A 47,004-nucleotide genomic window follows, 5' to 3' on the forward strand; every position below is an offset into this window, starting at 1 on the left:
GCTTCCCCGACGACACGTCCACTGCCCGGGTTGCCGCGCTGCTGCTTCTGGAGCCACTCTGCGCCGCGCCTGCCGGAATGCTGCCCGAACAGCTCACCGAGGCCGGAGCGGATCTGCTGCGCCGCTTCCCGCGCTGGGCCAAGGCGTATCAGTCCGAGGACGGCGCGGCCCGGCTGTCCGACGACGCCGTACGCGTACTGCGTGATGTCGGCCTCGCCCGCAGGGCCGGGGGTCGTGTCGTCGCCTGCCCGGCTGCGTACCGCTACCGCCTGACGGAGACGACGAGTTCGGATCCGGGAGACAGGCCCGGACCGGAACGGGACGCGAGCCCGCGTGAAACGGCAGGCACCACGGCTTCCGGGGGCGTTGTCGCAGAAGGAGATCAGCAGTGAGCGTGACAGAGCTTCCCCTGCCGCGGAGGCCGGAGCCCACCGAGTCGGCCGGGGCACCGGCAACAGTGGCGGGCGCCGCCCGCAGCCGCTGGCAGCCGCACCGCGCGGGCATCCTCAACGTCTGGCGCTACTACGACGAGACCTTCACCTTCCACCAGGGCCGCCTGCTGCTGCGCGGCCAGAACGGTTCGGGCAAGTCCAAGGCCCTTGAGCTTCTGCTGCCCTTCCTCTTCGACGCGAGCCTCCGCCCCAACCGCCTGTCCACGTTCGGCGGTTCGGAACGCACCATGCACTGGAACCTGCTGGGCGAAGGCGCCTCCGGCAAGACCCGCGTCGGGTACGTGTGGATGGAGTTCCGCCGCGTCGGCGACGACGGCACCGAGCGGTGGTTCGGCTGCGGGGCGCGCCTGCAGGCGAGCGTGCACACCAGCGGGGTGCACGCCGACTACTTCACCACCGGCTCCAGGATCGCCCACCCCGACGGTGTGCTCTTCGTCAACGAGGCGGGACAGCCACTGACCCGAGCCGCCCTTGCGGAAGCCCTCCGCGACCGCGGCGACGTGCACGCCTCGGCCACCGACTACCGCACGGCCGTACGACGTGAACTCTTCGCCGGCATGGCGGAGCAGCGTTACGAGTCGCTGCTGTCCGCCCTGCTTCAGCTGCGCCAGCCCAAACTGTCCGAACGGCTCGACCCGTCCCTGCTCTCCACCCTGCTGTCCCGCGCCCTGCCCCCATTGGGCGAGGGAGAGATCGCCGAACTCGCCGAGGGCTTCGAGCGGCTGGACCGCCAGCGTGAACATCTCAAGAGGCTCGACGACGAGGTGACGGCGGCCGAGACCGTCGCATCCCGGCAGCGCGCCTACGCGCGACGGGTCCTGCGTGCCGGCTCCGCCGCGCTGATCTCGGCGACCACCGAGATGGACAACCTCACCCGCGTCGCCCGCCAGAGCGCCGAGGAGCTTGAACAGGCACTGGCGCAACGCCAGTCCACCCAGGCCCGGCGCGAGGAACAGGAGCTGCGCGCGCACGCCCTGGAGGAGACCGTCGAGGGTCTGCGTGAGAGTGACGCGTACAAGCACGGTGAGGAACTCGACCGGCTCCGCCGCCGCACGGAAGACATGGCGGCCGCCGCCGGGCGGCAGCGCGCCACTGCCCAGGCCACTCAGGCCCGCGCGGAGGGGGACCAGGCACACGCCGAGGAGGTCGCAGGGCGGGCCCGCGCACTCGACGAGCACGCCCGCGAAGCCGCCGAGGAAGCACGCCGGTCGGCACGGGCAGCGGGCATGGAGTCCATCCATCACGAGGTCAGGACAATCCTCGACGCGGATCCTGCAGTGCCCCTCCCTGACGGCATGGGGCGTGAGGTGGGGGGACGTCGGCCCGAGGGCCCCGGCCTCACACGCACGGTGGACGAGAACGGGGCCCGACAAGCCCGTCGGCTGCTGCGCGGCGCGGTCACCGCCCGACGGCAGCAGGTCGCCCTCATCGCCGAGGCGATCGACGAGCACGATCGTGCGGTACGCGATCGGGGCGCCGCCGAGGACCTGCTGGACGAGGCCCGTACCCGACTCGCGGAGGCGATCGCCCGGCGGGACGAGGCGTCCGGAGCCTGGGACGACGCCCTTGCCGCACAGGCGGAACGGCTGCTCGCCTGGGCCGAAGGCTGCACGGAACTACGCATCCCCGATCCCGGGGAACTGGTGGCCAGAGCTGCGACCGCGGCTGAGGTGACGGCCCTGGTCGAAGTCGCCGCGCGCCGGCCGGCACACGAGATCGGCACGGCGGAGGCCACCGCCCGAGCCACACGCCAGGGCCTGCGGGACGAGCGGAGCCGACTAGAGGAGGAGGTACGACGGCTCAGCGGCGAGACCGACCTCCCGCCTCCGCCCCCGCCCACCCGCACCACCGTCCGCACGGCGACGGCGGGAGCACCCCTGTGGCGGCTGGTCGCCTTCCGCGAAGGTGTCCCGCTCCCCGTGCAGGCCGCGGTGGAGGCGGCACTGGAGGCGTCGGGCCTACTGGATGCCTGGGTCAGCCCCTACGACGGGATTACGCTGCCGGGTCACGACACCCGCGCCGAGGCGGCCCTGGCCGTGACATCCCCGGGGCCCAGTCTGCTGGAGGTGCTGAGGCCCGACGAGGACATCCCCGTCCCGGCCGACACCGTGACCCGCATCCTCGCCGGTGTCGCGTACGGCACAACGCTGCCCGGCGGTCACCCCGCCGCCGTCTCCGCCGACGGTGCCTGGCGTCTCGCACTCGCCACCGGGACCTGGAGCAAGCCGGAACCGGCCCACATCGGCGCCCTCGCGCGACAGCGGGCCCGGCAGCGCAGGATCGGTGAACTGACCGAGCTCATCAGCGAGATGAACGCCGGCCTCGCCGCGCTCGACGACCAGCTGCGCGGCCTCGACGCACGCCGCGCCCGGCTGGACGCCGACCGCGCCGCCCGCCCCGACCACCGGGAACTCGACGCCCGTCGGCGTGACTGGGACCGAGCCGAGGAGAAGGTGGCTGCCCGGGACGACGCCGTGCGCGACGCCGCAGGGCATCTGGCGCGGTGCGAGAGCGAGGCGGCGGGCGCTCTGCGCACGCTCAGCCGCCGGGCCGCGGAACACGGACTGCCCACCGACCGCGACCGGTTGCGCGAACTCTCCGCCGACGTCGACAGGTTCCGGGACACCGCCGACAGCTGGGTGGACGCCCGCTTCACCGCGACCGCCGCTGCCGACAGGGCCCAGCAGATGGCAGCGCAGGCAGACCGTTCGCGCCGGGCCGCCGAGGAACAGGCCGAGGACGCGGCAGCCGCCGCAGCGGAGGCGGCGGGTCTGAAGGCGCGCCTGGAGGCGGTGGAGGCCACCGTCGGCGAGGACTACCGACAGATCGTCGCACGCGTCGCCGAGGCGCGCGCCGAACTGCGACGCTGCCGTGAGGAGGCCGGCCGGGCAGCCGATCTCCTGCTGCGCCTGGAAGGGCGTATCGGAGGACTGCGGGCCACCAGTGGTCAGGACGCCGAACGACGGGAGCAGGCCGTCGCGACCCGGGACGGTGCGGCGCACCGGTTCCGGCACCTGTGCTTGATCGGGCTGGCCGAGGACGCCGGCATCACACCGGAACTCGACGCCGGGGACGGCACCAAGGCCACCCTGGAGGCGGCCCGCGCCATCGCGGCGAAGTGGCCCGGTATCCCGCACGCCCCACGCAACCTGGGCGACGCCGCGACCCGCCTCTCCGAAGCGGTCCACGAGGCCCGCCAGCACCTCGGCGCCCGTGCCGACCTGGACCTCGAACCAGATGACGACATCCAACTCTTCATCGCCACCCTGGACGGCGTACGCGTGGGGGCGACGGGCCTGCTCACCGCGCTCACCCAGGAGCGGGACCGCAGCCGTGACGACATCACCACCGCGGAGCGGCGCCTCTTCGACCAGATCCTCACCGGAGACATCCGCCGCCACCTCGCGGCACGCATCCGTCAGGCCGGCGAACTCGTCGACCGCATGAACGGGCACCTGGAGCAGGTCCGTACCGCCTCCAACGTCGCCGTCCAACTCGTCTGGGACGTCCGTCCGGATCTTCCGGACAGCACCCGCACCGCCCGCCAGCTGCTGCTCAAGGACCCCGGCCGGGTCACCGAGACCGACCGGGAGGCCCTGCACGCCTTCTTCCGCGCCCGTATCGAGGAGGCCAAGGGCAGCGACACGGCCGCGAGCTGGGAGGAACAGCTCGGCGAGGTACTCGACTACACCGCCTGGCATCGCTTCACCGTCCGCCTCGACCGGGCGAACGGGACCGGATGGCAGCCGCTGACCAAGAAGCTGCACGGTGCCCTCTCCGGCGGAGAGAAGGCCATCGCACTGCACCTGCCGCTGTTCGCCGCCGTCGCCGCCCACTATGAGGCCGTGCCGTCGGCACCCCGGCCGATCCTGCTGGACGAGGTCTTCGTCGGCGTCGACGCCGTCAACCGCGGACAGGTCTTCGCCCTGCTCACCGCACTCGACCTGGACCTCATGGTCACCTCGGACCACGAGTGGTGCACCTACGGTGAACTGCCCGGCATCGCCGTCCACCAACTCCTCACCGACGGGGACGACGACGCGGTCACCAGCGCCCGCTTCGTCTGGAACGGCACCGACCTGGAGGCGGGATGACACACCTGGAACCAGCCCCGGGCGAACGCACCCTGCGCCGCCCTGAACTCCGCCCGCTCTGGCACACGGTCCACAGCCGCCTGTCCTCCGGCCGCCCCGTCACACGGGTGCGTCTCGGACCGCTCGACGAAGCCCAGCGCGAGGCCCTCGCCGACCTCCTCGGCCTCGACCGTCTGCCGGACGCTCGCCCCTGCGTCCCCCTGGCCCGCCTGGAAGAGGCCGTCACCGAACTGTCCGGCCGTACGGTGCGCGAAACCGTCACCGAACTCGTCGGCCCCCTCGGCGACCGCGCGGGCGAACGGCGCCGCCAAGCAGGCGACCGCGCCGAGCTGTGGACCTGGCTGGACGGCCACGACACCGTGCGAGCGCAGCCGGCGCTCTCCGACTGGGCCGCCTCCTGCCGAGCCGCCGGCCTGATCGGCGCCTCACCGGAACGCACCCGATCCCTGCTCACAGACGCGCTCACGGTGCTCGCGGAGCTGCCCGCCCAAGCCGAGCCACTGCCCGTCTTCGCCGCCCGAGTCCTGAACGGTCACTCGCACGCACTCGACGACGGCACCCCCCTGTCCACCCTCGTCCTGCGTGCCCTGGCGACCCTTTACGACACCGTCCCGCCGCAGTCCGCGGCGGACCGGCGTGCCCTGTGGACTCGCGCGGGTGTCGCCGACGACGACCTGTCCGCCACCGTTCTCGTCGGTGGACTGCGCCCGGCCGGCGACGGCCCGCTCGCCCGTGTGGCCCGCGTCTGTGCCGAGGCCGGTCAGGCCGCCAGCCTGACCCTCGCCCAACTGCGGGCCCCGGGCGAGTTCACCCTCGCCGCCGACCCCGCACCCGTCGTTCACGCCGTGGAGAACCCCAGCATCCTGGCTCTCGCCGTACGCCGCTTCGGCCAGGACTGTCCGCCGCTCGTGTGCCCATCCGGCTGGCCCAACAGCGCGGCCATCCACTTCCTCCGCCTCCTCGCGGACCAGGGCGCCACCCTCCGCTACCACGGCGACTTCGACGGCGAAGGCATCCGCATCGCCGCGTACCTCCTGGACAAGACGCCGGCCCGCCCCTGGCGCATGACGGCGGCGGACTACCGCGCCGCGGTCGCCCGCACCCCGCACGGCCCTCAGCCCGGCCGCCTCACCGAGGCACCCTGGGACCCCGAACTGATCCGCGCCATGACCGAACACGGCACCGCCGTTGTCGAGGAACTGGTGGCCGATGTGCTGTTGGCAGACCTGGCTGAGCAGTGTGAGCGCAGTCCGATGCCGGCGCAGGGGTGTGTTCGGCGTGAGCCGTTGCCAACCATCGCAAAGTGACGAAAGTGCCGCCGGAATGCCATGCGCAGACATATTCTGCCGGAATAACCGCACGCCGGCTGGGCGGCCTGTAGTGCGGCGGAGGTGTCATGGGTGGGGACCCGTATGTATCAGGAGCGGTCGGCGAACGGCCGGAGGCGTCATGGGCGCGTCGCGACGGGACGGAGACGCCTGGCCCGTATGGCGACCGGGCCCTACTGACCTCTGCCATGACACGCGGCTACGACGCCGTACCCGACCGGGAACGGGATCGGCTGCTGCGTTATCTCGAAGCGGTTGTCGCGGCCCGCCCGGCGCCAGTGCACACCACCGTCGCCTTCAACGCGGTGTACTTCGGTTACGACCTCGGCGGCGACGGCTACGGTGGCAGCCCGCTGCGCCTCGACGACTTCCCCGTGATCACCTTCGGCGAGCGCGCTCCCGTGCTCCCGGTCGGCGCCATGGTGTGCGTCGCCACCGGGTCGGACCCGCTCTACGCCGAGATCGTCTACCGGGAGGGCGCCCACCCGGAGGTGGGCGCCCTCGGTGACGTACCGGCCTGGGTGTCGGGAGCGCCCGCCGGCGCCGAGGGGCCGGGCAAGCCGGGGAACGGCGCCGCTCCACGGCGAAGGGAGCTGCTCGTCCCAGACCTCCACGCTTTCGGGCCGGCCCTGAGCCTGTCACCGGCCCAGCTCCACCGCTTACGCACGCGCCGGCGCTGGATCAACGGGGATGGCCATGTCGTGGTCGACGTGTGCTACCCGTCCCCGGAGGCGGCCCGGCGCAACGACCTGACGGCCTATGTGGACCATCTTCTGACGACGGCGCGGGAGCAGCTGCTCAGTCCCTTCGTGCCTGTTTCCCTCGCCGAACTGGTGGGCGGTACGCACGACGACGATCTGCGGGCGGGGCTGCTGGGTCTCCTCGACACGGTGCGGGGGGCCCTCAACTCCAGCGACATGCTGCGCACATGGGGTCACTACGCCGTGACCCGGACCTCCCTCGCGGACGGCTGGGGCGACACCGGACCGCTGGGTGGCGACGACCTCAGGTCCCTCGCGGCAGCGGTGGAACACGCGGCCACCCCGCCGAGGCGGCGCTACGGCCTCACCTCTCCGGTCACCGTGTACACAGCGGTCGGCCCTCGACTCCGCGGGTTCCCCGGGGCAACGGAACTGCTCAGGGGAGTGGGGTACGCCACAGCAGTGTGCCGAGCGAATGTGGCGCTCGCCGATGTCGTCCAACGGGACAGCGACCAGGGCCTGTTCGAGAACGGCTCCCGGATCACGCTTGACGACGCCTTCGAGGGCGGAGGCGTATGGCGGTCCCACCATCCCGGTGACGCGGAAACCCCCGGAGATCCTCTGGCCCCGGTCGGACGCGGCTGGACGTCCACGACATGTGCTCCATCGGAGCCGGAGCCGGAGCCGGTCGACCTGCCCCTTTCCGACGATGCCTCCCTCGGCCCCAGCGAGCTCCTGCGGACCGACGCGAACGAGATCGTCTGGCGGTCGCCCCTGCGGCTGGCCCATCTCATCGACGGCTGGTTCCCCCTGCACCCGGACGTCGCGCGGGAGCTACGCCGGTCTCAGGGCCGACGCGCTGGACCACGCCTGGAACTCGACCACCCCGGCGGGGCGTTGGACGGAATCGAGGCGGTTCAGGTCGTCACCGCCGAACTCGGTGACGACACCGGTCGGCTGACTTCAGTCACCTGGCCCCGCGACTTCTTCCCCGGCCTGATGCTCGAGCTGCGCTGGCCCCGCGGCGGCATGCTGATCCGCGTGGCCACGACACGGCTCGAGGAACCGGTGCAGGTCGGCGACCGTGTGATCGGGCACTGCTTCGACTCCCGCGTTCTCACCAGGGAGGACGCTCCTGGCAGTGACCGCCATGGTGACACGGCAGCCGGGCTCGGCCCCCGGCAGCTGGTGATGCGCACCGTGCGCCGTTGCGGGCTGCTCACCCTGGACGGCCATGCCCTGTTGGACCGTTCCGTCTTGCCGAGCGCGGTCTACGGGCGCCTGCCGGCACGGTCACAGGCCGCCGCTCTCGAATCGGCGGTCGCGGAACTCCTCGCGGAACGGCTCCTGGAGCCGGCCCTCGGCAGTCGCGATGCCTGGGGCCAACCGCACTTCCCGGCATGCGACGGGGAGCCGACCATCCCCCTCATCGGCTACCGTCCCGCTCGACGCCGGGTGATACGCCCATGGGGCGGCGCGGAACCGGGCGGCGGGGGGCTGCTCGGTGTCCAGTTCGTCCCCGGCCATCTGCGCCGTCTGCGGCCGGGTTGCTCGCCCAGCGAAGTCCAGCGAGTGGCCTTTCGTGAGCACTGCCGCAGGCTCGGCAAGGCGGACGGCTGGGAACTGCCCGACGGATACACGTTCGTCACCGAGCACACGCGCGGCCACTGATCCGGTCACGGCTCCCCGACCTCCACTTCTCCCTGTCTCTCCCTTCAGGGCTCCTCGTCGTCGAGTGAGCCGCGCAGTACGAGCCGCAGAACGAGCCGTAGAACGAGCCGCAGAACCACCAACAGAAACGGAGTACGCATACATGCAGGACCGCTACCGCGTTGTGACGGGGCCGCCGCTGTCGCCGTCGCGCGTCTCGGTCGAGGGTCTCGAAGGCCTGGCCGCCGCGCTCAACGCCTTGGAACACCCGGCTGTCACCGCCCTGAACGACCTCACGGTCGGCATGGTGGAACTCGCCTTCAACTCCCTGCCGCCCAGGGACCGGCAGGAGTTGCTCGGCAGCCTGGGAATCCGCATGGCGGCGCCTCGAAGGGCCGGCAGCGCCCTGTGCCGGGACGTACTCGCCAGGCTGCGGCGCGAGTCGCTGCAGCACACGTGCACCTGCAGAGTCCGGGAACTCACGATCACCGTGATGAACCAGGTGGGCAGGTACGTCTTCGCGCAGGACGGTGAGACGGTGTCCGACCCCGTTTCCCGGTGGGGCGCGACACTGGTGCGGACCACGGTGTTCGCGTGGTGCAACGCCTCCGTCGCCGACGCCCGCATCCTTGCCTGGGCGGCGGACCAGGACTGGTTCACGGCGACGGCCGACGAGAAGGAGACGGCACGACTCGCCGCTGTCGGTGACGCGGCGCGGTCCGTCGTGGCGGCGCACGCAGGCTTCGTCCCCGGCGCACCGGAAGACCAGGATCTGTCGCCCGCGGGCGATGGGGAGGGCGAGCGCGCTGCCGTCTCCGACCGGCCGCGCACGGACGCCCCCGCATCGGAGACGGCCGCACCGGACCCTGCCACCTCGAACGACATGCCCGCGACGGTGTCCGAAGACTCCCGGAGTGTGGAGGCGACGGATCCGGAGGCGGTCTGCCGACAGCTGGAGTCGGCCGTCGCGGAGGCCCGTCAAGCCGCGGCGAAGGTGATCGGTGCGGTCGCGGACGGACGCCCTCCGCAGGACGAGGACCTGCTTCCGCTGACCGCACTGGGCGCCGTCTTCGACAGCGCCGACGCGGTGCTCCGGGCGGCGGGGCTTGCGGGTGTGCCTCGCCGCCTCGAGGACATGACCCGTGCCGCACAGGCGCACCGGGCGGCACACGAACACGACCTGCAGGCACGGGAGACGCTGCGGGAACTGCTGGACGTCGCATGCCGCCCGGACAGCCCCGCCGCCTCCGCCGCCGAGGCCGTGCGAGGCGCGGCCCGCCGCCTGCTGGAAACACCGGTGTGGGAGGAAACGCAACGGCAGGAGAACGCTGCGCTCGCCGCCTTGGCGCGGCTCATCCGGCTGGGGCGGCAGGCGGACGCCGCGACGGAGATCCTGGGCCTGCAGGAGCAGGTCGTGCGGGTGCTGCCCGCGTGTGCCATGGCGGCGGTCATGGCCCCCGAACTGACGTTAGCGCGGCCGGAGGACGCCGGCCACGGACCCGTCGGGGCAGAGGCGGACGGCACCGAGCCGACGAGCGGTACGACGACCGTGGAACCCGGGGCCGTACCGCCCGCCGGGCCCACCGCGCCGGTCGAGCAGACAGACGAGAAGACGGGGGAGATTGCCGGCCACCTCATCGAGGGGACCGTCCCTCACCCCGCACCGGAACCGGAAGCCACCGCACCTGCCCGGACGGCCTCCGGTGCGCCCCGCGCCGACGACGCCCCGGCCGTGACACCGGCCGTCGCCGATCCGGCACCCCTCACGGACCCGGACGCCGGCTTGCCGGCGACGTCGGCCCCGGAAGCGGACATAACCCCGGAAACGGCCAAGGCCACGCCCCTGTCCGTGGACGGGGACAGGGACGCGGACAGGGACGCGGACAAGGACGAAGATGCGGACAAGGACTCCGACGAGGCCGCGGCCGAGCGTGCCCTGGCGCAATTGGTCGTGCAACGGCGCTTCGGACTCGCCCACCATGTGGCGAAGACCGTCGGCCACCCCGAACCGCAGGTGGCGGCGCTCCGCCTGGCCGGGGCCGCCGCGCTGCTCACCTCCGGTGACAGCCAGGGTGCCCGGCTGACTGCGGACCTGCTTCAGCAGTACAGCGGACACGCAGGCCGTGACGCCGAGGGCAGCGAACTCCTCCTGCTGCCCGCCCTGCTGCGTACGGCGCTGATCACCGGCGACCATCTGGCGGGCGCCCAGCTCAAGGCGCTGGTGCCCCGGCTGCCGGACCGGCTCGGGGAGGTGGCGACCGCCGTGGCCGACCGTGCCCTCAGCGGTGCCCTGATGATCGCCTCCCCGCTGGTCGTCATCGCCGACACCTTCGGGACGGAGGCCAGGCTGCGGGAGCTGCGCGAGCAGTGCCGTGCCCTGCTGGCGCCGCCGAGGCTGCGGTTCGCGCGGGCGACAGAGATCGCCAAGCGGTGGCTGGCCCCCGAAGACGGGACGCTCGGCACGCTGCTCATGACCGTGGTCCGCGACGAGCGCGACGCGGTACACCGTGCGCGGGAGCAGGCCGAACGCCTGTCGAAGCTCACCGAGATCAACAACGAGATCGACCGCATGGACCGCAAGCACCGGTCGCCCAGCGGTAAACCGCTCCAGGGCTCCGGACGGCAGGACCTGGTGCATCTCGTGGAGCGGGCCGCCGGCCTGGTCAAGGAGTGGTGCCTGGCGGTCGACGGCACCCGCCGCGGCGACCGCTCCGACGGCAACCGGGCGGTCAAGGAGATCTCCTCGCTGCGACAGTCCCTACTGGACGGCAAGGAGGCGGTGTTGGGGGAACTGGAGCAGCTGGCGCGGCGCTCGGGGGCCCTCCCCGCCGCGACGGCGTGGGCGGCCCGCGCCTCGATGGAGGAGCTGTTCGCTCTGCTGGCCGGCGACACCGCGACCACGCGTCCCGCCGGTTCCCTCGCCCCGGAACTCCTGCTGGACGTGGAACTGCTGAAGGTGTGCGACACCCGTGACGAGCGGCCGTCCCTCGACCGGCTCCTCACCGCGGTCGACCGGAGCTGGCAGGACGCCCTCGCCGAGCGGCTCGCCAATGACGCCTTCGCCGCGGCCCGTACCGTGGTTGAGCTGGCCGGTTGCGGGGTGCTGCCCGCCGCGCAGGCCAGGGAGTTCACCCCGCCCGCACTGGCCGAGATCGAGGAGCGGGAGGCCAACCGGCGCACGGAGCTGCGCCAGGAACACGACGAACTCGTCGCCGAGCTGCACCGCGCGCAGGCCGACGGCGCCGTGACCGACGACCAGGACCTGCGCCTGCAGGAGCTGCTGGCCGACGCCCGCGCCCGGCTCGACGGCACCGACACGCACGACCTGATCGCGGTACGGCGGGCGCTCGACACCGTACGGCGCGACCTGCCCGCCTTCCGACAGCAGGCCGCAGACCGGATCCGTGCCCGCCTCGACGCCCTGGACCTCACCACGGAGGAGCGCTCCCAGGTCCTGCGGCACCTGGACACCGGCGGCCTGGCCACCGCCGCCGACCTCGTCTACTTCCTGGAGATCGGCGAACCCGTCCCGGAGATCGAGACCGGCGAGGCCCATCTGACCGAGTTCTTCCCGGCCGTGCCCGACGGCCTGCCGGGGGGTGTCGACCGCGGCCTCGTCGACCTCGTCCGGTCCGGCGGCAAGCACCCGACGGTCCCTGTCCTGGACTACGGCGGCCTCTCCACCGACGAGGCGGCCCTAGCGGCCGATGCCCTCGACGCGTGGCGGGAGCTCGGCGCGACCGAGCCGAAGGACCGGCTCGAAGTGTCCGCGCGACGGCAGCTGCTCCCGGCTCTCAAACTCCTCGGCTACGACGCCAAGAGCGCGAAGCCACTGGACGAGCGGTCTCCGAACCTGCGCCGACGCGAGTACCGCTTCTTCGAGGCGATCGAGGTGGAGATCAATGGCAGGGCGAAGGCGCCCGCGTTCGGCTCGCAGATCAGGGAGCAGGGCGGCAGCCTCCGCGTGCTGATGGTATGGGGCCGCCCGCACGCCAAGGTCGTCATGAGCTGGGCGGAGCGGGACACCAGCGGAGGGAGCCTGCTCGTCGTCTACTTCGGCACGCTGAGCCGCGAGGCTCGCGTCGAGTTCGCCGTCGGCTCAGACCAGTTGCAACCCTTGCTCGTCGTGGACGACGCCGCCCTTGCCTATCTCGCCGCCCGAGGCAACCGCCAGGTCAGCACGGCCACGCAGGCGCTCCTGCCGTTCTCCGGCGTCAACCCGTACATCAGGGAGAAGCGTGGCCGGATCGGAGGCGAGATGTTCTACGGCCGTGACGCCGAACGCAAGAGCATCCTGGACCCGCGCGGCACCCAGGTCATCTTCGGCGGCCGCGGCCTGGGCAAGTCGGCCTTGCTCGCCGACGCCGGGGAACGGTTCACGGAGCAGCGCCCCGGCTACCACCAGGCGGTGTACGTCAACCTCGACCAGGAGAACATCGGCAAGGGCAGCTCCCTGGGACCGGAGGCGCTGTGGAGCGTCCTGGACCGGGAGCTGGCCGCGGCGCAGGTACTGGGCCGGCCGCAGGGCCGCAGGTCGCGGCAGGACATCTCCGAACGGGTGCGCGCCGGCATCCGGGCCTGGCTCGATGGGGACTCACGCCGCCGGCTGCTGATCCTGCTCGACGAGTGCGACCAGTTCTTCGAGGCGGACGCCCCCCGCTTCGACCAGACCAAGAAGCTCAAGGGCCTCGGCTCCGACACCAAGGACCACGCCAAGGTGGTCTTCGCCGGACTGCACTCCGTGCAGCGGTTCTCCAAGCTGGCGAGCAACGGGCCGTTCGGCCACCTCGCGCAGACCCCGAAGGTGATCGGCCCGCTCGCTCCCCAGTTCGCCGCCGAACTGCTGGTCGAGCCGATGCGGGCGCTCGGCTTCGAGTTCCAGGACATGGACCTCGTCAACCGGGTGCTCGGCTACTGCTCCTACCAGCCGTTCCTGCTGCAGATGTTCGGTCACCGGCTGGTCGAGCTGATGCACCGCAAGCGGGCGCGGCGCGGAGCCGAGGGACCCCCGTACCGGGTGGAGGTCGCCGACGTAGAGGTCGTGGAGTTGGACGCTGGGCTCAGGGACGGCATTTCGGCGGCCTTCAAGGACACGTTGAGCCTCGACCACCGCTACGACGTGATCGCCAACGTGCTGGCACACCATGCCCGCCACCGCGGCCTGGAGGTGCGGCTGAGCGACACCGAACTGCGCGAGGAGTGCGAGACGTTCTGGCGCAGGGGCTTCGAACAGCTCGACACGGAGGGCTTCCGCGCCTATCTCTCCGAGATGGTGGGCCTCGGCATCCTCGCTCCCAACCACGACGGCCAGGGCTGGCATCTGCGTGGCCCGAACGCCCTGCGCATGATCGGCACTTCCCACGAGGTGGAAGCCCGCCTGCTCAGGGCCGAACATGACTGCGAACTCCAGGAGAGCATCGTGCAGGAGGGCCGCCCCGAGCTGCCCGACGGCCGGCCGGCTCCGCTCACCATCACCCAGCTGGACGATCTGCTCGGCGAGCGATCCAACCAGACGAGGGTCGTCCTCGGCACGTCCGCCACTGGCGTCACCGACGTCGGCAACACCCTGCGGACGATCGCCGGACGCATCGCCGACTGGGTGCTGCCGCCCGTCGGCAGGCCCAGTGTCTACAAGCAGGAACTCACGGGCGGACGCCCGCGTGAACGGCGCGTCGTCATCAGCGACTTCGCCCGCTACCCGGCGCGACCCGAGACCTGCCGGGAGGCCGTCGACCTGGCCGAGACGCTGCTGCCCGAGACCCCGGGGGTGACCCGCGCGGTTGTCCTCGTCACAGACCCCGCCCAGCTGGCCCTGTGGCGCACCTTGCTGACGGGCAACGAACCCACCTCGGCCGTCCCCGTGGTGCTGCGCCGCCACGATCGCCGCAGCCTGCACGGCTGGGCGCAGCGCGTCGACATGTTCCACACGGAGGGCCGCCTTGACCGTCTCCACGAGCTGACCGGCGGCTGGCCCCTCCTGGTCGGCCGCGCACATAGCCTGCACGAGGAACTGGGCGACCCCGACGAGGTGCTGCGCCGCCTGGCCGACCTGCGCACGGACCAGGCCAAGGCCCGCGCTTTCGCCGAGGCGACCGGTGTGTTCACGGACTCGCTGCTCGCGACCGGATACCAGGCCCTCGATGACGAGTTCAAGGAGGGCCTGTTCGACCTGGAGAGCGCGGTGACCGCCGTGGCGGTCCAGATCGAGGACGAGGACGAGGCCCGCTGGATCGTCAGCTGTCTCGATGCCCTCCAGGTGTTCGACCGCGAGGACACCCAGCTGCGCCTGGAGCCACTGCTCCGCCAGTGCGTGGCGCTTCGCGCGTGAGCACGGTGACACTGTGCCGGTCGCCCGCATGTCCGGGCGGCCGGTCGCGCTTCACGGTCATCTTCATGTGGAGGGAGGCTGATTCGGCGCCCTCAGGACAGTCCGGTGTCTCCGCCCGACCCGTATCGGTTCGGCTGCACCAGGCCGGTCTGGTAGGCGATGGCGACGAGCTGGGCGCGGTCGCGGACGTCCAGCCTCCACCGGCTTGGGCGGGGCCTTGAGGGCGGTACCGCCGGGGGTGCCGGTCAACAGCAGGTCGCCTGGGCCGAGCCTCTGGAAGCGGGCGAGCAGCGTGAGTGCCTGCGCCGGACGGACGATCATGTCGGCGAGGGTGCGGTCCTGACGCAGATCACCGTTGACGGACAACTTCAGCCGCAGATCAAGGAGATGGGTGAAGTCCTCCGGCTCCAGCAGCGCCAGGTACGGCCCCCGTCGGTGTGAAGGTCGGATACGACTTGCTCTCGTAGAACTGGGTCTTGGTCAGCTGGACGTCGCGGGCGCTGACGTCATTGGTCAGTACGAGCCCGGCGACCTACGACGGCAGGTCCTGCTCGGTGACGACGGTGCCCACGGGCAGGGGAGCGCCCATGCCCAGGCCGAGTTCGACCTCGTAGTCGAGGAACTTGACGTGCGCGGGCCGGACGATCCTGTCGGCCGGGCCGCTGACCGAGCCGGACGCCTTGCGGAAGAAGGTGGGCGGGATCTCGCCGGTGAAACCCGAATCGCGGGCATGGCTGCGGTAGTTGACCATCTGGGCGACCACCCGGCAGGGCGTGGTGACCGGGGAGAGCGCGACCAGGTCGGCGACGTCCGTTAACGACCCCTGTCCGTTAAGGACCCGGTGCGGTCTCCAAGAGCCCGGCCGGTTGCCTGCGGGCGGATCTTCGCACGTCAGAGATCCCGGGGCTTGCCCACTCGGACGGGGCCGCCGCTGGTGACGGACTCGATGGCGGCGAGGGCGATGGACAGGGCGGCGCGGGCGTCCTCGCCGGTGGCGGACGGGGTGCGTCCGGTGCGGACGCTGTCGGTGAAGTCGGCGAGTTCGGCCACGTAGGCGTCGTGGAAGAGGTGCTGGTCGTAGGTGACGCACTCGGCGGTGACACCGTCGGGGCCGTATGCGGTCAGGTGGGTGCGGCGGATGTCGCCCATGGTGAGCATGCCGGTCGAGCCGAGGACCTCGGCGCGTACGTCGTAGCCGTAGACGGCCTGGAAGCTGGCCTCGGCGGTGGCGAGGGCGCCGTTGTCGAAGCGGATGGTGACGACGGCGGTGTCGAGCAGGCCGCGGTCCTTGAAGTCGGGGCGGACCAGGGCGTCTGCCATCGCGGAGACCTCGACGGGTTCGGCGCCGGGGTTGAGGTGGCCCAGGACGTCGAAGTCGTGGATGAGGGTCTCCAGGAAGATCGTCCACGGCGGGATACGGGCAGGGTCGGCCAGTTCGGGGTCGCGGGTGAGCGAGCGCAGCAGCTGCGGTGTGCTGATGGCGCCGGCGGCGATCTTCTCGTGTGCGGCCCTGAACCCCGGGTCGTAGCGGCGGTTGAAGCCCACCTGGAGCGGTACGCCCGCGTCGGCGGCGGCCGCGATGGCGCGGTCGGCCTCTGCCAGGGTGACGGCCATGGGCTTCTCGCAGTAGACCGCCTTGCCCGCCTTGGCCGCCGCCTCGACGAGGCCGGCGTGGGTGCGGGCCGGGGTGGCGATCACCACGCCGTCGAGATGCGGGGCGGTGAGCAGTTCACCTATGTCCGTGTAGGTGGTGGCGCAGCCCAGCCGGTCGCCCAGGCGCTGCGCGGCGCCCGGGGCGGGATCGGCGATTGCGGCGAGCCGGACGCCCGGGAGCCGGTGGGCGAGGGTCTCGGCGTGGAACGAACCCATGCGGCCGGCGCCGATGAGGCCGACTGCGAGAGGCTGTTGGGCGGTCATGAGGTGCTCCGTACGTCGTCGTCAGGGGTGGTCACGGGGGCCGTGGCGGTCAGGGCCTGTGTCACATCTCCGGTCGGATCAGCGCGCGGCGGCGATGGGGGTGCCCCCGCGCGAGCCGAGCGAAGCCGGTTCGAGCGTGGGGGAGCGTGCGATCGCCAGGCGCCGGAGCGCACTCGATGGAGGTCCCCGCGCGAGGGTGTTCGAGCGTGGGGGAGGAGCCACGTGGGCGGTTCGGCAACGCGGCTGGGGGCCTCACGCCCTTGAGGCAGTGGGGGAGTGCCTGCCAGGCGTCGCGTGCCCGACCGGGGATGTGACACAGGCTCTCAGGGGTCTCAGAGGTCCTCAGAGGGTGAAGGCGGAGCGGAAGCGCTCCAGGGCGAGCTCGCTGTCGTCGGAGGCCCACGCCTCCATCGCGACCGTGCCCTCGTAGCCGAGCTCTTTGAGGGCGCGGGCGACGGCGGGGTAGTTGATCTCCCCGGTTCCGGGTTCGCGGCGGCCGGGGACGTCGGCCACCTGGATCTCGCCGATCAGGCCCAGCGTATGGGCCCTGCGGACCAGCTCGATCAGATTCCCCTCGCCGATCTGCGCGTGGTACAGGTCCAGATTCATCCGCAGCCCGGGCCGGTCCACCGCCTGGACCAGGGCCAGAGTGTCGGCGGCCGTCGCGAACGGCACACCGGGGTGGTCGACGGCCGTGTTGAGGTTCTCCAGTGTGAAGACCACCCCGGTGTTCTCGCCCAGTTCGGCGAGGCGGGTGAGCGTGCGATGGGCGGCGATCCACATCTCCCCCGTGGCCGGACCGGTCACCGGCACCACCGGCAGGCCCTCGCCGTCCAGTCCGGTGCCGTGCAGGTTCAGCCGGGAGCAGCCCAGTTGCTCGGCCGCACGGACCGACTCCTGGGCGGTGCGCAGGAGTTCGTCCGCACCCTCCTCGTCGGTCAGACCGCCGCGGATGTAGCCGGTCATGGAGGAGAACTCGGCAGGGGTCCGGGCCAGGGCGTCCAGGTCGTGCCGGGTCCAGTCCCAGATCTCGACCTGGAAGCCGGCGTCGTGGATACGCCGTGCCCGCTCGTCGATCGGCAGATCCAGGAACACCATCTCGGCGCAGACCGCCAGTGCGTACATCGCCACGTACCTTCTCTCCGCTGTGGTTCGCTAGAACGTCCAGCTACTGCAACGTCCTAGCTACTGGAGCGTCCTAGCTACTAGAACGTTCTAGCGCCAGCTCTTGGGCAGCAGTACGCCAGCCGCCGTGCACCCATGTCAAGACGTCGGTGGCCGAAGACAGCTAGAACGTTCTATAGTCAGCGCTCGAGGTGACGTCCCCGACCAGGGAGGACACAGTGCCAGGGAACCCGGCGGGGCCCGGCGGAAAGCGGCCGACGCTCGCCGACGTGGCGGCGCGGGCGGGCGTGTCCACGGCGCTGGTCTCCATCGTGATGCGCGGCGCGAAGGGCGCCGGCTCGGCCACCCGTGAGCGTGTCCTGCAGGCCGCGCGGGAGATCGGTTACCGTCCGGACGCCCGGGCGCGACTGCTGCGCAGCCACCGTTCCCAGTTGCTCGGTGTGCAGTTCGGCCTCCAGCATCCGTTCCACTCCGACCTCGTCGAGGGCATCTACGCGGCGGCCGAACCGGCCGGTTACCAGATCGTGTTGAGCGCCGTGGCCGCGAGACGCGGCGAACAGCGCGCCGTCGAGACGCTGCTCGCCGACCGGTGCGAGGCGCTGATCCTGCTCGGCCCGCAGGCCCCCGCCGCGCGGCTGGCGGAACTCGCCGGGCAGCTGCCCGTCGTCTCCGTGGCCCGGCGGCTGCGGCCGTCGATCCCCGGCCTGGAGGTCGTGCGGACCGCCGACGACGAAGGAGCCCGCCAGGCCGTGGACCACCTCGTCGCTCTGGGCCACCGCGACATCGCCCACATCGACGGCGGCCGGGCACCGGGCGCAGCCGACCGGCGCCGTGGCTACCGCACCGCCATGAACCGCCACGGCCTGGGCGGACACATCCGCATCCTCGCCGGCGGGCTGACCGAGGAGGACGGCGCCGCGGCCGCCCGGACGCTGTCGGCGGCCCGCCCGCGCCCCACCGCCGTGATGGCCTTCAACGACCGCTGCGCGACCGGCGTTCTCGACACCTTCCTCCGCTCCGGCGTCGCGGTCCCCGGCGACATCTCCGTCGTAGGCTTCGACGACAGCCACCTGGCCCGCCTGGCCCACATCGACCTCACCACCGTCGGACAGGACATCCCCCGCCTCGCCCACCTCGCCGTCGGCCGGGCCGTCGCACGCCTGGAGGGCGACGAGATCCCCGCCGGGGAACAGGTCATCGCCCCCCGCCTTGTCATCCGGGGCACGACCGCTCCGCCCTGAGCCTCAGGCCCGCACAAGGGCCTGGAAGCCCAGGGCGACACCCGCTCGGCTGATCGACGCGCTGAAACAACGGATGCGCGACCGTCATACGGATGTCAGAGGGTCGGCGCCCGCCGACACTCAGGTGATCGTAGAGCCATCCCCGGTTGACGCCGATCCTCTCGGCGTGCAGCCATTCTTCGCGCGGCCTACCGGGTGAGCCGTACCGGCAGGCTCCGCGGACCGCGGATCATCATTCCCGGGCGCCAGGTGATCGCTGCCGGGTGGATGTCGAGGGCCAGGCCGGGACAGCGTTCCAACAGCGTTCTGATGGCGATGCGCGCCTCCAGGCGGGCCAGCGGCGCCCCCAGGCAGTGGTGGATGCCGTGTCCGAAGGCCACATGGCCGCGGGCGTCACGGGAGATGTCGAAGCGGTCGGGTGCGGGGAAGCGCACGGGATCGCGGTTGGCGTCGGCCAGGGCGACGAGGACGAGTTCGCCCCCTCCGGGGACGACTGTGTCGCCGATCGTCACCGGTTCGGTGGTGAAGCGGTACGTGGGGGTCTCCACGGGGCCCTCGTAGCGCAGCATCTCCTCGACCGCGGTGTCGATGAGGGAGAGGTCCGCGCGCAGGGCGGCCAGTTGCTCGGGGTGGGTGAGCAGGGCCAGGACGCCGTTGGAGATGAGGTTCACGGTGGTCTCGTGGCCGGCGACGAGCAGCAGCCAGGCCATGCCGAGGACCTCCTCGCGGGACAGCCTGTCTCCGTCGTTGTCGGAGCCGTGGATCAGCGCGCTCATGAGGTCGTCGCCGGGCCGCTGCCGCTTGCCCTCCACCAACTCCGCCATGTACCGCGCCATCGAGGCCGCGGCGGCCTTGCGGTCCTCGGGGTCGGTGGCGCCGAGCGCGTCGTTCGACCACGTCCGGAAGGAGTCGCGTTCCAGGTCCGGTACGCCGAGGAGTTCGCAGATCACGGAGATGGGCAGCGGGAAGGACAGCGCCTCGACGAGGTCGGTGCGCCCGTCGGGTGCGGTGAGCATCCGGTCCAGGAGCGCGTCGGTGGTCTTCTGGATGCGCGGCGCGAGTTCTTCCACCCGGCGTGCGGTGAACTCGCGGGCGACCAGTTTGCGCAGCCGCGTGTGGTCCGGCGGGTCGGCCCTGAGCATGTGCGGGCCGGAGGAGACGGCACCCAGCGGCAGGGAGGGCGATGCCTTGCCCCAGTCCTTCGAGAGCCTGGGATCCGCGAGGGCGGCACGCCCGGCCTCGTATCCGACGACGAGCCAGGCCGAAGCGCCCCCTTCCGGCATACGGATGCGGTGCACCGGGCCCTGGTCCCGTAACCGGGCGTAGACGGGGTAGGGGTCGCGGGTGAAGGACTCACCGAGCGCGGCCAGGTCGACGATGCTCATGGTGCTACCACCTCACTGGTAGGGACGGATGTCCGGCCGGGACGGCGCGGAGACGGGGCCGGTCCCGGCGGTGGGCCGGAACCTCCGGGGAGCCCGGGGAGCCCGGGGAGCCCGGCCGCGGGCCACACGGCGCGGGGCGTCAGACGTGACGGCGGGAGAGAAACGGCGAGGCACGAGACGGGGGCGGCCACCGATGTCCCCGAGCGCGCGACGACGGCGGGAAGAGCGGCTTCCCGGCGGAGCTTCGGCCCATTCCATGCCGGCATCGTCGCATCACGCTGCCGGCAATGACCGCTCGCCGGCTGTGAAGCGTCCACTTTCGCCCCAAGGTAGATGGTCCGGGGGCCGCGGGAAGCCGGGCGGCCTGACCTGCGGCACCGCTACGACACCGTCATCCGAGGCGGCGCCGCAGAGGGTATCGACCTGGTGCTTGGCGGTTCCGCAACTCGAACTGACATTCCTGGTACACGAGATCAGGGGGTGGCGCCCCCTTGCGGACTCCGGAATCCGCCGTGACGGCGTCGGCGCTGCCGATAGCTTGTCGCCGCCCCGATGGTGATCCACACCACACTTCGGCGATCCCTTTGCACCAGGAGTCGAGTACATGGCGATGCCCCCGACCGCAGATCGCTTCCCCGACGACACCGGCGCGGACGCGTTCGTCAGGGAGTTCCCGATGACCGTGGCCCCCGACGACCCCGCCGGACTGTCGACCAGACCGCCGCTGGTCATCCTGCGCATTCCCGAGACGGTCACCCCGGCTGACGCAGCGGGCCCGGAGTACCGCGCCCGGGTCCGCCGGGTCCTGGGCGAGCTGGAGCTGTCGCTCAAGCGGGACACCGGCGGAAAGCTGGCCCCGTACGCGCTGCTGTGGGCGGGAGATCACTCCGGCTCCGACTCGCTGGCTGAGACGGCGGGCAAGGAACTCGGCCGCGGCATTCCCCGGAACATGACTCCTGACCGCTTCCCGGACTTCGTACTGCTGCGCGAGGTCCTCACGTACATCCGGGAACGTCCGGGCACTTGGTCCGCCCCCGCACCGAAGGAACTGCGCAACCACGCCTACCGGCAGCGGACCGAACGGGGCGGCCTGCCGGCCCTCCTCTGGTCGCTCTCCGGCGGGGAGGCGCCACCGATCGCCGGGCTGCGGGGATGGCTGCTCGGCACATGGTGGCGCAGTATCACCATCACCTTCCCCCGGTGGTGCTGGGCCCGGCGGCAGACGGCACGGCTCATCCGGCCCGGCCGTCTCTCCCTCAACCGACGTGCCAGGTGGCTCGGCGCCGAGCTGGGCGTCGACAACGGTCGTGAGGGCCTGTTCGAGGTCCTGGACGGGGTGGCGGAGCGGCAGGCGCCACGGCTGGCGCTCCGCGCGGACCATCCGAACCGCGCCGAGGCGCTGGAAGCGCTCGAAAGGCTGCTGGTACGCGCGCTGCTGGAGGACCTGCGCCCACCGTCACCCGGCCGGGCGCTGCCCAAGAGCCGCCGCCGGACCGCACGTCCCGTGCTGCTGGTGGAGATCCCCCCGGAGGGTACGGACGGCTCCGAGGCGGCCGGACGTCTGGTACGTGCCCTGCAGGCCGCAACCGTCACGGTCGACCGCGCGGACGCCACCGCCCGTACGGCGAACCGGCCCGGCCCGCTCGTCATCGTGGCCGGCAGGCCGTCCGACGCCCTGCTGACCGACCTGGACGCCGAGGAGTGCGGCCTCTCCCGGGCGGCCGAGCGCATGCGGGGCAGTGGCGGCCCTCCCGTTGTGGTGAACCTTCAGGACGAGCCCTTCTCCCGGGACGGACTGCCCATTCGCCGGGTGGCCCCGAGGCTGTTCAAAGTCCGCGGGAGCACCCAGACGTCGCTCGTCACGTCCCTCGCCCTGGTGGCCGTGACCGCGCTGGCCTACGGGGTGGTCCGGATCGTGTCCCCGCTGCACGACACCTCCTGCGTCGGCGGCGATGTCGCCGTCGCCGAGCGGACCGAGCCGCTCGACCTGAAGGCCGGAGATCTGTACGAGCAGGCCTTCGAGGAGATCGAAGAGCAGAACGAGAGGGCCGTGAAGTTCGCCGAGAAGCAGAACAGGACGGTCCGTACGGTCGTGTACTTCGGCTCCGCCAAGCCGACGAACGACTCGACGACCGCCCTGTTCGACGGAAGTGTCCCGGAGCTGCGCGGTATCGCCCTGTGGCAGAGCAGACTCAACCGGGAGGCAGTCTCCAACATCAAGCGGGTCCCGCTGTACGTGGATGTGCGCTACACCGGCCCGAGGTTCGCGAACGCCGAGAAGCAGGCCGCGGAACTGGTCGAGGAGCTGAAGCAGAAACCCGGCAAGCAGCACCGGGAGATCGTCGGTGTCCTCGGATACTCCCAGAGCAGGACGGAGACCAAGAACGCTCTGACGATCCTGGGGAAGGCGGGGATCCCTGTGGTGGGCACCACCGCCAGCGCGGACGAGATGCTGGGCAGCGTCAGTTACTGGCCCTTCGCCCCGCTCAACAGCGTCGAGGCGGAGATCTCGGCGAACTTCGCGTTCAGTTCCAACATCGTGGCGCGGGCCGACGGACCGGACGGACAGCCGGGTTGCACCCCGGCCAAGCGCGCCGTCGTGGTCCACACCTCGACCGATCTGTACAGCAAGGGGCTCGCGGACAGGTTCGTCGAGAAGTTCCCGGGCACCACGGACGTCGTGGACTTCTCCCAGGACGACGACGCGCCGGCCAAGGGCGTCGGCACCATCGCAGCACCCGACGACCTCGCCGCTCACGTGTGCCAGGAACTCCAGGACCATCAGGAGGCGGTCGTCTACTGGGCGGCCCGGGCACGCGACTTCACCGCGTTCGTGCACGCCTTCGACCGGAGGGAGACCTGCGCCGCGAACGGCCTCACCGTACTGGGCGGCAACGAGCTGACCAACATGGAGCAGACCGGCGAGTACGGCGACAAGACATGGCTGCGCCTCTACCACACGGCGTACCGCCTGCCGAGCGCGGACGGCCGGGCAACCGACACGACGAGGAGGTTCGTCCAGGAGTACGACGGCTGGGTGAACGGTTCTCCGGAGAATGACCCGTGGCGGCACGACGGTCACTCCGCCATGGCCTACGACGCGTTCCGTCTGCTGTCCCAGAGCGTGGACTTCGCCGCCAAGTACAGCCTGACACCGGCCGGGGTGCAGTCCGCGCTGGGCAGCGGTGTCTCCTTCGGCTTCGAGGGCGCCACCGGGTTCATCAGCCGGTCCCAGGACGGCAACCAGCCCCCGGCGGGCAAGACGCTGGTGATCCTCCGGCAGTCGGCCGAGGGGCCGGTCGCCGTAGCCGCGTGCGGTGCCTACCAGCACGGAGAGACCTACAGCAAGCAGGGCCCGCCCTGCCCTGAGTAGACCCCTGCCCTGAGTAAACCCCTGCCCCGAGTAGACCCCTGCCCCGAGTAGACCCCTGCCCCGAGTAGACCCCAGTCCCGAGTAGACCCCAGTTCAACGCGTTGCGTGCGCGGTACCTCAACCCGCGCACGGCGCCGAGCACCTACACGCGCGGTCGCGGGTCTGCTGCGTCTTCGCTTGCTCCAGCTTCTGTCTACTTGGCCCAGATCTTGCGGTAAGCCTCGCGGTAGCCCTCGGAGTCCCAGGACAGGGCGCCGCCGCTGTTGGCCACGGTGGTGATGTGGACGGGTGCGACGTATCCGCTGGCCGGCTTGCCGGCGAAGGCGCGGTTGAACTCGTCGATGATCTGCCAGCCCTGTTCGGACAGCGGCTCGGGAACGGTGGCGGCCTGGAACTCCTTGCTGTTGATGCGCTGGAAGGCCGACGGGTCGCCGTCACCGGCCCCGATGTTGAACGGGGCGCCGGCCCCCTCCCTGCCGGCGGCGCGCAGGGCGGGGCCCGCGTGGTCGAAGTACAGGTCGTTGATGGCAGCGGAGTGGGTCCACCTGTCGCCGAAGCGGGAGGCCAGGGAGGAGACCTTCTCGACGGTGCGGATGTTCGCCTGTGGTATGGGGATGTTCTCGTAACTCAGCAGCTTGACGTCGGAGCAGGTGGCGAGTTCCGTCTTGATCAGGTCGGACTTGCGCTTGGCGAAGGGGATCGAGGCGTCGGTGAACAGGACGACGCCGGCGCGGCCGTTGGACCGGGCGATGATCCAGTCGGCGCTGATCTTCGCGACCTCCTCGACCCTTGTGGTGATGTTGCTGAACAGCTTCGGGCTCTCGCTGGGGCCGGGAGCGGCGACCGCGTGCCAGCCGATCAGCGGGATCCCGGCGGCGTCCGCCTGGTCGACCTGTTCGGTGACGGAGGCGGGGTCGAAGCCGCCGATGACGATGCCATCGGGCCCGAGGGCGAGGGCCTCGTCGAAGGCGGCCTTGATTCCGGCGGGCGTGCCCTGGCCGTTGATGGTGCGCACGCGCCAGCCGATGACGTCGGCGGCTTCCTGAACGCCCTTGGCGACGCCCGCGACACCGGGGTTGGTCAGGGTCTGGGCGATGTAGACGATGGTCCTGTCCGGAACGGCTCGCGGTCCGCTGGTCGGTCCGGCCCAGGGGGCGTTGACGTCCTCGGCCGCCTTGACGGCCCGCTTGGCCTCGGCGAGGGCGGTGGGGCAGCCGGGTCTGGACGAGCCGTCGGGGGACGCGGCGACGGATTCGCCGGTGGCGGAACCGCTCTCGCAGCCGGTGACGACGGTGATGGCGGCGGCGGTCAGGAGGGCGGTGGCCGTCACGGCCGCCTTGCGGGTGGGGTGCACGGGGTCTCCAACACAGGGCAAGAGGGGGAGGGCTGGCGGGGAGGAAGAGCTCACGGTGCGGCGACGGGTCCTGCGCGTGGCCCCGTCGGGACGGCTAGGGCCTGTGTCGGAAGTGGCGTCGTCCGCCCGGCAGGCGCCACTTCCGACACAGGCCCTGAACCCGTGTCGGGAGGGGAGGCCGCGAGACCGGCGGGCGACGATGCCGAGCGGTGGCTCGGGTGGCTTGGGGTGGCAACAGCGCTCCCGGTGGCGCGGGTGGCGCTCACCCGGTCGGTTCGCCTCAACTTTCCCGCCAGGCACCGTACATCGGTCGGCAGTGTGCGGTGCGACGAGTGCCTCCTCGGACGAAGCACCGCATTCGGCAGATGCTTCGCAAAAATTTCGTCATCGATTTTTGATGGCACAAGCTCTGTCATGTCACGGTAAACACGGTACTCTCACGCAGCGGTTCCGGACACGTGGCGCGATCCTTTCGCTCCTATCAGCGATGAAGGCGGCGAAAGTGTCACGCCCAGTGCGGGCCGATCGGCGGTCCGTTAACGACGACACCTCCGCCACCGCTCAGCACCACGTCCAAGGAGGCCCCGGGTGTCCGCGAACACAGGGAACCCGCCGCTCGCACCCGACCGGCCCAGGCATGCCCGTCGGACCCCGTGGGCCCGCCGGAAGGCGGCGACCGTCCTCGACCGGTGGCCGTTCCGGCGCAAACTCAACGTCCTGGTGATCGCGCCCATCGCGGCCGTCGGCGTACTGCTCGGCATCGGCGCCTACGGCCAGACGCAGCAGGCCCGGGCCGCGGACCGGATCGCGGACCTGGTGCGCGACAGTGAACAGGTCGCGAAGCTCATCAACGACGTACAGGCCGAACACCGGCATGCGCTCCTGCTGTCCGTGCAGTACGACGCGGCCCGCCCCGGAGCCCCCCTGCCGCCGACCGCCGACTACCGCCAGGCGCAGCGGAACACCGACGCGCAGGTCGCCGCCGTGCGTTCGGCGTTCGCCGCGGGCCTGCCGTACAAGGAGGCGCAGGCGCTCGACTACATCCGTGGCCTCGGTGTCCTGCGCGAGAGACTCGAACGGGGCTACGTCCCCGCCGCCAACATCGACCCTGCCTACGCTTCCGCGGTCGAGTACCTGATCGACGGCATCGGTCTTGACCGCTACTCCGGCACCTCGTCGTCCTCGGTCACGACACTCCTCGACGCGGTGCTGCGTGCCGACGCCGCCCACGCGGCCTTCGAGAGCGCCGTGTTCTCCGCGCAGACCCGTGACGCCAACGCCCTCACCGAGTACAGCCGCGCGGTCGGCGCCCGCAGGCTCTACGACCACCAGTCGGACCGGTTCCAGCGGATCGCCACACCGGCCCAGGTCATGAGCATGAACGGCATCGAACGCGGTGCCGAGCGGCACGGCATCGAGCCCCAGTTCGCGGAGCTCCAGATCGATCCCGGCGCCCTGCAGGCCCAGACGCCGGCCCAGCTCCGCAAGACGATCGCCAACGGAACCCTGCAGTCCGAAACCCGCCTCGGCATCACCCGGTCGCTGATCGAGCAGACCGCCTCCCAGGCCGACGCCGTGTCCGCGGACGCCTTGCGCAACGCGCTGTACCTGCTCGGCATGGCCCTGCTCGGCTTCGTCGCCTGGCTGACCTTCTGTGTCCTGGTCCGGCGCTCGGTCGTGCGCCCCTTGGCGGCCCTGACCGGCGCCGCCCAGCAGGTGGTCGACGTGGCGGGCGAGGAACTCGCCCGGGTCGCGGACGACGAGTCCGACGACAGCACCCCCCTGCGGCCGCGGCCGATCCCCGTCCCGGTCCGCGACGAGATCGGAGAACTCGCCCAGGCGTTCAACCAAGTGCAGGTCACCGCCGCCCAACTGCTGGAGCGGCAGGTACAGAGCCGCCGCAACGTCGCCGAGATGTTCGGAAACGTCGGCCGCAGAGTGAGCAATCTGACGACACGGCAGCTCACCCTGATCGACACCGTCGAGCGCGAGGAGACCGACCCCGAACTCCTGGAACGGCTCTACCGCATCGACCACATCGCCGTACGCCTCCAGCGCAACGCCGACAGCCTGATGCTGCTCGCCGGAATCCGGGAGACCGGCGTGGAGGCCCGGCCGACCGCCCTGGCCAACGTCATCCGGGCTTCGCTCGGCCAGATCGAGGGCTACCAGCGGGTGGCCCTGCGGTCCGAGACGGAGGTCACCGTCGCGCCCGACATCATCGGCGACCTGACGCTGATGCTCGCCGAACTGCTGGAGAACGCGGTCGCGTTCTCGCCCTCCCATACGACCGTCGAAGTGGTCGTCCGCCCCGGCACCGATGTCACCGAGGACGGCGGGGCGCTGATCGAGGTCATCGACCACGGACTCGGCATGAACGTGGAGCGGCTGGCCGAGGAGAACGCCCGGCTCGTCCGCCGGGAACGGCTCGACGTCGTACCGACCAAGGTGCTGGGTCTCTTCGTGGTCGGCAGCCTCGCCCGGCGCTGGGGTGTGCGCGTGACCCTGACCCGTACGCCGGGCGGCGGGGTCACCGGCACCGTCTGGATCCCCGCCGCGCTCCTGCTGACCATGAGCCCCGTGGACCCCACGCAGCCCGCGGACACGGGCCCGATCGGAACCGTGACGGCGTTCCCGGCGAGGACCGGGCAGGAGAGCGCCGCTCCCGCGCCGCCGCTCGTACCGGCATCTGTCGCCGGTGTCTGGCCACAGCGGCCGGCGGCTTCGTCGCCGCACGGCGAGTTCCCTCGCCGCACGCCGGCCCGCAACGGTGCGGAGCCGGCCACCGCGGAACGGACCCTCGCGGAGACCGGCGCAGAGCGGACCACCGCCTCTGACGAACGGCCCACCGCCTCTGACGAACCGCCCACCGCCACTGACGAACCGCCCACCGCACAGGCCCCCCGGCAGCTGCGGAGGCGGGTGCGGGGGGCCACACTCGCCATGACCACCTCACCGGCCGACCGGGGGGCGTCGGCTGTCCGGCCGCCCGCCGACGCCGAAGCCGTCCGCTCGGAACTCGACGAGTTCGAAGCCGCCGTACGCCGGGCGGAGCGGGACAGTGCCCGCGCCCTGACGGAGCCGGCACCACCGCACCACCAGGAATCCCAGAAGGAGTCGGGCAGTGACCACGTCGACAGCTGACAGCAGTTCCGAGCGGCCGGAACCGGCCGATCTTCGAGCCGCCGCGGCCGATTTCACCTGGCTGCTCGACCGGTTCGCCGCGGACACCGCCGGTGTGGTCGACGCCATCGCGGTGTCGTCCGACGGCCTGCTGATCGCCGTCTCCCGGCTGCGCGAGCAGGCCGACTCCGAGCGGCTCGCCGCGATCGTGTCCGGCCTGACGAGTCTCGCCGCGGGAGCCTCCGGCAACTACGGTCTCGGCGGTCTCAACAAGGTCATCGTCGACCTGGAGGGCGGCCATGTACTGGTATCGGCCATCGGCTGCGGCGCTGTCCTCGGAGTGGTGACCTCCAAGGAGGCGAAGCTGGGCAACATCGCCTACGAGATGACCGTCTTCGCCAACCGGGCCGGGGCCGCGCTCACCCCCCAGCTGGTGCTGGAGCTGAAGAACAGTGTCGGCGCGTCGCCGGCCGGCTGACCGTTCCGCGTCCGAGCCACGGTACCGGCACTTCGGGAAGGGATCGTGATGGCCGTCGGTGGACCACCACACGAGGCAGCAGGGGACGCCGAGGGCTCGCCGGAGCCGGGCGGCCGCGCTCCCGCGATCCGGCCGTTCCTGCTGACCGCCGGCCGGGTGTCGGGAGGCGGCGCCGCGCTGCCGATGCCGGTCGAGACCCAGGTCGTGTCGACCTCGGCCGGGCTCTCCGTCCTCCACGCGCTCACCTTCGAACACCACGACATCGTCGCGGCCTGCCGGCGGCCGCAGTCGGTGGCGGAACTGGCCGCCGGATTGCGTCTGCACCTCAACGTGGTCCGCGTGCTGGCCGAGGACCTGTGTGCCGCAGGGCATCTGACGGTCCACCGGCCGAACGCCGGGATCGCCCAGGATCTCTCCGTACTGCGAAGGGTTATCGATGGTCTCCGTGCCGTCCCGGACTCACGAGGCACACTCCGTGACACCAGTTGAACAGCCTCCGACACCGGTCAAACTGGTCATCGCCGGCGGCTTCGGGGTCGGCAAGACCACGACCGTGGGCTCGATCTCCGAGATACGACCGCTCACCACGGAGGCAGCGATCACCGAGGTCGCGGCAGGGGTGGACGATCTCACACACACTCCGGGCAAGACAACCACCACGGTCGCCATGGACTTCGGCTGCATCACCATCGACGCGACACTGAAGCTGTACCTGTTCGGCACCCCGGGCCAGGACCGGTTCGGCTTCATGTGGGACGACCTGGTGGACGGCGCCCTGGGCGGTCTGGTGATCGTGGACACCCGCCGACTGGACGACTGCTACGCGGCGGTGGACTACTTCGAGCACAAGGACATCCCCTTCGCGGTCGCCGTCAACGCGTTCGACGGGGAGGTCGAGCACGACCTCGACGAGGTGCGGTGGGCACTGGACATCGCCGAGCACGTACCGCTCGTCGTCTTCGACGCACGCAAGACAGGCTCGGTCCGCGACGCGCTGCTGGTCGTCCTGGAAGTCGCCCTCTCCCGCGCCGAAGCCGCCGCGACGACTTGATGGAGCGACCGGACGATCGCCGACGCGGCCGCCCGCCCGTCGCCCTGGTCGGGGCAGCCGGGCACGCGTGATCCGAGGCACCGGGCGACGTAGCGGATGCCGTCGGCTGCGCCGTGCCTGACCTGCGGCTACTCCGGCGGTCGAGCGGTGGTCCGGCGTGGCACGAGCGTGGGGGAGAGCCTGACCTGGACCGACGGTCGGCGACGGTCGGTGATCCGTTCCACGAGGAGACGGGCCGCGTTCCTGCCGATCTCGTGGCCTGCCTGGTCGACGCTGGTCAGTGAGATGGGGCCGAACGCGGCGAACGTGGTGTTGTCGTATCCGCCGACCGAGATGTCGCCGGGAACGGACAGGCCCGCCTCGGCGACTGCTTCCAGCACGCCCATGGCGACGATGTCCGCTCCGGCGAAGACGGCCGTGGGCCGGCGTGGGCGAGCAAGGAGTTCATGTGCGCCCCGGTAGCCGCCTTCCTGTGTGTAGCTGGTGGAGACCACGTCGATCCATTCCTCCAGCCCGTGCGCCCGCATCGCCTGCCGGTATCCGTCGGCACGGCGGGCGTTGGGCATCTCCGCGAGGCGCGTCGGGTCGGTTTCGTGGTGCTCGATGTGGGCGATCCGGCGATGCCCGAGACCGGCGAGGTGACCCACGACGAGGGCGGCGCCCTCGACGTCGTCGTCCACCACCGTGTCATGACCCGCTACCTGGACTGGATCCGGGAGCAGACCGGCGACACCTACGCCGGACAGGGCTCCCTCACCGGCGACTGGCTGGCACCGCAGAAGACCAGCGCCCAGCTCATGAGCGACGTCTACTACGGCTACGTCGCCCGGCTGATGGGACAGATGGCCCGGGCCATCGGCCGGACGGCGGACGGGGAGGCGTACGAGCGGCTCTTCGCGCGCATCAAGCAGGCGTTCATCACCAAGTACCTGAGCACCGAGGGCGGCCGCGTCACGGTCGGCTTCCTCGGCGTCAACGTCCTCGCCCCCGTCCTCACCGACGAGGGCCGCGCGGACCTGGCGTACAAACTGCTGCACCAGGACGCTCTGCCGTCCTGGCTGTACTCGGTGAAGAACGGTGCCACCACCGTCTGGGAACGCTGGAACTCCTACTCCGAGGACGACGGGTTCGGCCCGGTCAGCATGAACTCCTTCAACCACTATGCCTACGGCGCGATCATGGAGTGGATGTACGCGTACATGGCCGGCATCGCCCGCGACCCGGACAGCCCCGGTTTCAAGCGCTTCGTCCTGCGACCCCACATCGACCCCACCGGCGGCATCACACAGGTGGCGGCCTCATTCGAGTCGCCGTACGGCGAGATCAGGAGCGAGTGGGCGGTCGACGACGGAGGCAGGACCCTCATGTACGACGCGGTCGTGCCCGCGAACAGTGAGGCGACGCTGCGCCTACCGGCCGTCTCCGCCGACGCCGTCCGTGAGGGACGCACCCCGCTGGCACGAGTGGACGGTGTGCGTTTCCTCGGCCACGCGGACGGGGTGTCCACGTACCGGATGCCGTCCGGCCGGTACCACCTGACCGCCCGGCTCCACTGACCGTTTCGGGGCGGCCTGCGACATGGTCAGGCCTGTCACAACGGCGATGGCGAGAACTCCCAGTCGTCGGCGCCACCGAGGTCCGTACGGCTCATACGCCTCGGCCCGCCGTGCACCCGGCGGACCTTGGAGGCCGCGACGCCGCTGTCGACGCCCGCGGCGATGAGGGCCGCGGTCGCGGCGGCCGTCCCGTCGTCGGCCCAGATGCCGGAGTTGACGCTGTCCAGGAGCGCCAGCAGGTGTGCTTCGATGGCTCACCTACAACCACCACCGCTGCCACACCGCACTCGGCGGTCAGCCACCCATCAGCCGCGTGAACAACCCTGCGGGTCAATACACCTAGACCCTCCCCGAGCGCGGCCCGCCCGGCGAAGTGCCCGTAGACGGTACGACGCGCCACCCCGGCGGCCTCGGCGATGTCGGCCAGGCTGCTGTCGGGGCTGCGGCCCAGTTCCCGCCGGGCCGCTTCCAGGATGCGGGTGCGTGTGGTGCGCGCCTTGCGGCGGCGGGGCGGGAGTGGTGAGGGCGGGATCGGTCGGCTGGTCACATCGGGTACCTCGGCGCGTCGGGCGAAAGAGCTGGTGGAGAAGGGGCGGGCGAAGGGGGCAGTTGCGGCCCGCCTGGTCCGCCTGGCCCGCCTGGCCCGACGAGATATTTGCACATCGACGGGCAGCGAACTAGTCTGCACATCGATGGGCAATTAACTCGTCCATGTGCCCCTTAGGAGCCCCGATGCCCTGCCTTGCCACCACCCCCGTCGACAAGATGACCGGCCTGTACGCCCGGCGCTGGTGGGCCCTGCTGGTGCTCTGCCTGAGCTTGCTGATCGTGGTCATGGCGAACACATCGCTGATCGTGGCCGCCCCGGACATGACCACGGACCTGGGCCTGAGCAGCAGCGACCTGCAGTGGGTCATCGACGGCTACACCGTCCCGTATGCCGCGCTGATGCTCGTACTGGGCTCGATCGGCGACAAGTACAGCCGCCGAGGCGCCCTCATCACCGGCCTGGTGATCTTCGCGGGCGGTTCGGTCATGGGCAGCCTGGTCGAGGAGACCGGACTGGTCATCACGGCCCGCGCGATCATGGGCGTCGGCGCCGCCGTCGTCATGCCGGCCACGCTGTCCCTGCTGGTCGCGATCTTCCCCCGGGCCGAGCGCGCCAAGGCCATCACGGCCTGGTCCGCCACCTCCGGCCTGGCCATCGCCGTCGGCCCCCTGGTCGCCGGCTGGCTGCTGGAGGACCACGCCTGGGGCTCCACCTTCCTGATCAACGTCCCCATCGCGGTCGTCGCCGTCTTCGGCGCGCTGGTCCTCGTGCCGCCGTCCAAGGCGGAGGGCATGGGACGGATCGACTACGTCGGCGGCCTGCTGTCCATCGTCTCCGTCGGCTCCCTGGTGTACGCCACCATCGAGGGCCCGCACTTCGGCTGGGGCGCTGGCCCGGTCACCGCGGCCGTGGTCGCGGGCGTGGGCCTGCCGGCCTTCGTGGCCTGGGAACTGCGCCACCCGCACCCCATGCTGGACGTGCGCAAGTTCAGGCTGCGGCCGTTCAGCGGCTCCATGATCGCGGTGCTGTTCTTCTTCTTCGGCACCTTCGGCGCGATCTACTACTCCACCCAGTTCCTGCAGTTCGTCCTCGGCTACGACGCGCTGGAGACCGGCGTACGACTGCTGCCGCTGGCCGGGGCCGTGTCCGCTGGCGCTGTGGTGACCGGCCGGCTCACCCCGAAGCTGGGCGTGAAGTTCATGGTGACGGCCGGCATGGCGATCGGCACGGTGGGCGTCTTCCTGCTCACCCAGGTCGACAAGGCCTCGACGTACGGCGACTTCCTCACGCCGATGCTGCTGCTGGGCTTCGCGATCGGCCTGTCCGTGTCCCCGGCCACCGACACCATCATGGACTCCTTCCCCGAGTCCGAACTGGGCGTCGGCGGCGGCGCCAACGACACCGCGCTGGAACTCGGCGGCTCCCTCGGCATCGCGGTCCTCGGCTCACTCCTCGGCACGGCCTACCGGGACGAGCTGGCCGACCTGGTGGGCGGCCGGCTGCCGGCGGCCGCGCTGGAGACCGCCCAGGACTCGGTCGGCGGCGGCTTGGCGGTCGCGGAGCAGATCGCCAGGACTCCCTCGGCCGGGCCGCAGCAGGCCCAGGCCGTCGTGGACGCCGTCCACGAGGCCTTCGCCCACGGTGTCGCGCAGACCAGCCTGGTCGGCGGGATCATCATGGCCGCCGGCACGATGATCGTCCTGGCTGTGCTGCCCGGCCGCCGCGCAGCCACGAAGGGCCGACCGGAGGAGCCCGAGACGAAGGGCCGGTCGCAGGAGCCGGAGGCGGCCGCGGAGGAGTATTCCGAGACCCTGTAGAGCCCCTGTCCCAGGGCCTGTCCGGCGGATGGTGCCGGGCAGGCCCTCGTCAGTCGAGGTCCGGTGCGGTGTCCATGACCGCGCCGGAGGCCACGTCGTCGACCACCGCGCTCGCCCGCTTCTCCGGTACTCCGGCCGCGACGAGCATGGCGATGGCGGTGCGGGTGCCGTCGTCCCGCAGTGCCCCGGTGTTGACCTCTTCCAGCAGGGCGACCGTCATCGCCTCCAGGCCGGCGCTGAGCACGGGTGCGGGCAGGTGGGTGTGGAAGACGCCGTCGCGCTGGCCCCGCTCCAGAACGGCCGTGACCGCGTCCCGGGCCGGGGACAGGACCTCCGCCACCCGTTCCGCGCCGAGGTCGCGCCGGGCCATCCCGAGCAGCATCCGGTACCGGTCGCCCACCGGCCACATGGAGAACGTGAAGTATGCCAGCGCCCGGTCCGCCGGCTCCTCGGGCCGCGTCCCGCGTACCACCGCCTCCCGCAGCACCTCGGACGCCTCCTCGGTCAGGGCCTCCAGCAGGGCCGCGCGTCCGGGGAAGTGACCGAAGAGAGTGCGCCGTACGACACCGGCGGCCCGCGCGATCTCCTCCAGCGTGACGTCCGGATTGCGCCCGAGTTCCTGGCGGGCCGTGCTCAGGATGCGCGCCCGGTTGGACCGCGCATTGCGTCGCACCGGTTCGCGGCCCACGGGCTTGGTCACGGAGAAACCTCGATGGATCAGATGGCTCAGTACGGACAACGGCGGAACTGGGCGAACAGCAGATCCATTTTGCCACGGGAGCACACACGCGCCCGGGCGCTGACATGTTCAGGCTCAGGCCAACGAGAGGAACAGCTTCTCCAGACGGGCGCGCATCTCCTCGCGGTTCTCGCCGGGTTCGCCGTCGGTGTCCGTCAGGCACTGCTGGAGGTTGGGCGGCTTGGCGACGACCGGCCGCCCACAGTGACGTGGCGTGGATCATATGTGCGGGGATGAGTCCGGGGCAGGGGGGATTTCCGTACCCAGGCGTGACGAACCGCGCGTCGATGCGAGGATGAGGCGCCATGACAGCTGGGCGGTGTTCGCGCACGGTACGGGCCGCGGTGTTCGCGGCCGTCTGTGTGCTGCTCGCCGCCCTGGGTCACGTCATGATGTCCGGCAGCCACGTACCCGCGTGGGTGCTGTCCGCCGGCCTGGCCGTGACCGGCGCCGCGGGCTGGTGCCTGACCGGTCGTGAGCGCGGGCTGCCGCTGATCGTGGCCGTCGTGGTCGGCACCCAGACCCTTCTCCACTCGGCGTTCTCGGTCGCCCAGTCGGCGACCGTGTGGTCCGCGCCCATGGGCTCGACGCACATGGGCGGCACGGACGGCACGGACGGCACGGACTCCATGGATATGGCGCCTACAGCCCATGTGGGCACGAGCCATATGGATCCCATGGGGGACATGGCTCACTCCACGGGCGGCGGCACGACCTCGTCCGGCATGCTCGCCGCCCACCTGCTGGCCGCGCTGCTGTGCGGCCTGTGGCTGGCGTACGGCGAACGGGCCGCGTTCCGCATCCTGCGGGCCGTCGGCGGATGGCTGGCGGCGCCCCTGCGGCTGCTGCTCGCGCTGCCCGCCCCGCCGCATCCCCCGCGCCTGCGCGTGCGTCGCCGCCACTCGGATCGGGCGCCGCGCCTGCGCCTTCTCGTCCACGCGATCACCCATCGGGGTCCACCCCTGGGGACGGCTGTCGTCTGAAGACAGCTGGTAACCCGAGGCAGCCCGTACGGCGCCTCGGGCTTCGGCCGTACGCCCGTGAGAGGCGTCGTACGCCCGCGCAGGCGTCGTACGGCCGACTCCCACCCCCCACCCGGGGCCACCGATGACCCGAGAAGGACACCAGGTGATCACTCCTACCCTGCCCGCACCTGCCCACAGCCAGGACAAACGGGGATCAAGGGACTCAAAGGAATCAAGGGACTCCATAGACGCGTCGGCCACCGCCTGGGCGCTCGCCGCCCGCGCCGGTGACGCGGTCGCCGTCGAGCATTTCGTGCGCGCACTGCACCGTGACGTCCTGCGGTACGTCGCCCACCTGTGCGCCGACCCCCAGGCCGTGGACGACCTGGCACAGGACACGTTCCTGCGGGCACTCGGCAGCCTGCACCGGTTCGAGGGACGTTCCTCGGCGCGGGCCTGGCTGCTGGCCATCGCCCGCCGTTCGGTGATCGACGGCTACCGCCGTGCCGCCACCCGGCCCCGCCCGTGCGACGTGCCGGACTGGCAGCTGGCGGTCGAGCGCGCCCAGCCCCAGGGCCTGCCCGGTTTCGACGACGGCGTCGCACTGCTCGACCTGCTGGCCACGCTGCCCGACGAGCGCCGGGAGGCCTTCGTCCTCACCCAACTGCTGGGCCTGCCCTACGCGGAGGCCGCCGAGCTGAGCGACTGCCCCATCGGGACGGTCCGCTCGCGGGTGGCCCGGGCGCGGGAGACACTCGTCGACCTGCTGGCCGCGGCAGAGAAGCCGGCCGTGCTGGCGGCCTGAGTCAACGCGTCAGCCCGTTCCGGACCAGCCTGGCCGCCGTACCCGCCGTGGCCAGGCCGGCCAGGCCCGTCCCGGCCAGGGCGAGAGCCTTGGCCGGGCGCCCCGGAGGCGCCGGCCGGACGCCGGGCGCGACACCGTACGCACTGCCCAGCGCGCCGGAGCGGGCTGTGTCGGAACGGGCGCTGTCGGGCAGCGCGCAGGCCAGCAACTCCGCGAGGTGCACCGCCTCGTGTCCTCCGCTGTCGAACTCATGGATCTGCGTACGGCAGCTGAAGCCGTCCGCCAGCACCACCGTCTCCGGCGCCTCCTCCCGCAGTCGCGGCAGCAGCACCCGCTCCGCGCACGCCTCGCTGACGTCCAGGTGCCCGCGCTCGAAGCCGAAGTTCCCGGCGAGCCCGCAGCAGCCGGACTCCAGCCGCTCCACGTCGACGCCGGCGCGGTGCAGCAGCCGCTTGTCGGCCGTCCAGTCCAGCACCGCGTGCTGGTGGCAATGCACCTGGGCCACCGCCCGCGCGGAACGGTCCGGCACATGCGGGGGCTCGTAGCCGGGGGAGTGCTCCGTGAGCAGCTCGGCCAGGGTCACCGTCTGGTCACGCAGCCTGCGCACGTCACGGTCGCCGGGGAACAACTCGCCCGCGTCCGACCGGAACACGGCCGTACAGCTGGGCTCAAGGCCGACCACCAGGCCACCTTGCCGTACGTGGTCGGCGAGATGGCGCACGGTACGAGTCAACACGCGCTCGGCGACGGCCAGTTGCCCGGTGGAGATCCAGGTAAGCCCGCAGCACAGCGGCTCGTCGGGCAGGACCACCCGCCACCCCGCGTGCTCCAACAGCCGTACGGCCGCCTGCCCGACGTGCGGATGGAAGTGGTTGGTGAAGGTGTCCGGCCACAACAGGACAGTCCCCCGCGCCCCGTCGCCGTACGGCTCATGCCTGGCGAACCACTGCTGCAGCGTCTGCCCGGCGAACAGCGGCACCTCCCGGTCCTCGACGCCCGCCACCGCCACGGCCGCCCTCGACAGTGGCGGGGTGTGGGTGAGCGCGTTGACGAGCGGGCCGAGCCGCGTGCGGCCGACGGCCTGGGCGAGGGCGGGCAGCCAGCCCATGGAGACGTGGGCGCGGGGACGCCGCCAGACCCGGCCCTCGTAGTGATGGGACAGGAACTCCGCCTTGTACGTGGCCATGTCCACGTCGGCCGGACAGTCCTTCTTGCACCCCTTGCAGGCCAGGCACAGGTCGAGCGCGTCGCGCACCGCCTCCGACCGCCAGCCGTCCCGGACGGCGCTGTCGCCGTGCCCGTCGAGCATCTCGAACAGCAGCCGGGCCCGCCCGCGCGTGGAGTGCTCCTCCTCCATGGTCACCTGGTACGAGGGGCACATCACCGCGCCGCCCTTGTTGGTGTGCTGCCGGCACTTCCCCACGCCGACACACCGGTTGGCGGCCTGCGCGAAGGACCCGCCGTCGTCCGGGAAGCGGAAATGGAGATGGCGGGGGTCGTACGGCGCCCAGTCACCGCCGAGGCGAAGGTTCTCGTCCAGCCGGTACGGCGCCACGACCTTCCCGGGGTTCATCCGGTCCAGCGGGTCGAACACGGCCTTCAACCGCCCGAAGGCCTCCACGAGTCGCTCCCCGAACATCCGCGGCAGCAGCTCACCCCTGCTCTGCCCGTCGCCGTGCTCACCGGAGAACGAGCCGCCGAACTCGGCGACCAGGTCGGCCGCCCGCTCCATGAACCGACGGTAGGCGGTCACCCCGTCGGCGGAGTACAGGTCGAAGGGGATCCGGGTGTGCACGCAGCCCTGCCCGAAGTGGCCGTAGAGGCTGGGTCCGGTGTCGCTGAGGTAGCCGAACTCCTCGTACAGGCCGCGCAGCCGGCGCAGATAGTCGCCGAGCCGGTCGGGCGGGACCGCGGAGTCCTCCCAGCCCTCGAAGGTGTCGGGTCGGTGCGGGACGTGCGCGGTGGCGCCGAGGCCCGCCTCGCGGACCTGCCACAACTCCTCCTCGTGCACCGGGTCGTCGAGGAAGGCGACCTCGGGGTCGTGCTCGGACTCGTGGAGGGCGTCCAGCATCCTGTGTGCCTGGTCCTCCGCCTGCTCGATGGTGTCCGCGCCGAACTGCACCATCAAGAAGGCGCTTCCTTCGGGGAGTTCGGCGATCGCCTTGGGGTTGAGGTTCTTCAGCTGCTCGTCGCGGATCAGCTTGGAGTCGACGCCCTCCAGGGCGATCGGCTCGTACGGCAGCACCGCCGGCACCGCGTCCGCGGCCGTCTCGACGTCCGCGAACCCCAGCACCACCAGGGTGCGTTCCTCGACCACGGGCACCAGCTCCAGCTCCGCCCGCAGGACGGTGACCAGCGTGGACTCACTGCCGACCAGCAGCCCGGCGACGTCGAAGCCGTGTTCCGGCAGCAGCGAGTCGAGGTTGTAGCCGGACACCCGGCGCGGGATGTCCGGGAAGCGGCGGCGGATCTCGCCGGCGTAGGTGTCGCGCAGGGTGCGCAGCCGCCGGTACACGGTGGCGCGCAGATCGCCGTGCCGCTCGATCTCGGCGTACTCCTCGTCGCTCGTCCGGCCGCACCAGAAGCGGGTGCCGTCGTAGAGGAGCACCTCCAGGCGGGCGATGTTGTCGACGACCTTGCCGTGCGCCTGCGCGGTGGCCCCGCAGGAGTTGTTGCCGATCATGCCGCCGATGGTGCAGTTGGCGTGGGTGGCGGGCTCCGGGCCGTAGCGCAGCCCGGTCGGCGCGAGCCGCCGGTTCAGCTCGTCCAGCACGATGCCGGGCTGCACGACACAGGTGCGGGCGTCGGTGTCCACGGACTCCAGGCGGTCGCAGTACTTCGACCAGTCGATGACGACGGCGGTGTTGGTGCACTGCCCGGCCAGGCTCGTCCCGCCGCCCCGGGAGAGCACGGGCACGCCGTGCTCACGGGCCACGGCCACCGCCGCCGCGGCGGCCTCGGGCGTACGGGGGACGACCACGCCGATCGGGGTCTGCCGGAAGTCGGAGGCGTCCGTGGAGTGCGCGGCCCGGCTCCCGGCGTCGAAGCGGACCTCGCCGTCGACCCGTTCACCCAGCGCGGACTCCAGTGCTCCTACGTCGACCGGCGGTGCGGCCGGTCGCCCGGCGACGGGATCGGGCAGGTCCAGCACGCCCATGGAGCCCTCCTTCGGTCGTCGGCGCGGCGGCTGGGGCGGCCGTGCGCGAGGCGCGGGGCGACCGGGTACCCCACGGCGGTGCCGGCAACACGGGCTCCTATTCGGCGGGCTGCTCCTCCGCGACGTCCGGCATCAGCGCACGCATGGCCTCGCACTGGGCGGGGCCCATGAACCGGGTGAGCTCCCGGGCGACCGTCTCGGCCAACTGCCCGGAAGCCTCCTCCAGCAGGCGCCGGGCCTTGTCGGTGAGGTCGACCTCGACGCCCCGCTTGTCCCCGCAGACCGACCGGCGGGTGACGAGTCCGGCGTGCTGGAGGCAGGCGATCTGGTAGGTGAGCCGGGTCTTGGGACGGCTCAGGAGCTCCGCGATCCGCGTCATTCTGACGCCCCCGGGCTGCTCGGCCAGCAGGCACAGGACCAGGAACTCGTCGTGCGAGACGTCGAGCCGTTCCTTGACGACCGCGTGCAGCCGCCGCTCCACGGCCCCCGTCGCGGCCAGCATCACCATCCAGGCCCGCAACTCGGCGGGCAGCAGTCCCTCGCCCTGCACGGAGGGGCATTCGGGCAGGTCGGTGGGGTGCTCGTCGGGGTCGGCCATGGTGTCGAGTGTACCTGTCGTCCAATTTTGAACGAGTGGGTTGTTCAGATTTGGATAACAGGCTACGGTGAGGTTCTCCAAATTTGAACCATTCACATCACTGGGAACAGGGGCAGATCATGACCGTCGCCGTGGAAACCGGGACCTGGCAGCTCGACCGCACCGCATCCACCGTCGCCCTGCGGCACAAGACGATGTGGAACCTGGTCACGGTGAAGGGCACCTTCGCCACCTTCGCCGGACAGGGCGAGGTGCGGCCCGACGGTTCGGCCGTCGGCACCCTCACCCTGGACGCCGCCTCCCTGGACACCAAGAACGCCAAGCGCGACACGCACCTGCGGGGCGCCGACTTCTTCGACGCCGACAACCACCCCGAGATCACGTTCGCGGTCCGCAGCGCCGAACTCCGCGGGAGCGACGCGGTGCACGTCATCGGTCAGCTGACCGTGCGGGGCATCAGCCGCCCCCTGTCCTTCACCGCGGGCCTGCGTGACACGAGTGCCGACGCGCTCACCCTGGACGCCGAATTCAGCGTGGACCGCGAACAGTTCGGCATGGGCTGGAACCAGCTCGGCATGATCCGCGGCCTGACCACGGTCACCGCCGCGCTCCGCTTCACGCGGACGGCAGCAGCCTGATGTAGGTGCTCGACAGCGTCTGCGGCGAGGGCGTGAAGGCGCGCAGCCGGACCCGCACCCCTCGGCGCGGAAGCGTGAACGTCCCGGTGGGCGGCCGCAGTTCGTACGTCGCCGTGGCATGCGCGGGCAGGGTGGCCGGGCCCCGTACGACTGACCAGTACGGGTCCATGCCCTGGCCTCTCGTCAGCGTGAAGTGGGGCGTGAGAGCGCTGTCGCCGGTATTGGTGACCCGGAGGGTCAGCCGGGAGACGGCGGTCGGCGCCGCCCGCCCCACTGAGGCGACCGCCATGTGCAGCGGCGGCGTCCCCGTCGCCGCCAGCGAGGCGCTCGCCACGGCGGGGGAGAGCAGCAGGACGGCCGCCGCGATCCGCGCCGGACGCCGGTGCGGCCCGGACAGGGGACGCGGGCGCGGCTGCCACGCGCCCGCGAACTCCGGCAGGGGCGCGGTGACCGCCGCCGCCAGCCACAGCGGGGTCATCATCAGGTAGTAGCCGTCCTGCGAACGGGTCGCCAGATAGAAGGCGAGCCACGGCAGGACCGTCGCCGCCGGCCCCAGCCGCCGTACGAACAGCACGAACACCGCCAGCAGCCCGCCGAGCAGCAGCAGGCTCGCGTACGAGTACCAGACGAGCCGGTCGCTGCCGTTCGTGAGGTACAGCGAGACGTCCACCAGGCCCTGCCCGTGCAGCACCGCGCCCTGCGTCAGCGGCAGCGCGATGCCGTCGAGCCAGGCACCCGGCTCGCTCACGATGAAGTACGTGTTGATCAGCAGCCAGACGGTGGCGGCGACCCCGACGACCCGCAGCACCACCAGCCCCGCCGCCCGTGCCCCCAACTCCCCGCGCCGCACCGCGTAGATCCCGGCCAGCAGGAACGGCGCCAGGAACCAGGGCAGTTGCTGCGCCGCGCACGCCGCGCCCAGACAGGCGGCCTGCGCCACCCCGGCCGGACCGAGCCGCCCGCCCCGCCCGATCCGGGGCCAGCGCACCACCACCGGCACCAGCAGGGCCAGGGCCAGGATCGCCGGGTAGCCGAGCCGGCCGTACGAGGCCAGCATCCCGAAGCCGAGGCACACCATCGTCGCCGCCGGCCGCCACGGCCCGGGCAGCAGCCGCCACAGCACCACCGCGCCGACGATCAGCGCAGCCGTGCTCAGCGCCGTCGTCGGAACACCGCCGTGCCCCAGCCACAGCAGGGGCGCGGTCAGCAGCGGGGCCAGCGGGGGATAGCCGTAGGTGTAGTCGTAGCCGCCGGTCACCGTCGGGGTGAGGGCGACGGTGTGACCGAAGAGCCAGGGCCACGGCTGCCCGTAGACGGGATGCCCGGCGACCAGCTCCCGGGCGGCCTGGGCGGTGAGGTCCGCCTCGTCGGAGCCGTTGTGGTTCATGACCCACGTGCACAGGACGAGGGTCACCGCGGTCACCAGCACGCACAGGTCCACGCGCGCCAGCGAGCGCTCCCGGCGTACGACCAGGGCCAGCACCCCGCACACCAGGATCGAGGCGTAGCACACGGAGATCACCGCGGCCACGACGAGCCGATGGCTCGCCGCCTGCGCCCACACCGACCGCGTCCCGATGAAGAGACTGATGTCGGCCAGCAGGGTCAGCACGCGATGCCACTGCGCGGGAGGTTCCGGGGCGACGGACACCGCCGGCCGCATCCGCCGGCCCGGTGCCGACAGCTGGGTATCTGTCAGGAGCACGGCACTGGACGCTAATCGTGCCCGGTGAGCGGGCCGCCGACGGAGGTGAAGATTCCGGTGTGAGGGCGGTAAGAAGACATCGTTTGCGCCGAGGTGCGGCAGATGTCAGTACACGTCCCGTACGTAACGCTTCGCCGCCGCCAGCTGCTTCACCCACGCCGACGCCTCGGCCTCCTGAAGACCGCCGTGCGCGACCGCGATGTCCCGCAGGGCCCGGTCCACGTCCTTGGCCATGCGGGAGGCGTCGCCGCAGACGTAGAAGTGGGCGCCGTCCTGGAGCCAGCGCCACAGCTCGGGGCCGTGCTCCAGCATCCGGTCCTGCACGTACACCTTGTTGCGCTGGTCGCGGGAGAACGCCGTGTCGAGGCGGGTCAGGGCGCCCGCGCCGAGCAGCCCGGTCAGCTCGTCCTCGTAGTAGAAGTCGGTGGCCCGGTGCTGTTCGCCGAAGAACAGCCAGTTGGGCGCCCGGTGACCGAGTGCGAGCCGCTCCTGGAGGAAGCCGACGAACGGCGCGACGCCCGTGCCGGGACCGACCATCACCATCGGCGTCGAGGGGTCGGCGGGCGGCCGGAAGTGCGGGGAGCGCTGCACGAACACCGGCACCTCCCGGTCCGGCTCGGCGTCGGCGAGGAAGGGCGAGCAGACCCCGCCCCGCGGCCTGCCGTACAGGTTCTCGTAGCGCACCACGGACACCGTCAGCGAGACGACGTGCGGGTCGACGAGCGGGCTGGAGGATATGGAGTACAGGCGCGGCTGGAGCTTCTTGAGAACGTCCGCCCAGTCCTGCGCACCGGCCCGCACCGGATGCTCCGCGAGCACGTCCACCGCCTGCCGCCCCCAACTCCACTTCGCGAGCCCGTCCTTGTTGTCGGGACGCAGCAGCCTGCGCAACTCGCGGTCGTCGCGGACGCGTTCGGCGACGAAGCGGAGCAGGTCCGGGGTGATCCGCGTGATGTCCAGAAGCTGGTGCAGGGCCTCGGCGAACGGGACCTCGCCGACCCCCTCCACGGACACGGTGGTCGATCCGTCGGCCCCGGTCACCGCGAGCCACTCCTCCACCAGCGCGGGCGAGTTGACCGGCCGCACTCCGAGCGCGTCCCCCGCCTCGTACGTCAGGGCGGAGCCGCTCGTGTCGAAGGTGAAACGCCTGACCTCCTTGCCCGCGCCGGGCTTGCTGAGCAGCCGGTTGCCGACGAGGCGGGCGGTCGTGGGGGCGGGCTTGGCGGACCGGGCGGGTTTCGGGGCGGCCTGCGTCGTAGTGCCCGGGCCGGCCTCCGTCTTGGTGCCCAGCGCCGTGAGCACCTGGTCCAGCCAGGCCCCGGCGTCGGTCTCGTAGTCGGGCTCGCAGTCCGTGCGCGGCGCGAGCCGCACCGCACCCAGCTCGTCCAGCCGCGCGTCGAGCCGGCGCCCGTGCCCGCAGAAGTCGTCGTACGAGGAGTCGCCGAAGGCCAGCACGGCGTAGCGGACCCCTTCCAGGCGCGGGGCCTGCTGCCCGGCGAGCGCCTCCCAGAAGCCGGAGCCGTTGTCCGGCGCGTCACCGTCGCCGAAGGTGCTGGTGATCAGCAGCAGATCGGCGCCGGTGGGCAGCGTGCCCGGGTCGGTGTCGTCCATGCCGACCAGCCTCGCCCGGTGCCCGCCCACGGACAGCCGGTCGGCGACGGCACCGGCGAACTCCTCGGCGTTCCCGGTCTGCGAGGCCCACAGGATGACGACCTCACGGCCGTGCTGTCCCCGGTCCGTGGCCGGTTGTGCCGTCCGCGAGTACATCCCGGCGAGAACGCCGTTCACCCACATCGCGTGCTCGGGGCTGAAGGGCGCGTCCGGCGGAAGCACGGGGACACCGGGGGCCCCGGAGTCGATGCCCGCGAGGAAGCCGGTCAGGTAGAGGCGCTCCTGAGCCGTCAGAACCGGCGGCGGGGCGGGGTCCAGCCCGAAGGGGTTCGATCCCGGCGTGACGGCGGTCGGGACGATAACTTCCGCAGGTACGGAGGCAGGCTCCGCGATCCTCGTCAGCGACACCGCACACACCTTGAACTCCGGCTGGAACGACACCGGATCCACCGCGTCGCTCGTCACCGCGTTGACGCTCAGGTACTCGCCGAAGAGGTCGTTCCAGTGGAACGGCGCGAAACAGGCCCCCGGCCGCACCCGGTCCGTGACCACCGCCGGCAGCACCGCCCGCCCCCGCCGTGAGGCGACCTCCACCCGGTCGCCGTCGGCGATCCCCAACTCCCGCGCGTCCTCGGGATGCACCTCCACGAACGGCCCGGAGTTCAGCTTGTTGAGCTTGGCGACCTTCCCCGTCTTCGTCAGCGTGTGCCACTGGTGCTGCACCCGCCCGGTGTTCAGTACGAAGGGATAGTCGTCGTCCGGCATCTCCGCGGCCGGCATGTGCGGCCGCGCGTGGAAGACGGCCCGCCCGCTCGCTGTGGGGAACCGGAGCTCACCGCCCCCCACGTACCGGATCGGATTGCGGTCCGGTCCGTCCTCCGACTCGGCCGGCCACTGCACGGGCGTCGAGCGCAGCCGCTCGTACGTCACCCCGCGCAGATCCCACTCCGTGACGGGGTTGAAGAAGCGCCGGATCTCCTCGAAGACCTGCTCGGCACTGTCGTAGGAGAACCCCTTCTCGTACCCCATCTCCCGCGCCACGGCCGCGATGATCCGCCAGTCCGCCATCGCCTCCCCGGGCGGGTCGGACACGGGACGGGTCAGCGTGAGAGTGCGCTCGCTGTTGACGAAGACACCCTCCGCCTCGGTCCACATCGCGCCGGGCAGGACCACGTCGGCGTACGCGTTGGTCTCGGTCTCGCCGAAGACGTCCTGCGTGACGACGAACTCGGCGGCCTCCAGGCCCTCGATGACGGTACGGCGGCCCGCGACCGAGGCGACCGGGTTGGTGCAGATGATCCAGCAGGCCTTGATCTCCCCGTCGGCCATCTTCTGGAACATCTCGACGGTGCCCTTGCCGACGCCGTCCTTCCGCAGGGTGCCGGGCGGCAGCTCCCACACGTCCTCGGCGAACGCCCGCTCCTCGTCGACGAGCACCGACCGCTGGCCGGGCAGCCCCGGTCCCATGTAGCCCATCTCACGGCCGCCCATGGCGTTCGGCTGGCCGGTGAGGGAGAAGGGCCCGCTGCCCGGACGGCAGATGGCGCCGGTGGCGAGATGCAGGTTGACCAGGGCGTTGGTGTTCCAGGTGCCGTGCGTCGACTGGTTGAGCCCCATGGTCCAGCAGCTCATCCACTCACCGGCCTCGCCGATCAGCCGCGCCGCCTCCCGGATGTCGTCCTCGGCGAGCCCGGTGATCTCCGCGACGGCGTCCGGCGCATAGTCGGCCAGGAACTCGGCCATCGCCTCCCAGCCCTCGGTGTGTGCGGCGATGAAGGCGGGGTCTGTGTGCCCGTTCTCGACCAGCAGATGCAGCAGACCGTTGAGGAAGGCGAGGTCGGTACCGGGCTTGACCTGCAGAAAAAGGTCGGCCTTCGCGGCCGTGGCCGTGCGCCGCGGGTCGACGACGATCAGCTTCGCGCCCGCCTTGACCCGCTCCATCATCCGCAGGTACAGGATCGGATGGCAGTCGGCCATGTTCGACCCGATGACGAGGAAGAGGTCCGCCCGGTCGAAGTCCTCGTACGACCCCGGCGGTCCGTCGGCGCCCAGCGACGACTTGTATCCGGCGCCCGCGCTCGCCATGCACAGCCGCGAGTTCGACTCGATCTGGTTGGTCCGTACGAACCCCTTGGCCAGCTTGTTCGCCAGGTACTGCGCCTCCAGGCTCATCTGCCCGGAGACATAGAAGGCGACCGCGTCCGGCCCGTGCTCGTCGATGATCGTGCGCAGCCGCCGCGCGGTCTCGGCGATCGCGTCGGCCACGGGCGCGGGCACGGGCTCCTCGCCCCGGTCGTCCCGCACGAGCGCGCCGGACAGCCGACCGGGCGCGGCGAGCATCTCGGCCGTGGTCGCTCCCTTGGTGCACAGCCGGCCGGCGTTCGCCGGGTGCGCCTTGTCGCCGGACGCCTTCAGGACCGTACGCCGTCCGTCCGGCCCCATCCCGACGTCGAGCACCATGCCGCAGCCCACACCGCAGTACGAGCAGACCGTGCGCACCTGCCGCGTCTGTGGGGTCGTCGTCATGCCGTCGACGGTACGAATTGCCCGTTACGCCTGTGTGACACGGCTTGATCATCAGGGGTTACGCCCGCTGCACAGCCGTCGCGTGACGGGTGTGAGGGCCTGTGCGCTGGGCGTATTGGGTGGCTGTCACGGCGATGCAGGGGCGATGTGAGGTGCGTCGCGATCGCGGAGCGTGTCGCTGATAGGCCGAACAGGTGACCTTGCGTAAGAATTGCCCGATGCAGACAGCAGTGCGAGCCAAGGACGGAGCGTGCCGGTGAACAGCCACGATGTCACCGACGAACAGTGGGAGGGGCTCGCCCAGGTCGTGCCGCTGCGGGGCCGGGACGCCTGGCCGTCCGCAGTCGACCACCGGTCCATACCGGAGGCCGAGACCGAGGCCCGGCGCCGCTTCGTCGTCCTGCGCGTCCAGGTGTTCGCGGACGCCCGCGAGGTCGCCGAGACGCTGATGGCGGGCGTCCCCGTGCTGCTCGACCTGACCAGCGCGGAGACCGAGGTCGCCAAGCGGATCCTGGACTTCAGCACGGGCGTCGTCTTCGGCCTGGCGAGCGGGATGCACCGCGTCGAGCGCAATGTGTTCCTTCTCACCCCGGCCGGAACCGAGGTGACCGGGCTGATGGAGGGAGCGGGGGTTCCCGGAGCGTGAGCCGTCAGCGTGCCGGGCGTGCCGGGCGTGCCGGGCGTGCCGGGCGTGCCGGGCGTGCCGGGCGTGCCGGGCGGGGCCGGTCGCGAGGCGG

26 protein-coding genes and 4 pseudogenes (1 of these 30 running past the window's edge) are annotated in these 47,004 nt (G+C 71.5%); 17 read left to right on the forward strand and 13 right to left on the reverse strand.

Going from position 1 to position 47,004, the window contains the following annotated elements; all coding sequences use genetic code 11:
* The 5 genes from CLM62_RS17890 to CLM62_RS17910 form a co-directional block, all read left to right on the forward strand.
* Window positions 1–392, forward strand: the final stretch of a protein-coding gene (locus CLM62_RS17890; protein WP_095750873.1) for a TIGR02678 family protein. The gene continues 955 nt to the left of window position 1, outside the view; 392 of the gene's 1,347 nt are visible here — the last part of the coding sequence; its start codon lies off the left edge, out of view; the stop codon is at window positions 390–392.
* Window positions 389–4,546: a TIGR02680 family protein gene (locus CLM62_RS17895; protein ID WP_095750874.1), complete on the forward strand. Its 4,158-nt coding sequence runs from the start codon at window positions 389–391 to the stop codon at window positions 4,544–4,546. Before CLM62_RS17890 ends, CLM62_RS17895 begins: the two co-directional genes overlap by 4 nt.
* Window positions 4,543–5,853 (forward strand): TIGR02679 family protein, encoded by a 1,311-nt coding sequence (locus tag CLM62_RS17900; protein WP_257003898.1) that lies wholly within the window; start codon window positions 4,543–4,545, stop codon window positions 5,851–5,853. Before CLM62_RS17895 ends, CLM62_RS17900 begins: the two co-directional genes overlap by 4 nt.
* Before the next feature lie 209 nt (window positions 5,854–6,062).
* Window positions 6,063–8,246, forward strand: coding sequence for a hypothetical protein (locus tag CLM62_RS17905; protein ID WP_257003899.1), 2,184 nt, complete (start codon window positions 6,063–6,065; stop codon window positions 8,244–8,246).
* 142 nt (window positions 8,247–8,388) lie between these two features.
* On the forward strand, window positions 8,389–14,553 hold the full coding sequence (locus CLM62_RS17910) for a hypothetical protein (RefSeq protein WP_095750876.1): 6,165 nt from the start codon (window positions 8,389–8,391) through the stop codon (window positions 14,551–14,553).
* Between the two features lie 195 nt (window positions 14,554–14,748).
* Here the strand turns inward: CLM62_RS17910 and CLM62_RS17915 are convergent.
* From CLM62_RS17915 to CLM62_RS17925, 3 genes and pseudogenes are all read right to left on the reverse strand, one after another.
* A pseudogene (locus CLM62_RS17915) lies at window positions 14,749–15,367 on the reverse strand (fumarylacetoacetate hydrolase family protein); the annotation flags it as partial.
* Between the two features lie 77 nt (window positions 15,368–15,444).
* Complete coding sequence (locus CLM62_RS17920; protein ID WP_095750877.1) at window positions 15,445–16,470, reverse strand: Gfo/Idh/MocA family oxidoreductase; 1,026 nt, start codon at window positions 16,468–16,470, stop codon at window positions 15,445–15,447.
* A gap of 342 nt (window positions 16,471–16,812) precedes the next feature.
* Entirely contained in the window at window positions 16,813–17,595 is a 783-nt protein-coding gene (locus CLM62_RS17925) for a TIM barrel protein (RefSeq protein ID WP_095750908.1), read from the reverse strand.
* A gap of 218 nt (window positions 17,596–17,813) precedes the next feature.
* On the opposite strand from CLM62_RS17925, the gene CLM62_RS17930 reads away from it, so the two are divergent.
* Window positions 17,814–18,836 carry a LacI family DNA-binding transcriptional regulator gene (locus CLM62_RS17930; RefSeq protein ID WP_095750878.1) on the forward strand — a complete coding sequence of 341 codons (1,023 nt, stop codon included), beginning with the start codon at window positions 17,814–17,816 and terminating at the stop codon, window positions 18,834–18,836.
* A gap of 188 nt (window positions 18,837–19,024) precedes the next feature.
* Here CLM62_RS17930 and CLM62_RS17935 read toward each other — a convergent pair whose 3' ends face one another.
* Complete coding sequence (locus CLM62_RS17935) at window positions 19,025–20,221, reverse strand: cytochrome P450 (protein ID WP_095750879.1); 1,197 nt, start codon at window positions 20,219–20,221, stop codon at window positions 19,025–19,027.
* Window positions 20,222–20,825: 604 nt separating this feature from the next.
* On the opposite strand from CLM62_RS17935, the gene CLM62_RS17940 reads away from it, so the two are divergent.
* On the forward strand, window positions 20,826–23,594 hold the full coding sequence (locus tag CLM62_RS17940; RefSeq protein ID WP_095750880.1) for a branched-chain amino acid ABC transporter substrate-binding protein: 2,769 nt from the start codon (window positions 20,826–20,828) through the stop codon (window positions 23,592–23,594).
* A 193-nt stretch (window positions 23,595–23,787) separates the two neighbouring features.
* On the opposite strand, the gene CLM62_RS17945 is transcribed toward CLM62_RS17940, so the two are convergent.
* A complete protein-coding gene (locus CLM62_RS17945) occupies window positions 23,788–24,948 on the reverse strand; it encodes a substrate-binding domain-containing protein (RefSeq protein WP_095750881.1) in 1,161 nt (386 codons plus the stop codon).
* A gap of 588 nt (window positions 24,949–25,536) precedes the next feature.
* Between CLM62_RS17945 and CLM62_RS17950 the strand changes: the two genes are divergently transcribed.
* Genes CLM62_RS17950 through CLM62_RS17965 form a run of 4 tightly spaced genes read left to right on the forward strand, consistent with a single transcriptional unit; the run spans window position 25,537 to window position 29,600 of the window.
* Window positions 25,537–28,092: an ATP-binding protein gene (locus CLM62_RS17950; protein ID WP_373559152.1), complete on the forward strand. Its 2,556-nt coding sequence runs from the start codon at window positions 25,537–25,539 to the stop codon at window positions 28,090–28,092.
* Window positions 28,073–28,549, forward strand: coding sequence for a roadblock/LC7 domain-containing protein (locus CLM62_RS17955; protein ID WP_095750882.1), 477 nt, complete (start codon window positions 28,073–28,075; stop codon window positions 28,547–28,549). The genes CLM62_RS17950 and CLM62_RS17955 overlap by 20 nt, the downstream gene beginning before the upstream one ends.
* Before the next feature lie 48 nt (window positions 28,550–28,597).
* Window positions 28,598–29,038, forward strand: a complete 441-nt coding sequence (locus CLM62_RS17960) for a DUF742 domain-containing protein (protein WP_095750910.1) — start codon at window positions 28,598–28,600, stop codon at window positions 29,036–29,038.
* Window positions 28,986–29,600: an ATP/GTP-binding protein gene (locus CLM62_RS17965; protein ID WP_095750883.1), complete on the forward strand. Its 615-nt coding sequence runs from the start codon at window positions 28,986–28,988 to the stop codon at window positions 29,598–29,600. Before CLM62_RS17960 ends, CLM62_RS17965 begins: the two co-directional genes overlap by 53 nt.
* 128 nt (window positions 29,601–29,728) lie before the next feature.
* Here CLM62_RS17965 and CLM62_RS17970 read toward each other — a convergent pair whose 3' ends face one another.
* A complete protein-coding gene (locus CLM62_RS17970; RefSeq protein WP_257003900.1) occupies window positions 29,729–30,280 on the reverse strand; it encodes a substrate-binding domain-containing protein in 552 nt (183 codons plus the stop codon).
* Between the two features lie 9 nt (window positions 30,281–30,289).
* Between CLM62_RS17970 and CLM62_RS17975 the strand changes: the two are divergent.
* Window positions 30,290–31,156, forward strand: a pseudogene (locus tag CLM62_RS17975) (alpha-L-rhamnosidase C-terminal domain-containing protein); the annotation flags it as partial.
* A 409-nt stretch (window positions 31,157–31,565) separates the two neighbouring features.
* Here CLM62_RS17975 and CLM62_RS52690 read toward each other — a convergent pair.
* Window positions 31,566–31,844: pseudogene (locus CLM62_RS52690) on the reverse strand (hypothetical protein); the annotation flags it as partial.
* A 44-nt stretch (window positions 31,845–31,888) separates the two neighbouring features.
* Between CLM62_RS52690 and CLM62_RS17985 the strand changes: the two are divergent.
* Window positions 31,889–33,523: an MFS transporter gene (locus CLM62_RS17985; protein ID WP_095750884.1), complete on the forward strand. Its 1,635-nt coding sequence runs from the start codon at window positions 31,889–31,891 to the stop codon at window positions 33,521–33,523.
* A 49-nt stretch (window positions 33,524–33,572) separates the two neighbouring features.
* On the opposite strand, the gene CLM62_RS17990 is transcribed toward CLM62_RS17985, so the two are convergent.
* Window positions 33,573–34,223 (reverse strand): TetR/AcrR family transcriptional regulator, encoded by a 651-nt coding sequence (locus tag CLM62_RS17990; protein ID WP_095750885.1) that lies wholly within the window; start codon window positions 34,221–34,223, stop codon window positions 33,573–33,575.
* Window positions 34,224–34,337: 114 nt separating this feature from the next.
* Window positions 34,338–34,433: pseudogene (locus tag CLM62_RS51570) on the reverse strand (transcriptional regulator); the annotation flags it as partial.
* Between the two features lie 134 nt (window positions 34,434–34,567).
* Here CLM62_RS51570 and CLM62_RS17995 point away from each other — a divergent pair.
* A complete protein-coding gene (locus CLM62_RS17995; RefSeq protein WP_095750886.1) occupies window positions 34,568–35,245 on the forward strand; it encodes a hypothetical protein in 678 nt (225 codons plus the stop codon).
* Window positions 35,246–35,390: 145 nt separating this feature from the next.
* Window positions 35,391–36,032: a sigma-70 family RNA polymerase sigma factor gene (locus CLM62_RS18000; RefSeq protein WP_257003901.1), complete on the forward strand. Its 642-nt coding sequence runs from the start codon at window positions 35,391–35,393 to the stop codon at window positions 36,030–36,032.
* Between the two features lies 1 nt (window position 36,033).
* On the opposite strand, the gene CLM62_RS18005 is transcribed toward CLM62_RS18000, so the two are convergent.
* Window positions 36,034–39,189 (reverse strand): FAD-binding and (Fe-S)-binding domain-containing protein, encoded by a 3,156-nt coding sequence (locus CLM62_RS18005; protein WP_095750888.1) that lies wholly within the window; start codon window positions 39,187–39,189, stop codon window positions 36,034–36,036.
* A gap of 97 nt (window positions 39,190–39,286) precedes the next feature.
* Entirely contained in the window at window positions 39,287–39,787 is a 501-nt protein-coding gene (locus CLM62_RS18010; protein ID WP_095750889.1) for a MarR family winged helix-turn-helix transcriptional regulator, read from the reverse strand.
* A gap of 119 nt (window positions 39,788–39,906) precedes the next feature.
* Here CLM62_RS18010 and CLM62_RS18015 point away from each other — a divergent pair, with 119 nt between their 5' ends.
* The gene (locus CLM62_RS18015) at window positions 39,907–40,425 is read left to right on the forward strand and encodes a YceI family protein (protein ID WP_095750890.1); all 519 of its coding nucleotides are present in this window, start codon (window positions 39,907–39,909) and stop codon (window positions 40,423–40,425) included.
* Here the strand turns inward: CLM62_RS18015 and CLM62_RS18020 are convergent.
* Both CLM62_RS18020 and CLM62_RS18025 read right to left on the reverse strand, forming a co-directional pair.
* Complete coding sequence (locus CLM62_RS18020; RefSeq protein ID WP_095750891.1) at window positions 40,403–42,088, reverse strand: hypothetical protein; 1,686 nt, start codon at window positions 42,086–42,088, stop codon at window positions 40,403–40,405. The genes CLM62_RS18015 and CLM62_RS18020 overlap by 23 nt on opposite strands.
* A gap of 147 nt (window positions 42,089–42,235) precedes the next feature.
* Window positions 42,236–46,267 (reverse strand): bifunctional nitrate reductase/sulfite reductase flavoprotein subunit alpha, encoded by a 4,032-nt coding sequence (locus tag CLM62_RS18025; protein ID WP_095750892.1) that lies wholly within the window; start codon window positions 46,265–46,267, stop codon window positions 42,236–42,238.
* Between the two features lie 250 nt (window positions 46,268–46,517).
* Between CLM62_RS18025 and CLM62_RS18030 the strand changes: the two genes are divergently transcribed.
* Entirely contained in the window at window positions 46,518–46,913 is a 396-nt protein-coding gene (locus CLM62_RS18030) for a cell division protein SepF (RefSeq protein WP_095750893.1), read from the forward strand.
* The last annotated feature ends 91 nt before the right edge of the window (window positions 46,914–47,004 follow it).

This window comes from Streptomyces sp. SA15, from assembly GCF_002291145.1.
In the GTDB taxonomy this organism is placed as follows: domain Bacteria; phylum Actinomycetota; class Actinomycetes; order Streptomycetales; family Streptomycetaceae; genus Streptomyces.

What these genes read in the sequence shown, in the direction of transcription:
- CLM62_RS17900 (WP_257003898.1), top strand. Translation starts at nt 4,543, where the DNA reads ATGACACACCTGGAACCAGCCCCGGGCGAACGCACCCTGCGCCGCCCT.
- CLM62_RS17905 (WP_257003899.1), top strand. Translation starts at nt 6,063, where the DNA reads ATGACACGCGGCTACGACGCCGTACCCGACCGGGAACGGGATCGGCTG.
- CLM62_RS17910 (WP_095750876.1), top strand. Translation starts at nt 8,389, where the DNA reads ATGCAGGACCGCTACCGCGTTGTGACGGGGCCGCCGCTGTCGCCGTCG.
- CLM62_RS17920 (WP_095750877.1), bottom strand. Translation starts at nt 16,470, where the DNA reads ATGACCGCCCAACAGCCTCTCGCAGTCGGCCTCATCGGCGCCGGCCGC.
- CLM62_RS17925 (WP_095750908.1), bottom strand. Translation starts at nt 17,595, where the DNA reads ATGTACGCACTGGCGGTCTGCGCCGAGATGGTGTTCCTGGATCTGCCG.
- CLM62_RS17935 (WP_095750879.1), bottom strand. Translation starts at nt 20,221, where the DNA reads ATGAGCATCGTCGACCTGGCCGCGCTCGGTGAGTCCTTCACCCGCGAC.
- CLM62_RS17940 (WP_095750880.1), top strand. Translation starts at nt 20,826, where the DNA reads ATGGCGATGCCCCCGACCGCAGATCGCTTCCCCGACGACACCGGCGCG.
- CLM62_RS17960 (WP_095750910.1), top strand. Translation starts at nt 28,598, where the DNA reads ATGGCCGTCGGTGGACCACCACACGAGGCAGCAGGGGACGCCGAGGGC.
- CLM62_RS17965 (WP_095750883.1), top strand. Translation starts at nt 28,986, where the DNA reads ATGGTCTCCGTGCCGTCCCGGACTCACGAGGCACACTCCGTGACACCA.
- CLM62_RS17985 (WP_095750884.1), top strand. Translation starts at nt 31,889, where the DNA reads ATGCCCTGCCTTGCCACCACCCCCGTCGACAAGATGACCGGCCTGTAC.
- CLM62_RS17995 (WP_095750886.1), top strand. Translation starts at nt 34,568, where the DNA reads ATGACAGCTGGGCGGTGTTCGCGCACGGTACGGGCCGCGGTGTTCGCG.
- CLM62_RS18005 (WP_095750888.1), bottom strand. Translation starts at nt 39,189, where the DNA reads ATGGGCGTGCTGGACCTGCCCGATCCCGTCGCCGGGCGACCGGCCGCA.
- CLM62_RS18010 (WP_095750889.1), bottom strand. Translation starts at nt 39,787, where the DNA reads ATGGCCGACCCCGACGAGCACCCCACCGACCTGCCCGAATGCCCCTCC.
- CLM62_RS18015 (WP_095750890.1), top strand. Translation starts at nt 39,907, where the DNA reads ATGACCGTCGCCGTGGAAACCGGGACCTGGCAGCTCGACCGCACCGCA.
- CLM62_RS18020 (WP_095750891.1), bottom strand. Translation starts at nt 42,088, where the DNA reads ATGCGGCCGGCGGTGTCCGTCGCCCCGGAACCTCCCGCGCAGTGGCAT.
- CLM62_RS18025 (WP_095750892.1), bottom strand. Translation starts at nt 46,267, where the DNA reads ATGACGACGACCCCACAGACGCGGCAGGTGCGCACGGTCTGCTCGTAC.